The sequence below is a fragment of the Variovorax sp. YR752 genome (assembly GCF_943372545.1).
Window position 1 is genome coordinate 1 of the sequence record NZ_CALRZC010000049.1, and the last position, 41,779, is coordinate 41,779.

At 65.0% G+C, this 41,779-nt stretch carries 36 protein-coding genes and 1 pseudogene; 11 read left to right on the plus strand and 26 right to left on the minus strand.

Translation table 11 applies throughout. From position 1 onward, the window contains the following. Positions 1–123 precede the first annotated feature (123 nt). The 5 genes from AAG801_RS13920 to AAG801_RS13940 form a co-directional block, all read right to left on the minus strand. Positions 124–597: a transposase gene (locus tag AAG801_RS13920; RefSeq protein ID WP_341888900.1), complete on the minus strand. Its 474-nt coding sequence runs from the start codon at positions 595–597 to the stop codon at positions 124–126. 164 nt (positions 598–761) lie between these two features. Next, positions 762–2,198, minus strand: a complete 1,437-nt coding sequence (locus tag AAG801_RS13925) for a hypothetical protein (RefSeq protein WP_341888901.1) — start codon at positions 2,196–2,198, stop codon at positions 762–764. 62 nt (positions 2,199–2,260) lie between these two features. After that, positions 2,261–2,383: a hypothetical protein gene (locus AAG801_RS13930; RefSeq protein WP_341888902.1), complete on the minus strand. Its 123-nt coding sequence runs from the start codon at positions 2,381–2,383 to the stop codon at positions 2,261–2,263. A gap of 31 nt (positions 2,384–2,414) precedes the next feature. Next, a complete protein-coding gene (locus AAG801_RS13935; protein WP_341888903.1) occupies positions 2,415–3,212 on the minus strand; it encodes a ubiquinol-cytochrome C chaperone family protein in 798 nt (265 codons plus the stop codon). Between the two features lies 1 nt (position 3,213). Beyond that, a complete protein-coding gene (locus AAG801_RS13940; protein WP_341888904.1) occupies positions 3,214–3,840 on the minus strand; it encodes a helix-turn-helix domain-containing protein in 627 nt (208 codons plus the stop codon). Positions 3,841–4,098: 258 nt separating this feature from the next. On the opposite strand from AAG801_RS13940, the gene AAG801_RS13945 reads away from it, so the two are divergent. Further along, the gene (locus tag AAG801_RS13945) at positions 4,099–5,352 is read left to right on the plus strand and encodes a hypothetical protein (protein ID WP_341888905.1); all 1,254 of its coding nucleotides are present in this window, start codon (positions 4,099–4,101) and stop codon (positions 5,350–5,352) included. A gap of 230 nt (positions 5,353–5,582) precedes the next feature. Here AAG801_RS13945 and AAG801_RS13950 read toward each other — a convergent pair whose 3' ends face one another. The 3 genes from AAG801_RS13950 to AAG801_RS13960 form a co-directional block, all read right to left on the minus strand. After that, the gene (locus AAG801_RS13950) at positions 5,583–6,554 is read right to left on the minus strand and encodes a nuclease-related domain-containing protein (protein WP_341888906.1); all 972 of its coding nucleotides are present in this window, start codon (positions 6,552–6,554) and stop codon (positions 5,583–5,585) included. A 577-nt stretch (positions 6,555–7,131) separates the two neighbouring features. Further along, positions 7,132–8,574, minus strand: a complete 1,443-nt coding sequence (locus AAG801_RS13955) for a tyrosine-type recombinase/integrase (RefSeq protein WP_341888907.1) — start codon at positions 8,572–8,574, stop codon at positions 7,132–7,134. 452 nt (positions 8,575–9,026) lie between these two features. Further along, a complete protein-coding gene (locus AAG801_RS13960; RefSeq protein ID WP_153280721.1) occupies positions 9,027–9,407 on the minus strand; it encodes a cupin domain-containing protein in 381 nt (126 codons plus the stop codon). Positions 9,408–10,061: 654 nt separating this feature from the next. Here AAG801_RS13960 and AAG801_RS13965 point away from each other — a divergent pair. Then, the gene (locus AAG801_RS13965; protein WP_341888931.1) at positions 10,062–11,384 is read left to right on the plus strand and encodes an amidohydrolase; all 1,323 of its coding nucleotides are present in this window, start codon (positions 10,062–10,064) and stop codon (positions 11,382–11,384) included. Between the two features lie 65 nt (positions 11,385–11,449). Here AAG801_RS13965 and AAG801_RS13970 read toward each other — a convergent pair whose 3' ends face one another. Further along, a complete protein-coding gene (locus tag AAG801_RS13970; RefSeq protein WP_192192544.1) occupies positions 11,450–12,469 on the minus strand; it encodes a tripartite tricarboxylate transporter substrate binding protein in 1,020 nt (339 codons plus the stop codon). Between the two features lie 368 nt (positions 12,470–12,837). Here AAG801_RS13970 and AAG801_RS13975 point away from each other — a divergent pair, with 368 nt between their 5' ends. Beyond that, a complete protein-coding gene (locus tag AAG801_RS13975) occupies positions 12,838–14,370 on the plus strand; it encodes a sensor domain-containing diguanylate cyclase (protein ID WP_341888908.1) in 1,533 nt (510 codons plus the stop codon). A gap of 261 nt (positions 14,371–14,631) precedes the next feature. Beyond that, entirely contained in the window at positions 14,632–15,903 is a 1,272-nt protein-coding gene (locus AAG801_RS13980; protein ID WP_341888909.1) for a bifunctional diguanylate cyclase/phosphodiesterase, read from the plus strand. 22 nt (positions 15,904–15,925) lie between these two features. Here the strand turns inward: AAG801_RS13980 and AAG801_RS13985 are convergent. From AAG801_RS13985 to AAG801_RS14020, 8 genes and pseudogenes are all read right to left on the minus strand, one after another. Next, positions 15,926–16,144, minus strand: a pseudogene (locus AAG801_RS13985) (cellulose synthase subunit BcsC-related outer membrane protein); the annotation flags it as partial. A 248-nt stretch (positions 16,145–16,392) separates the two neighbouring features. Continuing rightward, a complete protein-coding gene (locus AAG801_RS13990; RefSeq protein ID WP_341888910.1) occupies positions 16,393–16,875 on the minus strand; it encodes a nuclear transport factor 2 family protein in 483 nt (160 codons plus the stop codon). Beyond that, positions 16,872–17,429, minus strand: a complete 558-nt coding sequence (locus AAG801_RS13995; RefSeq protein WP_341888911.1) for a VOC family protein — start codon at positions 17,427–17,429, stop codon at positions 16,872–16,874. The genes AAG801_RS13990 and AAG801_RS13995 overlap by 4 nt, the downstream gene beginning before the upstream one ends. Before the next feature lie 32 nt (positions 17,430–17,461). Then, positions 17,462–18,232: an SDR family NAD(P)-dependent oxidoreductase gene (locus tag AAG801_RS14000; protein ID WP_341888912.1), complete on the minus strand. Its 771-nt coding sequence runs from the start codon at positions 18,230–18,232 to the stop codon at positions 17,462–17,464. Further along, positions 18,225–19,196 carry a tripartite tricarboxylate transporter substrate binding protein gene (locus AAG801_RS14005; RefSeq protein ID WP_341888913.1) on the minus strand — a complete coding sequence of 324 codons (972 nt, stop codon included), beginning with the start codon at positions 19,194–19,196 and terminating at the stop codon, positions 18,225–18,227. The genes AAG801_RS14000 and AAG801_RS14005 overlap by 8 nt, the downstream gene beginning before the upstream one ends. A 37-nt stretch (positions 19,197–19,233) precedes the next feature. Continuing rightward, positions 19,234–20,016, minus strand: a complete 783-nt coding sequence (locus AAG801_RS14010; RefSeq protein ID WP_341888914.1) for a glucose 1-dehydrogenase — start codon at positions 20,014–20,016, stop codon at positions 19,234–19,236. Then, positions 20,013–21,080 carry a substrate-binding domain-containing protein gene (locus AAG801_RS14015; protein ID WP_341888915.1) on the minus strand — a complete coding sequence of 356 codons (1,068 nt, stop codon included), beginning with the start codon at positions 21,078–21,080 and terminating at the stop codon, positions 20,013–20,015. The genes AAG801_RS14010 and AAG801_RS14015 overlap by 4 nt, the downstream gene beginning before the upstream one ends. Beyond that, the gene (locus AAG801_RS14020; protein WP_341888916.1) at positions 21,077–21,697 is read right to left on the minus strand and encodes a carboxymuconolactone decarboxylase family protein; all 621 of its coding nucleotides are present in this window, start codon (positions 21,695–21,697) and stop codon (positions 21,077–21,079) included. The genes AAG801_RS14015 and AAG801_RS14020 overlap by 4 nt, the downstream gene beginning before the upstream one ends. A gap of 237 nt (positions 21,698–21,934) precedes the next feature. On the opposite strand from AAG801_RS14020, the gene AAG801_RS14025 reads away from it, so the two are divergent. Then, entirely contained in the window at positions 21,935–22,306 is a 372-nt protein-coding gene (locus tag AAG801_RS14025; protein WP_341888917.1) for a hypothetical protein, read from the plus strand. A 66-nt stretch (positions 22,307–22,372) separates the two neighbouring features. On the opposite strand, the gene AAG801_RS14030 is transcribed toward AAG801_RS14025, so the two are convergent. From AAG801_RS14030 to AAG801_RS14050, 5 genes are all read right to left on the minus strand, one after another. Continuing rightward, positions 22,373–23,839: an amidohydrolase family protein gene (locus AAG801_RS14030; protein ID WP_341888918.1), complete on the minus strand. Its 1,467-nt coding sequence runs from the start codon at positions 23,837–23,839 to the stop codon at positions 22,373–22,375. 61 nt (positions 23,840–23,900) lie between these two features. After that, positions 23,901–24,662 carry a sulfite exporter TauE/SafE family protein gene (locus AAG801_RS14035; RefSeq protein ID WP_341888932.1) on the minus strand — a complete coding sequence of 254 codons (762 nt, stop codon included), beginning with the start codon at positions 24,660–24,662 and terminating at the stop codon, positions 23,901–23,903. A 2-nt stretch (positions 24,663–24,664) separates the two neighbouring features. Further along, a complete protein-coding gene (locus AAG801_RS14040; protein WP_101489794.1) occupies positions 24,665–25,918 on the minus strand; it encodes an MFS transporter in 1,254 nt (417 codons plus the stop codon). Between the two features lie 83 nt (positions 25,919–26,001). After that, on the minus strand, positions 26,002–26,889 hold the full coding sequence (locus tag AAG801_RS14045) for a polysaccharide deacetylase family protein (protein WP_341888919.1): 888 nt from the start codon (positions 26,887–26,889) through the stop codon (positions 26,002–26,004). Positions 26,890–26,917: 28 nt separating this feature from the next. Next, positions 26,918–27,637, minus strand: coding sequence for a fumarylacetoacetate hydrolase family protein (locus AAG801_RS14050; protein ID WP_341888920.1), 720 nt, complete (start codon positions 27,635–27,637; stop codon positions 26,918–26,920). Positions 27,638–27,759: 122 nt separating this feature from the next. Here AAG801_RS14050 and AAG801_RS14055 point away from each other — a divergent pair, with 122 nt between their 5' ends. Further along, on the plus strand, positions 27,760–28,737 hold the full coding sequence (locus AAG801_RS14055; protein ID WP_341888921.1) for an AraC family transcriptional regulator: 978 nt from the start codon (positions 27,760–27,762) through the stop codon (positions 28,735–28,737). Between the two features lie 143 nt (positions 28,738–28,880). Here the strand turns inward: AAG801_RS14055 and AAG801_RS14060 are convergent, their stop codons facing one another. Next, positions 28,881–29,822 (minus strand): LysR family transcriptional regulator, encoded by a 942-nt coding sequence (locus tag AAG801_RS14060; protein ID WP_341888922.1) that lies wholly within the window; start codon positions 29,820–29,822, stop codon positions 28,881–28,883. Positions 29,823–29,962: 140 nt separating this feature from the next. Here AAG801_RS14060 and AAG801_RS14065 point away from each other — a divergent pair, with 140 nt between their 5' ends. Genes AAG801_RS14065 through AAG801_RS14075 form a run of 3 tightly spaced genes read left to right on the plus strand, consistent with a single transcriptional unit; the run spans position 29,963 to position 35,910 of the window. After that, positions 29,963–31,441, plus strand: coding sequence for a TIGR00366 family protein (locus AAG801_RS14065; protein WP_341888923.1), 1,479 nt, complete (start codon positions 29,963–29,965; stop codon positions 31,439–31,441). 16 nt (positions 31,442–31,457) lie between these two features. Beyond that, positions 31,458–34,925, plus strand: a complete 3,468-nt coding sequence (locus AAG801_RS14070; RefSeq protein ID WP_341888924.1) for a molybdopterin-dependent oxidoreductase — start codon at positions 31,458–31,460, stop codon at positions 34,923–34,925. Between the two features lie 40 nt (positions 34,926–34,965). Further along, positions 34,966–35,910 carry an ornithine cyclodeaminase family protein gene (locus tag AAG801_RS14075; protein ID WP_341888925.1) on the plus strand — a complete coding sequence of 315 codons (945 nt, stop codon included), beginning with the start codon at positions 34,966–34,968 and terminating at the stop codon, positions 35,908–35,910. Positions 35,911–35,931: 21 nt separating this feature from the next. On the opposite strand, the gene AAG801_RS14080 is transcribed toward AAG801_RS14075, so the two are convergent. Beyond that, positions 35,932–36,900 carry a LysR family transcriptional regulator gene (locus tag AAG801_RS14080; RefSeq protein ID WP_341888926.1) on the minus strand — a complete coding sequence of 323 codons (969 nt, stop codon included), beginning with the start codon at positions 36,898–36,900 and terminating at the stop codon, positions 35,932–35,934. Positions 36,901–37,002: 102 nt separating this feature from the next. Here AAG801_RS14080 and AAG801_RS14085 point away from each other — a divergent pair, with 102 nt between their 5' ends. Together AAG801_RS14085 and ggt are read left to right on the plus strand one after the other, a co-directional pair. Then, a complete protein-coding gene (locus AAG801_RS14085; protein WP_341888927.1) occupies positions 37,003–37,998 on the plus strand; it encodes a tripartite tricarboxylate transporter substrate binding protein in 996 nt (331 codons plus the stop codon). 91 nt (positions 37,999–38,089) lie between these two features. Continuing rightward, on the plus strand, positions 38,090–39,721 hold the full coding sequence (gene ggt, locus AAG801_RS14090; protein WP_341888928.1) for a gamma-glutamyltransferase: 1,632 nt from the start codon (positions 38,090–38,092) through the stop codon (positions 39,719–39,721). A 16-nt stretch (positions 39,722–39,737) separates the two neighbouring features. Here the strand turns inward: ggt and AAG801_RS14095 are convergent, their stop codons facing one another. Further along, the gene (locus tag AAG801_RS14095) at positions 39,738–41,102 is read right to left on the minus strand and encodes an FAD-binding oxidoreductase (protein WP_341888929.1); all 1,365 of its coding nucleotides are present in this window, start codon (positions 41,100–41,102) and stop codon (positions 39,738–39,740) included. Positions 41,103–41,110: 8 nt separating this feature from the next. Further along, positions 41,111–41,779, minus strand: a 669-nt coding sequence (locus AAG801_RS14100) for an ABC transporter permease (protein ID WP_341888930.1), incomplete at its 5' end; no start/stop codon positions are given.

Below are 41,779 nucleotides of genomic sequence, written 5' to 3' on the forward strand. Positions count from 1 at the left end.
ATGCGCCTTGAACTCGGCGCTGTGAATTCGCCGGCGACGCCGACCTTGACTGAGGGCTACGGTAGTGTCCATTTCTCCACCAAGAATTAAGTGGAGAAGAGCATCCTTTGCTTTTCACAGGAATCAAGGTGGGCCGACTGGACGCTCACCCTTGGCTGTGGCGCTGCCGTCGTGCACGCGGGCACGTTCCAGTCGCAGCCATTTGTGCAGCTCTTCCCATAGCGGCTGCGTGACGGCGGTCCTGCGGGCCAGACGTTCCTGGTTCGTCAGCGTGGCCAACTCCCGCTCGATGCGGTAGATCCTGGCGATGCGTTGCAGCGCTTCGGTGGCAACCGCGCTCTTCCCGTTGTCGCGCAGCAGTTCGTCGAACTTCCTCCTCGCGTGGGCAAGACATCCCGCGGCAATGCGACCGTGCTCTGCCGTCATCACCTGCTCATAGGGACGACGGCCTCGGCCTGCCACTGGATAGTGAGGCTCGATGACTTTGAGAAGCGCCTTCCACGGCACCACCAGTTCCATCTCGGCAAGGAAGACTTCGCGCCTCGTCTTCTTCCTCTTACCCGCTTGCTCGGCATCCGAAAAACTGATCTGGCTCATCGCTCTTGCTCCTTTGCAGGGTTCAGTCATTCATGCAAGAAACGTGCTCTTGATCAGACCTTCCCTAGGGGTCTTCACCACTCACTCATTGGTCTGACACCCGCTGATATGGAGACGGACCTCGCACGCACTAGCTAGCCCAGGGAGAGTTCGCGCTCTCAGGGTCAGTCCAACATGAAGCGATCAACTTCGATCGTAGTCCGGAGCAGCTTCGAAGGCTCGACGCCGTAGGTTTGGGCGAGCGTTGTGCTCGTGGCGAGGATGTCAATATTCAGTTCGAGGTCAAATGCGGCAATGGTGAGCTCCCCGAGGCACGCGAATTGGTCCACAAGGCGCTGCAGCGTCTTCTTCTGATGCTCGCCCAGCGTGGTTGTGTATTCCTTCATGCGCTCGGAGATCGCTTTGGCGCTGCCTTCAACCTCGCGGGACAGAATGCTCGATAGCACTTGGCCGGCCAACGCTCCCACCAAGGCACCGAGGACTGGCACTGGAATGACCGCTTGCCCAATGGCGGTAGCCGCCGCCACCATGCCCACTTCGGAGCACACCAAGCAGCCGCTGTCGACAAGCTGCGCCATCGAGATCTCCCCGGCGTAGTAGCCCTTTACAAGTGGTGCGAGCCCTTTGACCGCGGATACCACAGCGCCAGCCATAGGGGCGGACATCGATGCACAGTTTGTCATCAGGTAGAGAGCCCCACCCGTCACACCGCCAATCACCGCCCCTTGGGCGGTGTCGAGCCCAACGTCCTTCCAGTCTTGCGCGGTGAACTCACCTTTGAAGATGTTCTTGCCTTCGCGGTACTTGGCAAAGGTGGTCCCAACGAAGGAAACGCCGGCGCCAACCGCAGCAGCAATTGCCGTCGCTTTCAATCCCTCTTGCAGGGACGCCTGATGCTGGGTCCTGATCTCCTCGACCTCCTTTTCGTTGGCCTCGGTGATCTTTTCCTGGTGATGGTCGAGGGTTTCGTCGATCTTTCCGAGCTGAACTTCGCTGTAGTCAAGAGAAGCCGGGCGAACGACATCGCTGAAATCCCTGCCTGTCTTGCTCTCGAGCTCCTCCACCAGGCGCTTGAGCGCATCAATGGATTTCTGATTGAGGTCTGTGTCTTCGCCGTTTAGCACCTTCTGGACCAATTCAAATTGATCCTTCGGGATTGCATAGTAGGTGTTGCCGGCCGGAAAGTTGGGGTACTTGTCCAAGTGGCCTGCAACGCCGCCCAGGCTGTTGTGAACGCCGTTGTAGAACTTCGACTGTACGTCGGCACCATTGACGATGTAGTCGATCGGACCGATGCGATCGGGGTGCAGATCGGCCGAGGGTGCGCGCCCGAAAAGGCTGTCCCACGACCGGCGAACACCTACTTCCGCGACCTCCGCGATTTCGCCATGCTTGGTGGCTGGGGACCCAAGGATGTTGCCGGGGCGATCAATGAACTCGCGAACGGAATCCATGGTGAGCATCGACTCCTGGAATCGCAGGTTCTGCGCCTCCTCTGCGGCGGCACCGGCCAGCATGCGGTTGTTGTTGGCCATCTCGGTCAACGAAGCCATTGCTTGGTCGAGCAGTGAGTCGATTCGAGGCACAGGTTTGTTGTTCATATTGGGGCGGAAAACGCGCTGATCGGTCGCGGGATGAATGCGGGAGCGAGCATGTGCTCGGTCTACAGGCCATCCCTTTTGTTGACCACCTTGGCGTAAAGATGGGCTGCGATGACGGTGACTGCGCCAGCGATGAACGCGATGATGTGCGTCTTGAGATACTCGGTGGGACTGGGAATCAGCATGAATGTGCTTCGGTTTCAGGTTGAGGCGGGCTCAGGATGGTTGATGTTCAATTGCGGAAGAGCCCTGCTGAGCTTTCTTGCGCATGTATGCAATCTGCACGACACAAGGCATCGTGACGCGATAGGCGGGGCTTGCCATGTCGGCCAGCGCCCAAGCGCCGGTGACCGCCCAGCCGATTGGGCCGACCAACAGTGCAGCTGGACGGGCAAGTGCCGCGGTGGCTCCGAACATCAAGCCACGACCGAGCAACGCCTGGACGGTGGCGCCGGCCACCAGGCGAGAGGCCTTGTACGCGACCGTACGGCTGAGCAAGGCGGCTATCAGAGCTGCAGTGATCGCGGTCGCGCCGCGTCGAGCCATCGTTGCTGCATCGGGGACATCGAGATCCTTCAGCATGTTCTCGCGTTCATCGGTGGACAACTTTTCAAAAGAAGCCGTGAGCAAGGTTGTAAGGATTCCCTCTTCCAGTTCCTCCGTGCTGGCACCTTTTTTCGCCTTCACTTTGAGGTGATCAGCAACGTCCTGAACGATTTCGGCATAGGGAACGCCGTTCGCTCCGCCGCCACCGAACAGGCCGCGAACGCCGCGCACCAGGTTGACGACGGTGTTGCCCCCGAAATGCCTGAGCTCAGTCTCAATCAGGGCTCTTTCGTCGTGGGAGTACCTTCCCATGGCCTTGGCTCCTGCAAGGCGCTCGCAGTGCGCGCTATCAAGCGAGATGCGACCCTCCCCGGAATCGGTGATGTAGTCCACCAGTACGTCGAGATCCTCCGGGTCTGCTGTGCGCAGGATCTCCGTAAGAGAGGTGGTGCTGTTCGAGTTGTTCATTTCAGTTCCGTGCAGTGGAGGTGCCTACGATTGCGCAAAATGTCAGCAGCACCGGAAGGTGCCGCTTGGAGACGCCATTCGATCCGAATGGAATAGAGGCCGCGACTGCAGCAGTGGATGCTTTTGCGGCGCGTCGGAAGTCACGAACCTCTTTCGGCAAATTGGCGTTGCAGTCGTTCTCGATGGTGCTGAGACCTCGCCCGAAGTCGATGGCTGCCTCAGCTACGTCCGGCGGGTTCTTGGGGTCTGCGGCATCAAGCCGGGTCATCAGCTCGCCAAATCTTTTCTCAGGGAGTGCCTGTGCGAACGTCACGGCTCCTGTGGCAAGACTCGACCAGTCCTTGGGGCGCATCAGGAGAAATGCAGGAGGGATGCCCAAGGTGTCGGCGAGCCGGCAGATCACGTCAAGGGTTGGATTGGCTGCAGGATCGGTCGCTACTGTGCGTAGGTATTTGGTCAACGTCGAGCGGCCGACGTTGGATTGCTCGGCGAGATCGGTTTGTGAGAGCTGTGTCAGCTCGCCATCCTCGTTCTGCGCGGCGACGCGCATCGCGCGCCGAATCGCGTCTGTAAAGCTTCGAGAAACGCTCTCGAAAAGCCGGTCGCTATTTTCTCCGTCCTCTTGCATCTTCGTCCTTCCCGTTGGAATGGGAGAAGTCTACGGAGGGCGTAGTGCGCGGCAAAATCTGTCTGTCCATCACGCTGTGCAAACGTGCCTTGTCTGCCTGTGCCGATTCTGATAGACGCGAGATGCGGATACGGCATTCACCGTGCAGTGGACGAGTGTGTCCATTTCAATGGACAAATGTTGATCTATGGCATTCCGTTCTTCTGCTTGTCGGCACATACTCGCCGACACCAAAACCACCTACAGAGGGACTGCATCGTGTTGAAGTTCAATGAAGCTGCTGAGGCGAAAACCCGCGTCGCCGAAGCTGAGGTATCTCTTGGCGAATCGCAACAGGGCTTGATTGAAGTATGCAACCAGCTCTTCAAGCAACGCTCAGAGGTCAGTCGAGCGCTGATCGGTGACTTCGAGGCTTACGTGAACTCACTCGCCAGTCGACCGAAAGAGTACGACCGTACGTTTGAGTATTACCACATCCGCATGAAGCAGTTCGACGCCGCCAGCAAGGCTTCAAGCGAGCACTTCAGCGCCGAAATTCGTAAGGCGGCTGTGCTCGGAGGTGGCGGTGCGGGTGTGGGGATCGGCTTGGGCGCTGCAACGGCAGCAGCTGCTCCGACAGCTGCAATGGCTGTCGCCACCACCTTTGGCACCGCTTCGACCGGCGCCGCAATCTCGACCCTCTCCGGCGCGGCGGCCAACAGTGCTGCCTTGGCGTGGCTGGGTGGGGGGGCATTGACCGCCGGGGGTGGCGGGGTGGCAGCGGGCAACGCACTGCTCTTGCTGGCCGGGCCGGTTGGGCTGGCCGTGGCAGGTGTTTCGGTTGCGGCGGGCCTAGGGTACACGGCATACAAGAACAGAGCCACCATCGAGAATGCAAGCGCTGTCTTGCTCCAATTGCTAGAAGCGCAAGGCGAGGTCAAGCTGCACACCAACGAGGTGTCCGGAATCTACGGCCAGACGGTCGACCACTCGCATCGCTTGCGCCAGATGTTGGACGACTTTGTCGCCGATGCTCCGAAGGACTATGCGCAGTTCTCTGAGCGCCAGAAGGAGCTCTTGGGCGCAATGCACAACAACGTATTGGCATTGAGCCGCTTGCTCAAGGTCAAGCCGGGTGAAGTTCCGGAATTTAGTGGGTCGCTCGAGGAGGAAGAGCTGGATGCCGCGCGAGCAGAGGCAAGCGGCACGGCGGAAGAACATACCCCGACCGGGTCTGACGTACCAATGCAGACGGCGACGGGAGCAAGTGCATCGCTGATGAGCGCCGTTCCTGGCGCTGCAACGTTGGGGCAACTCCTAAAGAGCCGGCTTCAGACTCAAGATGCTCGCGCATCGGCATCGGGTTCATCTGCCTCTACGGCCAACGAGAGCGAGTCGGCAGATGAAGGCTCGAAGGAGGACCCGTACAACCCGAACTTCGTTTTCTTTGCGAAGGCCCAGGAGAAAAAGAATGCTGAGGATGCCTCTCACCTAGGGGAATTCGCCCCGCCAAAGCGTTTCCCATTTTTCTGAGTAGCCGCTGATGGGCTAAGCCATTTTCTTTTTGGTGAGGTCCTGCGATCCTGCTGCGTCTGGGGTCCAGTTGCTGGGGTTCGCCCCAGGGGTTGAGAGGGAAAGATGAAGTCTTGGCTCATCACTCAGACGACGGCGTCTACAAGCGATCCCCCGGGTTTTCTCGCGTCGAATGGCACGGAAGCAGGGTAGTTAACTCATCTGCACGGAATCTCTGGCAGTGCCGCGACCTAGTCCGAGAACGACCTGATAATTTGAAAAGCGCCAACAGCGATCGCTCCAGTAGCCAGAACAACCGTCTTCGCGTTCTTGACGAAGGCCTTTCCCGGGCTAAGCGGCTCAACGGAAATTCGTTCGACCTCCGGGGCCTTGTCGGGGACGCTGTCGGGTATTGCAGACGGCTCAACGTCTTGCGGCGCGATGAGTCGTTCCAGTCGCTCGCGCTCCGGCAGGCCATACTTGTGACTCGCGGCCGCTAACTCCAGCATGAAGTCTCTAAACGCGGGCACGCTTCCGACGAAATCTAAGGAAGCGCCACACACATCAAGCAGCGCATTCGGGTTGCTGAAAACTACCGCATGGCGTACCCGATCCGAGTCCAGCATGGCAATGCGAAGCAGCTGACGCAGCGGTTGCGCTGATTCGCGTAGCTGCCGGCCAGGATTTCGACCCGTTCTGTCCTGAAGTGCCTCATGTTGATCCCCGTTACGCCCTCTCGTCCGCGTCCACGAGTCACCAATGACGTGCACCGTACCCGAAACGTTCTTGACTTCGACCGCAAGCACACCGAACGGACCTACTACGACAAAATCCACTTCGCCGCGGGGGCCTATATATCCTTGAATGACGGTCAATTCGTCAGACAGCTGCCCCAGGCGATTCATCGAATTTAGAAGCCGAATTTCTCCTTCTTGGCCCGCCCGCCAGCGCGTCTCCTCGTCGGATGTCTGGTCGAGCCTGGGAGCAGGGCCCACTTCAGGCAAGCTCGCCACCATGTCATAGATGAAACCTCCCGCCATGTCGAGGTACCGCTTCTCCGCCTTGGCGTCCTCAATTTTTTTGCGTCGGGCGCGAATTTCATCGTTGAGAGTTTCAACCGTCGACTTGTAGCCTTCGTGCTGTCGGATGAAGTTCTCCATCCGAGGGCGAGCCGCCTCCGCGGCTTGTCCTCCTGCGTGGTCTGACAAAACGATGTATCGCATCTGCTCTCCTCGATCGCCGGTGGCTGTTTCGCCAAGCTGGACTTTGATACGGATCGTAACGCCTATTCCACGTAAGCGCGGGGCGCGGATCCGCATTGGGGTCCTTGCGTTGGGGCGGCCTTACGCCGTTGCAGTGGACGGTCGCCAGGGAGGCGGCAACAGTTGGTCGATGCTTCGCGGCTTCTGCGTTGGATGTCCGTTCGGTACGTCGGAAGCCGCGGGCTCGATGGATAGGGTCTGTACACGCCTGATGGAACCCAATTTGGTGGCGACGTTGGACCAGGCCGCGCTTTCACCTGCGAGCAGATCACGGTGATTGAGAACTTCGAGACCTTTTGGCACATCCCACCCTATCGCTGGATCCGTTCGAGCGAGGCAGGGACATTGATGGTCTATCGCGGCGATCCGGAGAGTCCGGATCAGGGCGCTGTCGCTCTCGTGCGAGATCGCTTTGATGAGGTCGACCTAGACGGGGTTGAGCGCCGTGAAAGCGCTGAGTGCTGGCGCCACGACGGCCGAGAAGTAAACATGACTCAGAATGTCGCCGGGCTCGTACAGGGGGCTGCATTGAGGCCCTTCAATTCTTCGGCACGGAGATTGGGAAAAGTTTGTCATCCTCCTTTTGGGAGGATGAGACGGCGCTATCAAAAAGGATCAGTTCTATCTTTTGCCCAAGCTTGTTCCAAGCCTCCTTCTTTTCCTTGGCATAGTCGTAGTGCAGGTAGTGACGCCGTACTTTGCTGCCGGCAATGATGTGGTTTTGGCACTTGTCGATCACGTCGAGCGACACCCCCAAGGCCTGCATCATCGTCGCGGCTGTGCGGCGGAGATCATGGGGTGTCCATTCGCCGGTCTTCCCTTTGGCGATCACGAGGGAGTTGTCATTCTTGCGATTCTTGAGTGGCTTCCGCTTCTTGAACTGCATTTGTCGATCCCCAATTTGCTTTGACGTCGATTTGACGCACACATGGTGGTCGCCCGCGCTTGCGCTGCGGGCCGGAAAGCACCACTTCGAATCCTTGCCTGTGATCTCGTGGAGGGATTTGAATTGCCGGCTTGCAAAGGCGGACAGGTAGACAATGTGATCCTGCTGCTCTCCATTTGTCTTTTTGGTGTTTTCCACGGGAATCCGCCACATACCGGTTTTGAGGTCAAGATGCTCCCACTTGGCTTGGAGTAACTCACCAATGCGACAGGCGGTGGCCAGACACAGCCACATTGCGATTCTTGTCTCGGTCTTGAGTGGTTTTGACGCCGCTCTCTTATCCGGCGCTGATTCGTAGACCGCGTCCATCGTCGAAAAAATATCGCGCAGTTCTCGAATCTCATCAGGCGAAAAGATGCGGCTACGCTCGGCGTTCGCCGTTGAACCGACCGGCAGGATGCGATCGATTTCGAGCAGATTGGCTGGGTTGCCTTCGATCATCAAGGTGCGCCACGGCTGACGCTTTTCAGCCCAAGAAAACATCTGGACCAGATCGTTGTAGACGCGTGTAGTCATGCGAGCCACGCCACGTTGCACCATCGCCCGGAGCAGGGCGCGAAGATGATGCTCAGTCACGTCTTTCACGCGCTTACTGCCGATGCTTGGCAGCACATCCTTCTCGAATGAGCGACGCAGTTCTGAATTGCCATCCTTGCGCGTTACGCCATCGGCCAACCAAGCGTCGAACATTTCTTGCACGCTCGCATCCAGCACCTTCGTTCGCTTGGCTTCGAGCGCTGCTGCATCTTTGGCTTCGGCCGCTTGCACCTGGAAATCGATGCCATCACGAGCCAGTGCCTGAATCCTCGCGTTTTCGGCGGTCGCGGCACTTAGCGTCATGAATCCTTCGCCGCTGTTTCCGTAGGGCTTCGGAAGGCGTGCTTCGCGCTGTTTGCCGTCCACGACGTACTTGATAAGCCAACGCTTTTCCCCGTCGAGCGCTACCCGGATGTAGAGCCCCGTATCAACCGTGAGTTTGTACGGCTTGCCCCTGGGCCGTGCCGTGTCTATCGCTCGAACTGTTAGCTTTGCCATTCCGTGCCCTAACCGTGCCCTAAAAATATTCGGATTGAAATGTACCTGATCAGATGCTCTAGGAACGAAAGGTACCGTAAGTATTTGATTTAAAAAGGCTTTATCTATCCGGTGAAGTCCGATGGGATCCAGTGGAATCCGCAAAATAATTCCATGGGGTGCAAGGGGTCGAAGGTTCGAATCCTTTCACACCGACCAACAAAACGTCCAAGGGCGTCCGGTTTCATCTACCGGACGCCCTTTTTCATTGGGCCGGGCGAATCGTGTCCGGAGGCACACACTGAAATCCGGTGACTGCCAGCGCCAAGTGGGGGTACAGAAGGGGGTACAAACCTCCTGAATCCCCTGGGGCGGCGGTTTTGTACCCGCCCCTGGTGTATGTTGTTCCGTACGGATCACGCCTGCGTTAGAGCATCCCGAAGAAGTCTGTTCCTGAGGCCTTTCACCTCGGGTCAGCTCTTGGACTTTGCATATTCCTCTGCGCTCATCATCTCCAAGCCGACGAACGGAGCGTTGCCTTCGACCCATGCGTCGTGACCCGGCGGAATGGTGTACGACATGCCTTCCTCAATGACAGTCTGCGAGCCGTCATTCATTTGCACGGTGATGCGACCGGAAACCGCGTACCCGACGTGAGCCACCTGGCAACTGTCCGTGCCCACGACCGGCTTGATGCACTTCGACCAGCGCCACCCGGGCTCGAACTTGAAGCGTCCGAGCGTGTAGCCCTCGAGGCGGACCACTTCGACCCGGGTCTTTTCGGGCTCCCGAACCTCATCCGGTTCGTCATGGGATTTCGTCTGAAGCTTGTTGACATGCATTGGACTTGCCATCGCGACTCTCCTTGCACGAGTGAGCAACCAGTCCGCGGCAGTCTCGTGCCGAACCGCACGTGAACGATGGAATGGTAGTCCTGGGCCACGCTTGCAGTGATCTATTTCTTGCACGGCAGTGCGCTCCTTGCAGTGGGCGTCATGTGGCAGTTTGCGTAAGCTGAGTTACAGAAAATCTTCGTCCACCACCAGCGACAGCACGGATCAGCGCAGTCGCTGGGCCCAGCTTGATTCCGGCTCCCGGTGCAGTACCCAGCGGCGTCTATCGCGCAGGAAGCTTCTGTTGACTGCAGTCGCTTTGACCGGTCGAACAGTGCGCGCTCCTGATGAGGGTTGCAAGTCCAGCATTGGATGTCGGGTGTCGCTGGCGGATTCAACCGGTCGATGCAACACACTGATTGCTGCGCACGCAGAAGGGGTGTTGTAGATGCCTCAGCATCGCCGTTCGCTGCCGTGCGTAGGCAACGTACACCAGTGATTCTTCTGTCGCGGCAAGCGAGTTCGTGACCACGGTCGTCGTGACCTTGCTGTCCGCGGCGTGTCTCATGACGTCAAGGCCGGGGAGGGCAATCCCGGGCTCGAAGCTTGCATGAAGCCGTTCACACTGGTGCGGCGGGTGTCCGTCTTCTTTCCTTTTCACGGGGTGTCTTCTTCATGTCTTCCTGTTCATTTCCTCGCGGCGCTTTGTCCGCCGTTGCGTTGCTGACCTTGGCGCTGAACGCCGGCGCACAGAAGTCGCTGCATCAGCAAGTCGGGCCCATCGTCAACGGCATGTACCCATCGCTCGACGCGCTCTACAAGGACCTGCACGCCAATCCGGAGATCGCATTTCAGGAAGTGCGCACGGCCGCGAAGCTGGCTGGTGAAATGCGCCAACTCGGTTTCGACGTCACCGAGAAGATCGGCGGCACGGGCGTCGTGGCGATCTACAAGAACGGTGCAGGGCCGACGGTGCTGGTGCGCACCGAACTCGATGCGCTGCCCATGGAGGAGAAAACTGGCCTGCCGTACGCGAGCAAGGCCAAGACGCAATCGAACGGCCGCGAAACTTTCGTGGCTCACAGCTGCGGTCACGACATCCACATGGCGAGCTGGGTCGGCACCGCGCGCACGCTGCTCGCGATGAAAGACCAGTGGAAAGGCACGCTGATGTTCGTGGCGCAGCCCGCCGAAGAAACCGTCTCGGGCGCCAAGGCGATGCTCGCCGACGGTCTGTTCAAGCGTTTTCCCAAACCCGACTTCGCGTTCGCGCTGCACACCTCGCCGTCGCCCTATGGATTCATTGGCTACAAGGTGGGTGCGATCAGCTCCAATTCGGACTCGCTCGAGATCACCTTCAAGGGGCGTGGGGGTCATGGGTCGGCACCAGACAAGACCATCGACCCGATCGCGATCGCCGCACGCTTCATCACCGATGTGCAGACCGTTGTGAGCCGCGAAAAGGATCCAGCGGAGTTCGGCGTGATCACCATCGGCGCCATCCAGGCCGGCACTGTGGGGAACATCATTCCCGACGCGGCGGTGCTGCGCGGCACCATCCGCAGCTATCAGCCGGAAGTGCGTGAGAAGCTGCTGGCCGGCGTTCGCCGCACAGCCAACGCGGCTGCGATGATGGGCGGTGCGCCCGAGCCGGTGGTCGAGCTCGTGCCGGGCGGCGCCGCAGTGGTCAATGACGAAGCGGTGGTCAATCGAACGGCGGCGGCGCTCAAGACGGCGTTTGGCGACCCGAAGGTGGTGCAGGTGCGGCCCATCACCGCGAGCGAGGACTTTTCCGAGTTCGTCAATGCCGGTGTTCCGTCGATGATGTTCTTCGTGGGCGTGCTTTCGCCCGAGGATGTGGCGGCGTCGCTCAAGCCCGGCGGCAAGCCTCTGGCCTTCAATCACTCGCCTTTCTTCGCACCGGTGCCGGAGCCCTCGATCAAGACGAGTGTGGAGGCCATGAGCTTGGCCGTGCTCACCACCATGGCACCCAAGTAGCCCGGGTCGCCGTCGCTGGCCGCGCTGCGGTCATGCGATCGGCAGCTGCGGGCGCTATACAGCCATCAATCCGCTGTGATGTTGTTTGCCTTCACGACGGCTCCCCACATCTTGTACTGGGCGCGCGTCATCTCGCCGAGTTGTTCCGGTGAGCCGCCACCGGGTTCGTCACCGCGATCCACAATGCTCTTGACGACGGTCGGGTCCTTCAGGGCCGCATTCATCGCGCTGCTGGCCTTCTTCACGATGTCGGGGCTCAGGCCAGGTGGTCCATAGAGGCCGATGAAGGAGATGATGGTGAAGTCCTTGACGCCGCTTTCCGTGGCCGTGGGCACGCTTGGCAGCATCGGGGACCGCTTCTCCCCCGTGACCAGCAGTGGGCGCAACTGTCCCGACTTGACAAAGGGGGCGACGACGGAGGTCGCGTCGAACATGGCGTCAAGACGGCCTGCCATCAGGTCGACCATGGCGGGGCTGCTGCCTTTGTAGGGCACATGGTTCATCGCCGGGCTGCCCAGGCGTTCGCGCAGCAACTCCATCGTGACATGTATCAGCGAGCCCGGCCCACCGGTGCCGTAGTCAATGCCTTTGCCCGCTTTGGCCCTGGCCTTCACTTCCTCTGCGAACTGCGCATAGGTCTTGATGGGGGAGGTGGCGGGTACCACGAGCACCAGCGGCGACTGCAGCATGACGCCGATGGGCGTCATCTTCTGCGGATCGACAATGCCCAGCTTGGTGTAGACATGCGGCATGATCGTCATCGAGCCATTGCCAACCAGCAGCTTGTGGCCGTCCGGCGGCGCCTTCATCAGTTCGACCGAGGCGATATTGCCGTTGACACCGGCCTTGTTGTCGATGAGCACCGGTTGGCCGAGCGCGCCTTGCATGCCGTTCGTCAGTACGCGTCCCGCAAAATCGGTTTGCCCGCCGGGCGGGAAGCCGACCAGCAAGGTGACCGATTTGGTGGGCCACGTCGTCTGTGCACTTGCGACTGAGCCCACCAATGCACCCAAGCCGAGGGCTGCAATGCCCAGGCAAAGGGTCAGGCGGCGCGCCGTCGGATCAGAGGAATAGTTCGTTCGCATCATCAGGTCCTTCCATCGGCCATGTGTAGAAAACTGCCCCCTGGATCGCGCGCCGCTGCTGCGCAACGTGGGCCTGGTGAAAAGTGATTCTGCGTCAATGCTTTTCCGCGCGATGCGGGGTTAAACCTAGCCAGGAGGCCTCCCGGTTGCGTTGACAGGCCCGTCGCAGGGCCGGCAGAGCAAACGACGTCGTTGGCCGCCAGGCGGCGAGAAGCGGTCGTTGAGACGAGGACATCGACGAGGCGTTCTTCGACGTGCGGGCTGTCTGAGCCCCACAGCCGACCGGGCGAAAGGTGACGGTCCGGCCGGAGATGTGTCAAAGTCGCGCAAGCGCTTCAGATCAGTCGCCGTTGCTCCGGAAGGACACAGTGTTTCGCCGACCCTCCATCACTTTTCGAACGACAGCCTTCGTGACCGTCGTTTGCCTGGCCCTCGTGGCGCTCGACTGCTGGAACAGCTGGAATTCGCGCGCGGAGCAGCTTCAGCAGATGAGCGTTGCGGCATCGAACCTGGCGCGTGCCATGGCGCAGCAGGCGGATGACACGATCAAGCAGGCCGACACCGCGCTGGTCGGCATTGTCGAGCGCATCGAACACGACGGCACGGAGCCGGCAGCCGTCGCTCGGCTTCGCAAGGTGCTCGGCATGCAGGTGACCGAACTCCCGCAACTCGACGGACTTCACATCTATGACAAGGACGGAAACTGGGTCGCGAACTCCCGGCAGATCGCGCCGCAGAATCTGAACAATGCGAGCCGCGAGTATTTCGTCTTCCATCGCGAGCACGAGGACCGTGGACCGCACATCGGTATTCCGGTGAAGAGCCGGACCAACGGCAAACTGCTCGTTCCCGTTTCCCGGCGCATCAATCACGCAGACGGCAGCTTCGCCGGCGTGGCGCTTGCGACGATCGACATCGACTTCTTCTTGAAGTTCTACGACAGCCTCGACATAGGGCAGGCCGGCGCCGTTGCGCTGATCCTCGAGAACGGAACGATGATGACCCGCCGGCCATACAGCACCGACATGGTCGGAAGAAACATGCTGGGAACGGGCCTCTTCCAGGCGTACGTAGCTCAGGGCCCTGCCGGGACGGCCGAAATCAAATCGGCGCAGGACGGCGTCACGCGATTGAACAGCTTCCGGCGTCTCTCCAACTATCCGCTGTTCGTTGCCGCGGCCCTCTCCAAGGACGAGATCCTGGCCGCCTGGTGGCGGGAAACGCTCTGGCATACGGGCGGCGTCACGCTCCTGACGTTGATCGTCGGCTTCGTGGGATGGCGGCTGGTGAAGCAGATGGAACTGCGAAGCAAGTCCGAGGCCGAACTGCGGCGGGCGCGCGACGCGCTGGAGACGCTCAACAAGACCTTGAACACCCTCGCCATGGAGGACGGTCTCACGGGGTTGGCAAATCGCCGGCAGTTCGACGTGGCGCTCGACAGTGAATTCAGCCGAGCCATGCGCAACGCGAGCACCCTGGCGCTCATACTGATCGATGTCGATTGCTTCAAGCAGTACAACGACATCTACGGTCATACGGCCGGGGATGAGTGCCTGCAGACGATCGGGCGCACGATCGCAAGCGTCGCATCTCGCCGTCCGGGAGATCTTGCTGCCCGGTACGGCGGCGAGGAACTGGCCGTGCTGTTGCCCAATACCGATGTGGCCGATGCCGCCGTCCTGGCGGAGCGAATCCGCAGCGCGGTTCGTGACCTGGAAATCGTGCACGCCGGGACCCCCGACGGCTTCGTCACGCTGAGCGCCGGTGTGGATGCGTTCAGCCCCGCAGTGACCTCGGGACCACCGAAGACGTTGATCCAGGCCGCCGACAAGGCCTTGTACGCGGCCAAGATGGGAGGGCGCAATCGCGTGTGCACGGCGATGCGACCGAGCGCTGCGTAAACAAGTCCCTGAGATATGTTCGTCGATGGCCCCCAGCAGTCGACGAGCCTTGCCAGCAAGGAGTTCTTTGGTTGTAGCAAGAACCAAAGAATCCCGTTCATAGACGCCGCCAGCGAAAAATCCCTTGCCATGGTCAGCCCGCGCAGGCTGAATCCGGGCATCAGCAGCTTTTGATTTTCGGAACACCAGCCTGTGCCGAACGAGTCCGCTCATGTCATCTCGTCGCCGGACGAAGCGTTGAGGCGCCTTCCTCCGGACGAGGTGCTGTCTCCGCTCATCGCGGACTGGGCGCGCGCGGGCAAGCGCCTTGCTGTCGTCTGCGACATCGATCTCGATCGCTTCAGCGAACTCAACCAGCGCCTGGGCATGGCGGGCGGCAATGCCGCGCTGGTCGAAGCGGCCCGTCGCATCAAGGCCCAACTGCCGCGCGAGTCGCTATTGGCGCGCATTGGCGGAGACGAATTCGCGGCCGTCTTCGCCGGACTGGGGTTTTCGCAATGCCACGAGGTGCTGGAGCGCATCCTGGCGGCGCTGGCCGAACCCTGGCAATGGCGGGGCCGCACCGCCCACCTGGGCGCCAGCCTCGGCGCGCGGATGATGGACAGCACCGGCCCGGCGCCCGAACTTGCGTTGCGCGATGCCCAGCATGCGGCCTTCTTCGCCAAGCGTGCCGCCGACGGCAAGGTGCATTATTTCGACGCCCCGCAGGCGCAGGCCGATGCGCAGGTCGTGCGCGAGCGCCAGCGCATCCAGGAGGGGCTGGCGCTGGGCGAGTTCTTTCTGTGCTACCAGCCCAAGGTCGACATGCGCCGCGGCATCGTGGTGGGCGCGGAGGCGCTCATCCGCTGGAACCATCCGCAGCGCGGCCTGCTGCAGCCGATCCATTTCGTGCCCCTGCTGGAGGACGACGCGCTGGCCGAGCAGGTCGGCGAGTGGGTCATCGCCACGGCATTGCGGCAGTTGTACGACTGGCTCGAGGTGGGCCTGCGCATGTCGGTCAGCGTCAATGTGAGTCCGCTGCACATGATGCGCCACGACTTCGTCGACCGGCTCACGCAGCAACTGGCACAGTACCCGAAGCTAGGCCGGGGTGCGCTGGAGCTCGAGATCCTCGAGACCACGGCCATCAGCCAGTTCGCCACGGTGGCCCGCTTCGTTGAGGCGTGCCAGGCGCTCGGCGTGGCGGTGGCCATCGACGATTTCGGTACCGGCTATTCGTCGCTCACGTACCTGCGCCAGCTGCCCGTGTCGTCGGTCAAGATCGACCAGTCGTTCATCCGCGACATGCTCGACAGCGAGGCCGACCGCGCGATCGTGCAGGGCATCCTGCTGCTGTTGAAGGCGCTCGGACGCACGGCCGTGGCCGAAGGCGTCGAGACGCTGCACCACGGCGAGGCCTTGCTCGCCATGGGCTGCACACTGGCCCAGGGCTACGGCATCGCGAAGCCGATGCCGGCGGATCAGATGCAGTGCTGGGTGGCCGAGTTCGAGCGCGCGCCGCCGTGGGGCCGCGAGCAATCGACGGACGACTGAAGGTCCGCGCGCCGACCCGTCCTCAGAGCAGCGGCGTGTAGGGCGACACCAGCGGACGCAGCGTCGTGCCGCTCGGCACGCCCAGCGTGCCCGCACCGTCGAACACGTAGCGAAGGTACACGCCGCCCGTCAGCTGGCGGTAGTTCTGCGCGTTGTTCAGTCCGATCGAGCCGCCCAGGAACATCTTGGGCGCGAGCTGGTACTCGAGGATCGCGGCCAGGTTGTAGGCCACGCTCACGAAGCTCTGCGGGCTGCAGTACGGGCTCGCAAGAACTGCAGGGACGGGCGGGGATTCAAAGACCGCTTTCGCCGGAGTTGCCGACGCTCAAGTCGCTCGCTGCCGATGCATGCTTCGCTGCGCAGCAGACAAGCCCCGCGGCACCTGCGCGCAAGGAAGGCGAGATGAGGATGAGTTCCTCACAAGCCACGTTGTCGATCGCTGGTCCTTATCTTCTTAAGTAGCGAGGACCTTGCGAAATTCGTGCTGCTTCAGGTCAACCCGAGCGCTCGCAGCTTCGCATCGGCGGCGGAGTAGGGCCGCTCGCACACGATCTTGTCGGAGCCCGGGGCGAACTCGAAGGTCGCGGCCATGCGGATGCGGAACGTTCGACCGGTCGCGTCGAACAACTTGCCATTGGCATGCAGCGGACCCAGGTGCGTGCCGCTGAGCCAGAACTCGACCAGCACCGTGGCCCCGTCGGCGGCGATGGCGATGATCTCGTTGGCCAGGTCGGGAAAGGGCGTGCGCGAGCTGCGGAAATAGCCGCGCACTTCTTCCTCGCCGTCGAATACCACGCCGCTTCCGTGCATCTCGTAGCGAGGATGCTGGAACGTGTCGATCACCGCATCCCACGCCTGCGTGCATTCGAGCGCCATGTGATCGCGCACGGTCTGGATACGTGCCGCTTGAAGCGTTGCTGTGTCCACGGGGTCTCCTGCGTGTTGCTGAACGGATTGAGCCATCGCCGTCATGGCGTGGGAGCGGCGGCGGCGTTTTCGCCCATGCGGCGAATCGGGTCCTTGCCGTCCCATCCCTCGGCTGCGCGCCGGATCTCGCGGAAGTACTCGCCCTTGCCGCCGGCCATCTCGGAGATTTCGAACATGCCACTGGGCAGGTCGGGATGGACGAAGTAGGCGAAGCGACCACGCATCCCCATGCGGCCGCTGTGGCCCTCGACGTAGCCCATCGACAGCAGGTGCTGCACGGCCTTGTCGAAGCCGTCGTCGGTCCAGTAGGCCAGGTGCTGGGCGCCTTCGCCGCCGCGGCGCAGCGAATCGAGATAGAGCGACGGCGCGTCGTCGCGCTGCTGGATCAGTTCGATCTGCAGGTCGCCGGAGTTGGCCAGCGCAATGGACAGCCGGGGCAGGCGCGAGGGCTTGCCGTAGTAGGTGAACTCGGTGGTGCCGACTTCTTCCTTGTAGAACCACGGCCCCACGCCCAGCGTGCGTGACCAGTGGGCCATGGCCTTCTCGATGTCGTGGACGACATAGCCGACCTGGCGTGCGCCGCCGAACAGCATGCTCATTGAATGGACTCCTTGGTGCCTTGGTGATGCGCTCAGCGCATGTACGCGCCGCCGTTGACGTCGAGCGTGGCGCCCGTCATGAAGGACGACAGGTCCGACGCCAGGTAAAGGCATGCACTCGCAATGTCTTCGGGCTGGCCGACCCGGGCCAGCGGGAACGTCTTGCCCAGCGCATGCTTGTTGTCGTCGGAGTTCGCGCCGCGCGAGAAGTCCGTCATGATCAAGCCGGGCGCGACGGCGTTGGCGCGCACGCCCTGCGGCCCCAGCTCCTTGGCAATGGCGCGCATGAAGCCCAGCACGCCGGCCTTGGCGGCGCAGTAGTGGCTGCCGCCGAACACCCCGCCGCCTTGCTGCGCGGACATCGACGAGATGCAGATGATCGAGCCGCTGCGCTGCGCGACCATGGTGGGAATCACGCACTGCGCCATCTGCAGGGTGCCGCGCAGGGCGATGGACACGACCTGCTCGAAGTCCTCGGCGGTCACTTCGAGCACGCCGCGCTTCTGCGTGATGGCGGCGTTGTTCACCAGCACGTCGATGCGGCCCGCCCATTGCAGGGCGCGCGCCACCGCGGACGAACAGGCGCCGGCATCGCGCACGTCGCAGCCGATCCCGATGTGCTCCGGTCCGATCGACCGAGCCGCTGCTTGTGCCTCTTCTTCGTCCAGGTCGAGCAGCGCTACCTTGGCGCCGTGCCGGGCGAACAGCCGCGCCGTGGCCAGGCCGATGCCGCGCGGGCGCGAGGCACCGGTGATCAGGGCCACGCGGCCCTGCAGCAGCGGGAGGAGGGCGGCGTCACTCATTGCTGATGTTCGCGGCCTTGGCGATCTGCTTCCAGCTTTCGATGTCCGCCGCGGTCATGGTGCGCAGCTCGTCGCTGCCGACGAAGGCGGCGGTGATGCCCAGGTCCAGCAGGCGGGTCTTCACGTCGGGCATCTCGAGCACCTGCTTGAGCGCGGCGGAGAGCTTGCCGACGATCGGCTTGGGCGTGCCGGCGGGTGCGTACAGTGCCCAGCGCAGCGCGCCCATGCGCTTGCCCGCGAAATCGATGCCCTCGTCGTCGTAGCTCGACACGTCGGGCAGGCTGGGCGAGCGCGAGGTGCAGGCGGTGATCGCCTTCACCTTGCCGGACTTCACCATCGGCGAGCCCGACGCCATGTCCACGTAGGCCAGCTTGACGTGGCCGCCCAGCATGTCGGTCTGGATCTGCACCACCGACTTGTAGGGGATGTGGCTCATCTGCGCCTGCGTACGCAGGTTGAACAGCTCTCCGCAGAAATGGCCGGTCGAGGCGATGCCCCAGCTGGCGTACTGCACGCTGCCCGGCGACTTCTTGGCCAGCGCGATGAGCTCCTTGGCGTTGTTCGCCGGGAAATCGTTGGTCGCGATGAGCAGGATCGAGGCGGTGCCGACCTGCCCGATGGGTGCGAAGTCCTTGACCGAGTCGTACGAGAGCTTGGGATTGCTCGCGGGCAGCAGCACGTGCGTGGTCGCGCCGCCGATGCCGATCGTGTAGCCGTCGGCCGGCGCCCGGGCGACGAAGTCGGTGGCGATGGCTCCGCTGGCGCCCGGCTTGTTGTCCATCACGAAGACGCCCTTGATCAGCGGCGCCATCTTGTCGGCCAGAAGCCGGCCGAGCGCATCGCCGCCGCTGCCCGCCGCCGAGATCAGGACGAAGCGAATCGGCCGTGTCGGATAGTCTGCCGGCGTTTCGGCATGGGCGGCGAACGCGAGGCCCGCGAGCGCTGCAATCCACAGTTTGCGCATGGTGTTGTCTCCTTCTTTGGGATGGTGGGATACCGGCCTACAGGGACAGGCCGCCGTCGACCACCAGCTCCAGGCCCGTCACGTAGCTCGATTCGTCGGAGGCGAGGAACAGCGCCGCATTCGCCACGTCCCACGCCGTGCCCTGGCGGCCCATGGGGCAGCGCGCGTTGCGCATCTCGCGGCCCACCTGCGCCTCTTCGTCGTTCTTGAACAAGGCGGCGGCGTGGGGGGTGTCGATCAGGCCCGGCACGATCACGTTGCAGCGCACTTGGTGCTGCGCGTACTGGCGGGCCACCACGCGTGTCATGTGGTTCAGCGCCGCCTTCGAGGTGCTGTACGACAGGAACTGCATCGGGCTCCACTTGCGGCTCGCGATGGAGGAGATGTTGATGATGGAACCACCGCCCTGGCGGATCATGTGCGGCACCACCTCGCGCGCCGTGAGCATGGGGCCCTTGAGGTTGATGGCGTGCACGCGGTCCCAGGACTCTTCCGTGACCTCGAGCAGCTCGCCGAATTCCTCGATGCCGACGTTGTGGTGCAGCACGTCGATGCGGCCGAAGCGCGCGACGCAATGCGCCACCATTCGCCCGATCTGCTCGCTGCTGCGCACATCGGCCTCGAAGGCTTCGGCGATGCCGCCGATGTCATGAATGCGCTGCACCGACGCCGCAGCGGCTTGGGGCGAACGGTCGGCACAGAGCACTTTCGCGCCTTCGCGGGCGAAGGTGACGGCGCAGGCGGCGCCGTTGCTGATGTCGCTGCCGACGGAGCCGGCGCCGACCACGAGCACCACCTTGTTCTGGAGGCGCTGCGTCATGGGGCGGTTCTCGTTTTCTTGCGGGCGGCAACGGCAACGGCACCGGTGGCGGTCTTGGCGACCGGGCCGCAGGATTCGCGCAGCACCATCTGCGTGGTCAGGAGAATGCGTTCCTGCTCGAGCGGTGCCGTGCTGTCCAGCCGCCGCAACAGCAATTCGGCCACGGCGGTGCCGACCGCTTCCAGGTCCCAGGTCAGCGACGTGATCGCCGGACTGAAAAGCTGCGACAGGTCGGTGTCGCCGATGCTGACGACGCTGACGTCGTCGGGCGCCAGGCGGCCCGAGTGGCGCAGCGCCTGCAGCACGCCCGACAGGATGCGGGTGCCCAGGCAGAGGAAGGCCGTGGGCGCCGCGGGCGAGCCCAGCAGGGAGAGGGCTTCGCTGAAGGCGAAGTCCATCGCCGACTTCTCCGCGCGGATCAACTTGGGGTCGGGCTGCAGGCCGCGCTCCGCAAAGGCATCCCTGTAGCCCACGATGCGCTCGCGGCCCGGGCGCAGCACGCTGCCGGGCGTCAGCAGCGCGATGCGCGTGTGGCCCAGGTTCAGCAGGTAGCGCGTGGCTTGAAGGGCGCCGTTGTAATGGTCGACGTGCACGCCCGCGTTGTCGCCCTGGAAGTCGCGGTCGAGCGCAATCACCGGGCCGTCCGCCGCCAGCTGGTCGAGGTATTCCGGGGTCTCGGTCTGGCAGGGGCCGAGGATGAGCCCGTCGACGCGTCGGCGCCGGAACAGGTCGACCAGCGTTTTCTCCCGCTGCTCGTCGTTGTGGGTGCTGGCCACCAGCAGCGCATAGCCGGCTGTCAGCAGCCGCGATTCGACCGCCGTGATGATCCGCGCATACAGGGGGTTGGCCAGGTCCGACACCAGCAGCCCGACCACGCCCGTGGAGCGGGTCCGCATGCTTTGCGCCACCGCGTCGGGGGTGTAGCCGAGGTCGCGTGCCGCCTTGGTGACCGCTGCGATGGCCTGTTCGCTGACACGCCCCGTGCGGTTCAGCGCGCGCGACGCGGTGCCGATGGCCACGCCGGCGGCCTTGGCCACTTCGCGGATGGTGACCTTGGCCTTCATGCCGGCACCTTGGCTTGCGCGAGCGGGGCAGAAAAGCGCTCCGCGCCTGGCTCCAGCGGCACGGCCGCGCTGTTCAGAAAAAAGGCAGCCATGTGATAGAAGCTCGACGCGAAGATGAGCTCGATCACCTGCGCCTGCGGCCAGCCCGCGCAAAGCGACTGCCAGGTCTGATCGGACACCGTGGAATGGTGGTGCAGCTCGTCCACCATCCGAACGATCAAGCGCTCCTTGTCGGTCCATCGCGTCGGCGACAGCGCTTGCCAGTCGGCGCTTTCGGTGAGCTCGCGGACCTGCGCGGCATCGAGCTCGCATTGGTCCGCGTAGATGCTGACATGCATCCCCCACTCGTACTCGGACCGCGTGAGTGCGCCGGTGCGGATGATCGCGATCTCGCGGTCGCGCTCGGGCAGCGCGCACTGGAACAGCACCACATGCGCCATGGCCTGGAAGGCCGGACCGAGCTTGCTGTGATTCGCGAGCGCCAGCCGAAGGTTCAAGGGCGACAGGCCTTTGAACGCGGTGCTTTGTATCGCCGCAGCGACCTCGGGTTCGTAGGGCGGTGGCCGCAACGGCAGCCGTGCGGAAGGTGAAGGAGAGAGAAGTGCGGCGCCGGTCATGGCCGCAGTTTGAGATGGATGTGGAAACGTTTCTACAGTGATAACCCTGAAAATTTACAGATACAGATTCGCTCAAGAATCAAATAGAAAAGGGAAAAAGAGAAAACGGTTCCACACCAGGCAGATGGCCGATGACGTGACATTTGGGAGCGTTCTTCACCGTGGCGATGTACGCGGCGCCGCGCGGCCAGGCATTGGTTGCGCATCGGGGCTATTTCTTGCCCCCAAGGAGTTGAAATGACTTTTCCCAGAGCCGCTCTCAAGTGGGTTGCCGCAGGTCTCGCAGCTGCCGGCGCCTTGTTGACGGTTGCATCGGCCAACGCGGGCACCAGCTGGTCCATTGGCGTGAACCTGCCCGGCGTGGTCGTGAGTGAGCCCGCACCGGTCTATTACGAGCCGGCGGCTGTCTACTCGCGACCGGCTCCGACCTATTACCAGCCTGCACAGCCGGCCTACTCGGTCCCTGCACCTGTCTACGACGAACCTCGGTCTCGCTGGGAGGAGCGCCGCGCGCAACGCTGGGAAGAGCGCCGGGCGGAGCGCCGTGAATGGCGTCGCCGGCAATGGGAGCGCGAGCAGCACCGCCGCTACTACGAGGATCGCGACTGATGTTGTTGGCAACGTCGATCCGCGCGCGTCTCCCGAAAAGCTGCTGCAGCAAGCGCGCCTCAGCCGTCAGGGCTTGAGGGCCTCACTCGCCGCAGCGCGAATCCGCTCCGCCGATTGCCGCGCGCGCCGCATGATGCCGCGCGTGTCGTAGGCCAGCAGCCGCCCGTTGCGCTTCACGATGCGGCCGTCGACCATCACGGTGTCGACGTTGGCGGCGCTGCCGCTTTGCACGATGGCGGTCTCGACGTTGCCGACCGGGCCCATGTTCAGGTCCTGCGTGCGCACCAGGATGAGGTCGGCGCGCTTGCCTTCGGTGATCGAGCCGGTGACGTCGCCCAGCCCCATCGCGATGGCGCCGTTGAGGGTCGCCATCTCGATCGCCTCGGGCACGCCGATCGCCTTCGACTGCGCGCTGGGCGTCCCGGCCCACGGCACGCCCAGGTTCCAGGTGAAGCGCATGGCCTCGAACATGTCCGGCGGTGCGATGGAGGTCGCATCGCTCGACAACGAAATGGTCAGGCCCGCGTTGCGCATCGCGAAGAGCGCGGCGCGCGCATCGCCGGTGCTGCTGAGCCGCAACTCGGAGTGCGTGGCAAAGGACAGCGGCGTTTTCGTGCGCGCCATGGCCGCGAGGTCGGCCGTGCTGGCGGGCACGTAGTGCGCGAGCATGAAATCCGGGCCGAGGTAGCCGCGCCGTTCGTAGTCGACGGCATCGACGTTGTTCGGTGCCTCCTGCGGTGCGTGGATCGCAACGGGCAATCCACTGGCCTTGGCGGCCTTCATCTCTTCGTGGAACACGGCGTCGGTGCTCTGCTGCGGGCCGCGCAGGTTCAGCCCCAGGTGCACCAGTCCGTCGAAAGGCGAGCGCTCGCCGAACCATTCCCGCCGCACGCGGGCCAGGTCGTCGTAGCGGTTGAGTTCGTCGGCGGGCATCTTGTCGACGTGGCCGTAGGCGTAGCGGGCGCGCAGCAGCGCGTTCTGGTGCGCACGCAGCTCGGCATCGGCATGGGCCGGGGAGCGCGTGTTGTGCGACCAGTTGTGCACGGTGGTCGTGCCGCCGTTCGCCAGCTCGGCGCAGCCCAGCATCACGCTGTTGTAGAAATCGTCGGGCGTGTACAGGGTCGAGGTCGCGTTCTTGGCGGGGTAGTACGAGAAGCCGCCGTCGCTCGCGGTGAAGCTGCGGCCGATGGCGCTCCACATGTGATAGTGCGAATTGACGAAGCCCGGCATGACGATCATGTCGGTCGCATCGATGATCTCCGCGCCGGCCGGTGCGCTCAGGCCCCGCCCGATCTTCTCGATCACGCCGTTGCGGACCCACACGTCGGCACGCGGCAGCACGCCCTTGGCGCGGTCGACCGTGATGACCGCGCCGTTGCGGATGAGGTAGCTGCCGCGGCGGATGCCAGGCGATGCGGGCGCGCGCGCGGTGCGGGCCGACACCGACGCCGAGCCGACGAGCGCCGGCGCACCGGTGGCGGCGACCATCAGCGCCCCTGCAAAACGGGTGAAGTCTCTTTTGGTTGTTTGCATGTCCAGACCCAGTAGTTGCCAGTGATTGAAGTGATGGAAAGAAGAGGAAGCGAAAGCCCGCTCAGTACGCCTTGAGAAGAAACGCCGCGGTCATTGCCAACCCCGTCAACACGACGAAGCCGCGCACCACCTCGGGTTTCAGTCGCCGGGCCGCCATGCCGCCGGCATAGCCGCCGACCGTGGCACCGAGGGCCATCCACAGCGCGTAGGTCCAGACAATCGCGCCACTGGCCGCGTAGATGGACACGGCGATCAGCGTCAGGATCGCGGAGACGAAGTTCTTGATGCCGTTCATGCGCCCCATGTCGGTGTGTCCCAGCGCGCCGAGCACGGCGAGCAGCAGGATGCCCAGGCCGCCGTTGAAGTAGCCGCCATAGACGGCGACTGCGACGATGCCCAGGTCGGCGAGCCAACGGCCTCGCGGCTTGTGGCTGTTGTCGGCGGTGGCGATCCTGCGGCGCACCAGGCCGGGTCCGATCGCGAAGAGCAGCGTCGCGGCCAGCAGCAGCCACGGCACGATGCGGGCAAAGGCATGGTTCGAGGTCGACAGCAGCAGCGCTGCACCGGCCGCGCCGCCGAGCACCGAGAGCACACCCAACCGCAGGAGCGAAGGCGACATCGGTCCCGACAGTTCCTTGCGCAATGCCCAGGCACCGGCCAGGTAGCCTGGCAGCAGCGCGGCGGTTCCGGTGGCGTTGGCCGACACCAGCGGCACGCCGACCATCGCCAGCGCAGGCAGCGTCAGAAAACTGCCGCCGCCCGCCACGGCATTGAGCGCACCGGCCAGGGCCGCGGCGCCGCCGAGCAGCGCCCCGTCGAGCAACATCACGGCTTGCGCGCCGGCAGCGACATCCGGTCGGTGTGCAGCAGCAGCGTGAGCCCCACACCGATCGCCGCCAGCAGCGTGATCTGCACCAGCCCGGCCGTGCTCCAGCCGAAGCGCGAGGCAATGCCGCCGATGACGAAGCCCGCGACCGCGCCCGCGCCGTACAGCGTGGTGACGAACACGCCCGTGGCGCGGCTCGTGAGCGAGGCATGCACCGCCTTGATGTGATACCCCGCCAGGTTCACGTAGAGCACGCCGCTCACCACGAAGCCCCACGCGAAGGACAGCGCCGACTGCACCACCATGTCGGTGGGTCCCGAGAACATCAGGAAGCCCAGCAGGCCGGTGCCCACGAAGCTCGCCGAGAGCACGAGCTTGGGATGGAAGCGGTCGCCGAGCCAGCCGCCGAAGATCGATGCGAACACGCCGAAGCCGAAGGTGCTCATCACGCGGCCGGTGTCCGACGGCGTGTAGTGCAGGTGCTCGCGCAGGAAGGTCGGGTACATGCCCAGGTAGCCGTAGATGCAGAGCCCGCCGATGACGCTCATGCCGGTCAGCAGGGCGGTGTTGCGGTTCCACAGCGTGGTGGCGCCGCGCTGGTCGGTGCGCCCGCCGGTGGCCGCCACGTTCTCGGTCATGCGCTTGCTCACGGTGAGCGCGATGATCGCCATGGCCGCGAAGCCCGCCACGCCGAACACGATGAGCGGCAGGCGCCAGTCGCGCTCGACGCCGATCAGCTGGCCGCCGAGCAGCGGCCCCAGGATCGCGCCGATGCCGAAGGAGAAGTTGATGGCGCCCACGGCGGTGGCCCGGTAGCGCGCGAAGTAGCTCGCGGCGATGGCGATCACCACCGTCAGTTGCATCGCCTCGCCGATGCCGGTGACGGCCCGGTAGACGATCATGTCGGCGAAGCCGTGCGAGTAGGCCGCCAGCAACGTGCCCAGCGAGAAGATCGCAATGCCGATCTGCAACACCGTCTTGCGCGACAGCCGCGCCAGCAGGTAGCCCGTCGGGACGCCGGCCACCGCCATGCCCAGCGTGAAGATGGTCGACAGCAGGCCGGTGTCGGCCAGGCTGAAGCCGAACTCCTTGCGCACGTCCGCGGCAATGAGCGGAAAGATCTGCCGGTCCATCGCGTTGAGCGCGTACGAGGCGAGCAGCACCAGGAACATGCCGATCTCCAGCGCAGTGATGGGCGCCTCGCGGCGCGCGCCACCGGCGGCTGGGGAAATGACCGAGGTTGAGGAATGCACGTGTCGTCTCCTTCTCGTCGAGCGAGAAATCTGTTTGTTGTTCGTTCGTTGCACGGGGCCGCCGGCGCTGTGCCGGCGAAGGGTCAGGCCGCGGTGGCTGCGGTGCTGGCGGCGCCGTACCAGTCGAGGATCTGCTCGCCTGTCATGAAGGCCACGTCGTCGTGTTGCTGGATGTGCGCCAGCGCCTCGCGGAAGTAGCGCAGGCGATGCGGCGCGCCCATGATGTACGGATGCACCACCAGCGCCATGACGCGGGCCGAATCTTTCGCGTCTGCGTAGAGCTGTTCGAACTGGTCGATGGCGCGGTCGCGGTACTCGCTGGCCTTGTGGTGCTGGATCAGCATCATCGCCACGTCGTTGCATTCCTGCGTGTAGGGCACGTTCACGATCGAGCCGCCGTCGCGTGTCTTCAGCCGCACGGGTTGGTCATCGAGCACCCAGTCGCACACGTACTCGTAGCCTTGCTCGGCCAGGATGTCGGGCGTGTGCCAGGTCTCCGTGAGCCCCGGGCCGAGCCAGCCGCGCGGGCGCTTGCCGGTGTAGGCGCGGATGGCCTCGGTGGTCTTGGCGATGTCCTCGACCTCGTCGGGCACCTTCTGCATGTTGCGCTGCCCGAAACCGTGGCCGATGAATTCCCACTGGCGCTCTTTCGCGGCCTTGGCGATGGGTTCGTAGGCGCCGATGGCCGACCCGTTGATGGCGAGCGTGGCGTTGATGCCGAGCGCGTCGATCACTTCCAGCATGCGCCAGAAGCCGACGCGGTTGCCGTACTCGTGCCAGGCCCAGTTCGGGATGTCGGGCATCGGCGAGCCGCCGGCCGGTGGCGTCAGCACGGTGCGGGGCATGGTCTCGTCGATATTCCATTCCTCGACGTTGACGATGACCCAGACGGCCAGCCGCTTGCCGCCGGGCAGCTTCAGTGCGGGACGGTCCGCGATGGAGGAGTACGAGATGCGTTCGAGTGGTTTCATGGGGTCTCCGTGTGCTGCGGTTGCGGGCTCAGACGATCTCGACCTGCAGGGGCGCGAGCCCGTCGATGCGGCCGGTGAGCTTGTCGCCGCGTTGCACCGGGCCGACCCCTTCGGGCGTGCCGGTGAAGATCAGGTCGCCGGGCAGCAGGCGGTATTGCTTGGACAGCTCGCTGACGATTTCATGGACGTTCCAGATCATCTTTTCGAGCACCGAGTCTTGCCGCACCGCGCCGTTCACCGAGAGGTTGAGTGTTCCCGAACGGATGTGCCCGACCTTCGCCACCGGATGGATCGGGCCGCAGGGCGCCGAGTGGTCGAACGACTTGCCCTGTTCCCACGGCAGGCCGCGCTTGTTGCATTCGCGCTGGCGGTCACGCCGGGTCATGTCCAGGCCTGCGGCGTAGCCAAAGACGTGGTCAAGCGCGGTGTCGGGCGACACGTTCGATGCATCGCTGCCGATGGCCACGACGAGTTCGAACTCGAACTGGAAGTCGTCCGTCAGCGTGGGGTAGGGCACGCGCCCGTCGGTCACCACCGAGTCGGATGGCTTCTGGAAGAAGAACGGCGGATCGCGCTCGTCGCCTTCCTTCATCTCCCGGATGTGGGCCAGGTAGTTGCGGCCGACGCAGTAGACGCGGCGCACCGGAAAGCGCTGGTCGCTGTCCACGATGTCGATGGAGATGGGCTGGACTTGAAGGGCGTCGCTACGGGTATCGGTCGCGCGCTCGGCCGTCGGGTGGGGGGACATGGGTTTGTCTCTCTGGATGGTTTGGAAAGGAGTGGCTAGAGTCTAGGAACGAGGCCTTCTCACCTCAACGCGCAGGCTTGCGCAAAGATATGCAATCCTTGCGATCTTGAGATCCGCTCTTCATGCCACCCACGCCTTCTCCCGACGAATTCGTGCCGCCGCCCCGCGCCGGCGCCGCGCGTGCCGCCATCAGCAACTACACGATGGCGGCGCGGGCACAGCGCGCCTATTTCGGCATTCACGACCAGAGCAACTGTCTGCCGAATCCGGTGCCGCACCGGCACGAGTACTTCCAGATCTACGTCAACACGCGAGGCGAGACCACACACTACATCGGCGGGAACCAGCGCGCCATCGGCGCCGGCACGGTGAGCTTCGTGCTGCCGTTTCTGGTTCACTACATTCCGAACGCGGCCGACGGCGTGTTCCATGTGATCAACATCAGCAAGGACTACCTGCTGCCGTCACTGGACCTCGACGTGTTCGAGCTGTCGGAGGTGCCGCTGTCACGCGCGCCCGAGCTCGCGCCTTTCCGGTTCCAGCATTGCCTGGATTTCCGCTTCGATGAAACCGAGACCCAGCAGCTGCAGGCGCTGTGCGAACGCATGGCACAGGAAGCGCAGCGGCCGCCGGGCGAAGACACCGCCAGCCACCTGCTCATTCGCAGCCATCTGCTCCACCTGATCGGCATGGTGTGGCGGCGCTACGGCGATGAGTTTCGCAACTGCGAGGCGCAGGGACTGGCCCTGCAGTCGTACCGGCCGGCGGTGCTGCGCTGCATCCGCTACATCAGCCGCAACCTCGCGCAGGAGCTGAACCTGGCGGACGCGGCGCATGCGAGCCATGTGTCGCCCACGCACCTGGCGCATCTGCTGAAGAGCGAGACGGGCAAGACCTTCCTGGAGCTGGTGACCGAACGCCGGATCGAGCGCGCGAAGACGTTGCTGGTGTTCACTGGCGCCTCCGCGGCGGAGATCGGCGAGAGCACCGGCTTCGGAGAGCCCACGCAGTTCGCGCGCCGTTTCGGACAGATCGTGGGGGCGACGCCTTCTGCGTACCGGCGGCAATTTCAGCGAGGTGGGAATCGGACGTGGGACTGACGGGCGCGGTGCTTCCTGGCATGCCCGGTGGCAGGCGGCCGCATCGCCTCCCTGTTCGACAAGTCGATTTCCATGCATGAAATTCCTGCCGCATAGGACTTGGGTCCCATGCGCGCGCGCGGCGGACCGCCGCGGCGAGAAAGCTACTGCGGCTCGTCGTCCATGCGCGGTTGTGACTCTCTCGTGAGTGTCTTGGCCAGCAACCGCAAGGTGCTCGCAGAGGCTGCCGTGGCCTCGGACAGAACGGCCCCGCGCCGGTAGGCCAGTCCCAGGTCCATCGAGGGCACCGCGCTCGACACCACCGTCCGGCGGATGCGCCCGCCATCGTGCGACCACGGGCGAAACACCAGGTCCGACAAGATGGTCACGCCCACGTTCTGTGCAACGAGGCTGCGCACGGCCTCGATCGATTTGGTGCGGAACACGACCTTGGGCTTGAGCTTCATTGCGCTCCAGTAGCGGCTCACGGTGTCCACGTGCTCGTCCATGTCCAGCAGCACGAAGGGCATCTGCGCGATCTCGCGCAGCGGCACCGACTTCTGTGTCACCAGCGGATGATCGAACGACGTCCACAGGCGGCGCTCCGACTTCAGCAGGTTCTCGCGGCGGATGTCCGGCGCGCGCGAGAGGTTCGACACCAGGACCACGGCCAGGTCGAACTCGCCGCTGCGCAGGCCGTTCTCGATCTCGAGCCGGTTGCGCTCCACGGGCTCGAACTCGACCAGCGGAAGTTGCCTGCGCATCGCGCCGATGATCTTCGGCAGCATGTATTCGGACACGGTGTCGGTGATGGCGATCTGCACCCGCCCCTCGACCGCCGACACCGAGTTGCGCGTTTCCTCCACTGCCGCCTCGAGCGTGTGCAGCATGTGCTCCGCGTGCCGAAGAAAGCCTTCGCCCTGCACCGTGAGCCGCAGCCCGTCGGAGTGCCGCGTAAAGAGCTGCACCTTCAGCGTCGACTCCAGGTTCTTGAGCGACGTGGTCAGCGACGGCTGGCTCACATAGCAGCGCTGGGCTGCGCGGGACACCTGGCCCGTGTGCGCTGCAGCCACGAAGTGTTGCAGCTGCTTGATCGTTATCGACATAGACACATCCTATATCGCTCTATTGAAAATAGAGATTATGAATTGTCGATGGCAATTCCTAACATCCGGGCAGCACGCCATGTCAGGCGTGTGACGAGGACGCCCACCGTTCCAGAAGCAGTAGCAGCAGGAGACCCACCATGCCATCGACATCACACACTTCCGCCGGCCCCGGCGCCCATCCTCCGGTACTCCAGGAGGCCCCGGCCGAAGCCGGGCTGTTGAGCCGCCTGGGCCTGCGCTTCACCGCCTGGGCCGAGCGCTGGTTTCCCGACGCCTTCGTGTTCGCGGCCATCGCCGTGGTGGTGGTCGCAGGCGCCGCGCTGCTGAACGGATCGAGCCCGCAAGCGGTGGCCAAGTCTTTCGGCGACGGCTTCTGGAGCCTCATTGTTTTCACGATGCAGATGGCGCTGGTGGCCATCGGCGGCTACGTGGTGGCGACCTCGCCGCCGGCCGCGCGACTCATCCGCAAGCTGGCCGCACTGCCCGTGTCGGGGCGTCAGGCCATCGCGTACGTGGCGGCGATCAGCATGATCCTGTCGCTCTTCAACTGGGGCATTTCGCTGATCTTCAGCGCGCTCTATGTGCGCGCGCTGGCCGGCCGCCTCGACCTGCGCATGGACTACCGCGCCGGCGGCGCGGCGGCCTACCTCGGCATGGGCGCGACCTGGGCGTTGGGGCTCAGTTCGTCGGCGGCGCAGTTGCAGGCCAACGCCAGCAGCCTGCCCAAGAGCATCCTGGACATCACCGGCGTGATCCCGTTCAGCCAGACCATCTTCCTGTGGCAGTCGGTCGCCATGGCGCTGGTGTTGATGGTCGTGTCGGTGGCCATCGCGCTGTGGTCGGCGCCCGACGCGAAGCACGCGGTCACGGCGCAGGACCTGGGCGTGGACCTCACGGAAGCCAAGCCCGCTGCCGCCGAGCCCGCCGGGCGCCGCCCCGGCGAGTGGTTCGAGCGCAGTCCGCTTCTCACGCTGCTCCTGTGCGCGCTGGGCTTCGGCTGGCTGGCGCAGGAGTTCATGGCCAAGAGCCCGCTGATCGCGATCTCGGGCCTCAACACCTACAACCTGCTGTTCCTCATGATCGGGCTGCTGCTGCACTGGCGCCCGCGCAGCTTTCTGGACGCGGTGTCGCGTGCGGTGCCGTCGACGGCGGGCGTGATCATCCAGTTCCCTCTGTACGGTGCCATCGCGGCCATGCTGACCGGCGCCAAGGGCGACGCAGGCATCACGCTGTCGGACCGCGTCGCGCATCTGTTCGTGAGCATTTCCAGCGTCGACAGTTTCGCCGTGGTGATGGGCGCGTACTCCGCCGTGCTGGGCTTCTTCATTCCCTCGGGCGGCGGCAAGTGGATCATCGAGGCGCCCTACGTCATGCAGGCGGCCAACGACCTGAAGGTCCACCTGGGCTGGGCCGTGCAGGTCTACAACGCGGCCGAGGCGCTGCCCAACCTGATCAACCCGTTCTGGATGCTGCCGCTGCTGGGCGTGCTGTCGCTGAAGGCGCGCGACATCGTGGGCTTTACGTTCCTGCAATTGCTGGTGCATGCACCGCTGGTGCTCTTCATGCTCTGGGCCTTCGGGCGCACGCTGAGCTATGTCGCGCCGGTGATGCCTTGAGCCACCCAGATTTCGGATGCAAGTGATGACGACGACGGCGCCCACGCAAACCAAACAGGGCTACTGCACGCTCTGCCGTTCGCGCTGCGGCACGCTCAACGAGGTGCAGGGCGACATGCTGGTGTCGGTACGGCCCGACGCCTCGCACCCCACCGGCCAGGCGATGTGCATGAAGGGCAAGGCCGCGCCCGAACTGGTGCACAGCCCGCACCGGCTGCGCTACCCGATGCGCCGCACCCGGCCCAAGACCGAAGCGGACCCGGGCTGGGTGCGCATCGGCTGGGACGAGGCACTGGCCGAGACCGCGCAGCGCCTGGGCGCCATCAAGGCCGAGAGCGGCGCCGAGTCGGTGGTGTTCGCCGTGACCACGCCCAGCGGCACGCCCCTGACAGACAGCATCGATTGGATCGAGCGCTTCGTGCGCCTCTTCGGCAGCCCCAACATCTGCTACGCGACCGAGGTCTGCAACTGGCACAAGGACTTCGCGCACGCCTTCACCTTCGGCTGCGGCATGCCTGCGGCCGACTACGCGCAGGCCGATCTGATCGTGCTGTGGGGGCACAACCCCGCGAACACCTGGCTGGCGCAGGCCAATGCCATCGGCCGAGGCCGCGCGAACGGCGCGAAGATGGTGGTGATCGACCCGCGCCCCACGGCGCTCGCGCGGCAGGCCGACGCTTGGCTGCCCGTGCGGCCCGGCACCGATGCGGCACTGGCGCTGGGGCTGATCCACCTGCTGATCGCGGACGCGCGCTTCGACGAAGGTTTTGTGCGCGCGTGGACCAATGCCCCGTTGCTGGTGCGCGGCGACAACGGGCACTTCTTGCGCGAGCAGGACCTGTGGCCCGATGCCCAGGGCAACCGCTTCATGGCGTGGAACGACGCACTCGCCTGCGCGGTGCCCTATGACACCGAGCAGGCGGCGCAAGCCCAGGACGGAGCCCACTTTCGCCTGCGCGGCGCGGTCGAGATCGACGTGGGCGCACATCGCTTGTCGTGCGCGCCCGCCTTCGAACTGCTGGCCCAGGGCTGCGCCGCCTACACGCCGCCGAATGTCGAACGCATCACCGGCGTTGCGCAAGCCTCGCTGCGCGCGGTCGCTGAGCTTTTCGGCACCTGCCGCCGCGTGGCCTATCACGCCTGGACCGGCATCGGCCAGCACACCAACGCGACACAAGCCGAGCGCGCGGTCGCCACGCTGTATGCGCTGTGCGGCAGCTTCGACCGCATCGGCGCGAACCGCGTTCGCGTCGGTCCGCGCGTCAACGCCGTCAACTCGCTCTCACTGCTGCCCGACGCCCAGCGCGCCAAGGCCCTCGGCCTGGCCGAGCGCCCGATCGGCCCTCCCGCACACGGGTGGGTGACGGCGCGCGACACCTACCGCGCGATGCTCGAAGGCGAGCCCTACAAGGTGCGCGCGATGATGGCCTTCGGCACCAACCTGCCGGTGTCGCAGGCCGACACCGCGCTCGCGCACCAGGCGCTGTCGCAGCTCGAATTCCACGTGCACTGCGACCTGTTCGAAACACCCGCCGCCCGGTACGCCGACATCCTGCTGCCGGTCAACACGCCCTGGGAGCGCGAAGGCCTGCGCATCGGTTTCGAGATCGACGACCGCGCGGCCGGCTGGGTGCAGTTGCGTCAGCGCATGGTGACGCCACGCGGTGAATCGCGATCCGACAACGACGTGCTGTTCGACCTGGCCGTTCGCCTGGGCATGGGTGACGGCTTCTTCGGCGGCAGCCTGGACGCGGGCTGGAACCACATGCTCGAGCCGCTCGGCCTCACGGTCGACCAGTTGCGCGCCCGGCCCGAAGGCATGGCCTGCACCATCGACGCGAGCGAACAGAAATACGCCCGCGCCACGCCCACCGGCGTGCGCGGCTTCGACACCCCGACGCGCCGCGTCGAGCTCTATTCCGAAACCCTGCTGCGCCACGGCCAGCCGCCGATCGCCACCTTCGTCGAGCCGGCCGACACGCCGCGCGATGCGAAGGCCACGCGCCAGGGCCGCTTTCCCTATGTGCTGAGTTCGGCCAAGAACGGCTTCTATTGCCACAGCCAGCACCGCAGTCTGGCCTCGCTGCGCAAGCGCGCGCCCGATCCGGTGGCCGAATTGAGCCCCGCGCTCGCGGCCGCGAAGGGCATCGTGGACGGCGACTGGATGCGCATCCGCACGCGCGTGGGCGAGGCCCGCTTCGTCGCACGCGTCACGCCCCAGTTGGGAGACGACGTCATCGTGGCCGAGTTCGGCTGGTGGCAGAGCTGCCCCGAGCTCGACCGCGACGGCCTCCCGGTCGAAGGCGCGTTGGGCAGCAACTTCAACGCGCTGATATCCGCCGACAGTTGCGACCCGGTGAGCGGCTCGGTGCCGCATCGCTCCTTTCTCTGCGACATCGAACGCGACCCGGCGACAGAGATGCGGCAGCGCAAGTGGCCCGGCTACCGTCCGTTCCGCATCAGCGAACTGCGGCCCGAGGCCGACGGCGTGCTGGGCATCCACTTCGAAGCGGTCGACGGCGGCGAACTGCCCGACTACCGACCCGGTCAGCACGTCGAGATGCAGTTGCATCTGGACGACGGCACGCAGGTCACGCGCGCCTACTCGCTCACGGGCGCGGCCGAGGTGCCGGGCCGGCGCAGCTACAGCGTGGCCGTGCGCCACCAGCGCGGCCGCTCGGCCGACGGTACGCCGCACGAGGGGCGCGTGTCGAGCCATCTGCACCGCGCGCTGAAGGTCGGCGACACCCTCGCGCTGCGGGCGCCGTCCGGCGGCTTCGTGCTGCCGCGCCACTCGCCGCAGCCGCTGGTCTTCTTCGCGGGAGGCATCGGCATCACGCCCTTCATCAGCCTGCTCGAATCGCTGCCCGACGGCGCGCAAGGGCCGGCCATCTGGCTCTACTACGCCAACCAGAACGGCACGACCCACGCGTTTCGCGAGCGCATTGCGCAGCACGGCGCGCGCCTGCCGCAGTTGCAGGTTGTCGACCACTACAACGCACCACGGCTGCAGGAGCGGCAGGGCATCGACTACCAGTCGGACCGCTTCATCGACGCGCGCGTGGTGGACGACGCGTTGATCGCGCAGCGCGCCCGTTTCTACCTGTGCGGACCGCCGGCCATGATGGACGCGGTGACCGCCGGCCTCGTGGCGCGGGGCGTTCCGCGCTTCGACATCTTCAGCGAGGTCTTCCGCTCGCCCACCACGCCGCCCACCGACAGCGACCAGCGCTTCACCGTCAGCTTCGCGCGCTCGGGCCACGTTCCCGCGACGTGGACGCCCCGGCAGGGCACCTTGCTGACCTTCGGCGAATCGCTCGGCGTGCAGATGGCCAGCGGCTGCCGCGTGGGCCAGTGCGAGAGCTGCGCCGTGCGCCTGCTGAGCGGCAAGGTGCGCCACCTGCACGGCAGCGAACCGGAAGACCCGGCCGTGTGCCTTGCCTGCCAGGCCGTCCCGCTCGAAGACGTGGTGCTCGAGGCCTGACGGCCGGCACTTTCAATCACCTGATTCCATCCGCGACCTCATGAAAATCATCGATACCGAAAGCACCCGCCGTGCATTGCCCTTCGACCGCCTGATCCCGGCCCTTCGGGAGATGTTCATCGCCGGCTGCGAGGTGCCCTTGCGGCACACGCATTCGCTCCAGGCCGAAACGGACGCCTCGCCCCGCACCGTGCTGGTCATGCCGGCGTGGCAGCACGACCGCTACCTGGGCATCAAGACCGTGACCATCTTCCCGGACAACGCGCAGCGCGGCCTGCCTGGGCTGTTCTCGACCTATGTGCTGTACGACGCCAGCACGGGCGAGCCGCTGGCGCAGATCGACGGCAACGAGATCACGTCGCGCCGCACCGCTGCCGCATCGGCCCTGGCCGCGTCCTACCTCGCGCCTGTCGACGCGCGCAGTCTGCTGGTCGTCGGCTGCGGGCGTGTCGGCCGCCTCATTCCCGAGGCCTTGCGTGCCGTGCGCCCCATCGAACGCGTGGTGGTGTGGGACCGCGACGAATCTGCGGCGAAGGCACTCGCTGCGCGGCTGTGCGCGCAGAACATCGAGGCGGCCGTTGCGCCGGATCTCGCCAAGGCGGTGAACGACGTCGACATCGTGAGCTGCGCCACGCTCGCCACGCAGCCGGTGGTGCAGGGCGCGTGGCTGCGGCCTCGCAGCCACCTCGACCTGATCGGCAGTTTCACGCCGCAGATGCGCGAAGCCGACGATGCCTGCTTTGCGGGCGCACGTCTGTTTGTCGATACGCAAGAAGCGTTGAAAAAGAGTGGCGAACTGCTCGGGCCGATGTCGCGCGGCGTGTTCGCTGCCGACGATGTGGCGGGGGAGTTGGCCGACCTGGCCGCGGGCCGGATTCAGGGGCGCGCCGATGGTGATGGGCGAACCGTCTTCAAGGCCGTGGGCACCGCCTTGGAGGACCTGGCCGCCGCAGTGGTGGTCTACGAGGCTTCAGATTCGAACTGAGGCACTTGCCTTGGCGGGCCGCTAAGCCCTGGGCGCCGCCTGCACGGGTGCGGCAGGCAAGCCTCGCGCATGCGCCTTCAGGCAGTCAATGAAGTCCATGAGCGTGACCGAGACGTGCTCGCGGTTCCACACCACAGTGATGGGGCCGAAGCGGATGTTCGAATCAATGGCGACCTTTCGGAACAGCCCCAGCGAGGCCATGTAGTCCGCCATGGATTCCGCGCACACGCCGACATAGTCGCCCTTGTGCAGCAGGGCCTGCATCATGGCCAGCGAAGCGGTTTCTGCCTTGGGCACCAGCCACGAGGCCTGTTGCTCGATGAGGTAGGCATCCATCTGGATGCGGGTGAGCGTGCCAAGGGGCGGCATCACCCATTGCTCGCGCAGCACGTCGGCAAAGCCCAGCGGCTGGTCGCTGTGCCAGTGCTTGCTGCCCTGGCCGATGACGATGCTCACCTGGTCGTCGAAGAGCACGTGGTGCGCCAGCTGCGGCTGGTGCGCCCTGGCATCCAGAACGCCGATCACGGCATCCATGGCACGCGTGTCCAGGCCCTTGAGCAGGTCGTCGAACAGCCCGTCGTGAATGGACACGGCCACATCGGCATGGCGCTGCTGGAATGCGGTCACGGCTTCGGGCAGGCCGCCGGCGATGCCGGCCCAGACGCTGCCCACGTTCAGGCGCGGCACGCGTCCCGCGGCCACCGCATGCATCTCGCGGCCGGTGCGGACAATGTCGCCCAGCACGGTGATGGCCAGCCGCTTGAGCAGATGCCCCGCGGGCGTCAGCTGCACCTTGCGTCCGCGCACCACCAGCGGCGTGCCCGCCACGCGTTCCAGTTCCGCCAGCCAGTGCGACATGGCCGATTGCGTCATGTGCAGCCGCGCCGCCGCTTCGGTCAGCGTGCCCGCCTCGTCCAGCACCAGAAAGGATTCCAGATGCCGGACCTTGATGCCCCGGGCCCAGGAGAGGCCTTCTGAACGCTCGATCATGAGTAAACCTTCATGGTTCCATTTTGCATTTTCACTAGGTGGATGGCGGCGTTGTCATGAAAATTACTTCATCTTTTATGTCAGACCCTCAGAGGAATTCCTGTGCCTGAAGCAATCACGAACGTCTACAAGATCCTGATGGGTGTCGCGGTCGCGGCAGTCACAGCCACCACGGCCACCACCGTGTTCGCGCAAGCCTCCTACCCCAGCCGGCCCGTGCGGCTGGTCGTCTCGCAGGCCCCGGGCGGCAGCAGCGACACGATCGCGCGCCTGTGGGCCGAGCATGCAGGCAGGGCCATCGGCGCCACCATCGTGGTGGAGAACAAGCCCGGCGCGGGCGGCATCATTGCTGCACAGACCGTGCTGAATGCGCCCGCCGATGGCTACACGCTGCTGTTGGGCAGCGTGTCGCTGATGGTGCTCAACCAGTTCACCTACAAGCCGCTGCCCTACAACCCCGAGAAGGATTTTGTGGGCGTGACCATGCTGACCACGGTGCCGTTCGTGCTGTCGGCCAATCCGGCCACGGGCATCAAGACGCTCAAGGACCTGACGGACAAAGCCAAGGCGGCGCCCGGCAAGCTGAACTTCGCGTCCGCCGGCCTGGGCAACTCCACCCATCTCGCTGTCGAGTTGGTGAGCAATGCCCTGGGCATTTCGATGACCCACATCCCTTACAAGGGCGAGGCCGACGGCATCCTGGCCACCATCGGCGGGCAGACCGAAGTGATGGCACCGGTGTATGGCACGGCGCTGCCCCACATCAAGAACCACAAGCTCAATCCACTGGCCGTGTTGTCGCCGCAGCGCACCCCCGAGCTGCCCGACGTGCCCACGCTGGGCGAGCTGGGCGTGAAGGGCTTCGACAACATGGGCTGGAGCGCAGTGGTGGCGCGCGCCGGCACGCCGCCCGACATCGTGGAAAAGCTCAACAAGGCGACTGCCGCCTTCCACAAGAGTCCCGACGTGCAGGCCAAGCTCAAGAGCATGGGCGTGATCGCCATGTCGGGCCCTTCCGCGCTGGTCATGGAAACGGCGGCGCGTGACACCAAGGCCTGGGGCCCCACGCTCGGGGCGCTGAACCTCAGCGCCAAGTAAACCGGCGACCCGCGCAAGCGCCGCTCCCTTTTCCTCCCATCTCCACCCCTTGCCGTATCGCGATGCAGCAAGGGGTTCGTCAGCACAAGTCATGAAAAAAGAAGCAATGGTGGTCTGCCCACAGCCGGAGGCCGCCGAATCCGGCATCGACATCCTGCGCGCAGGCGGCAACGCGGTGGACGCCGCCGTGGCCACCGCGCTGGCCCAGACGGTGGTCGATCCGCTGATGTGCGGCATCGCAGGTTTCGGCACCGCCGCCGTGTACCTGCCCGGCGCGCAGGTGCACGAGTATTTCGACTTCCACTCGCCCGCGCCGCTGGCGGCCAGGGAAGACATGTGGGAGCACCTGCTGGAGGGCGAGACCAAGGACGGCTTCGGCTTCATCCTCAAGGGCCGCGTCAACGACATCGGTCCCCAGTCCATCGGCACGCCGGCCACGCTCAAGGGCCTGGAGGCCATGCACCAGGCGCACGGCCGACTGCCGTGGCGGCAGGTGGTGGAGCCCGCCATCCGCTGGGCCGCGGACGGCTACTTCGTGCGCCCCGGCATGCACGCCTTCTGGACCGACGAGCCCACCATGGGCCGCGTCGGCAACCTGGAGCGACTGCAGTACTGCGAAGACAGCCGCCAGCTGTACTGCCGCCCCGACGGCCGCCCCAAGCCCATCGGTGCGCCGCTGCGCAACGAAGGCATGGCCGCCGTGCTGCGCCAGATTGCCGAAGAGGGCGCGCGCCCGTTCTACCAGGGCGACCTGGCGCACAAGATGGTGGCGCACCTGCAGTCGCTGGGCGCGCTGATCACGCACGACGACCTGACCCGCTACCAGGTGCAGCGCAACGCGCCGCTGGTGGGCCGCTACCGCGACCGCACCATCACCACCAACCAGCCCCCGGGCGGCGGCGCCATGCTGCTGCAGATGCTCAACATCCTCGAGCACTTCGATCTGGCAGGCCTGGCGCACAACAGCCCCGCCTACCTGCAGACGGTGTGCGAGGCCATGAAGAAGGCGACGATCGATAAGGACCGCTGCATCGGCGACCCGAAGTTCTTCGACGTGCCGCTCGACCGGTTGCTGTCCAAGGACATGGCCCGCGACGTGGCCGAGCAGATCCGCACGGGCCATCGCTTCAACGTGGAGCGCGTGAACCCCGGCGCGCCCGTGCCGCGCGACACCACCCACCTGAGCGTGGTCGACGCCGACGGCAACGCCGTCTCGCTGACCCACTCGCTCGCCATGCCCTCGGGCATCATCACGCCGGGCATGGGCTTCCTCTACAACGGCTGCATGGGGGTGTTCGACCCGCGCCCGGGCCGCGCCGGCAGCATCCAGCCGGGCAAGAGCCGCTTCACCTCGTCATGCCCCACCATGACCTTCAAGGACGGCGAACTCGACGTGGTGCTCGGCGCGCCCGGCGGCACGCAGATCGCCATGGGCGTGCTGCAGGTGCTGCTCAACGTGATCGACCACGGCATGGAAATGCAGGCAGCCGTGTCGGCGCCGCGCTTCTCGTCCACGAGCAATTCCATCGACGTGTGCAACCGCATTCCGCGTTCCACCACGCGCGCGCTGGAAGCACAGGGCTACGCCATCGGCCGCAACCCGTACAACTACACGATCGGCTGGGTGCACGGCGTGCAGGTCCAGGCCGATGGCCTGCACGGCGGCGCCGACCCCGGCCGCGATGGCGTGGCGTACCGGCTGCGCATGGACGCGGCGCACTGATCGGTCGCGAGGCCCGTCAATCCGCGGCAGGCACCGGCCAGTCCCGCAGCTTGCCCGGGTTGAGCAGCCCCATCGGATCGAAGCGCTTCTTCACCTCGATCACTTCAGGCGGCAGCGGCCCGCCGGCCTTGCCGTCTTCCACGATGTTCACGTGCGGGTTGTTGATGTGCACCTGGTGCGCGCGGTGGATGTCGATGATCTCGTTGAGCCGCGCCTCGGTGCTGAAGCGCACCAGCTGCAGCCCGCTGCAGGTCAGCAACCCCGCCACGTTGCGCAGGAACTCGACGTGCATCAGGACCTCGCCGCCCAGCAGCTTCTCCATCTCGATGATCTGCGCGACATGTTTTCCGGGAATGAACCCGCTCTGCAGGTAGGTCAGCGTCGGGTCGATCTTCAGCGCGTGCAGCGTCGTGTGGTTCCAGGTGAACTCCATGAGCGTGCGGTTGCTCTTCTGCACCTCGGCCGCGGTCTTGCGGTAGCCGACGGTGCCGCCGTGCGCTTCCACCAGCAGCATCATCGCGGGCTCGTTCGACTCGGCCACCAGCGACAGCACGGTGTGGCAGCCCTTGGGCAGGTGCGCGGCCAGTTGCGCGAGGTGGTCGGCGACGGGCGCGGCGAAGAAGGTCACGCCACGCTTGACGATGCCCGGCGCGTTCGCGAGCTTGTCGGCGAAGTTCAGCGCGCGCTCGAAGCTGTCGAAGGTCACCAGCGTCTCGAGCCACGGATGGGCTGGTGCCAGCGCGATCTCCAGTTCCAGCACAAGGCCGTTGGTGCCCCACAGGTGGTGCATTCGCATGGCGTCGGGGCCGCGCAGCTCGACCACCTGCGGCTCGGCCTCGATGGTCATCGCGCGGATGCCGATCACGTTGCCCGGCGCACTCAGCGGGCCGTAGTTGATCGAGCCCACGCCGCCGAAGCCGCCGCCGAAGAGACCGCCCAAGGTCGCGCTGCGGTAGGTGGACGGCACGCAGCGCAGCTCCTGGCCGGTGGGCTTGGTCTGCTTCTCGAGCTCGCCCAGGCGAATGCCGGCCTGCGCGCGCGCCACGCCGGGCTGCACCCACAGGCAGGCGTTGTAGCCGGTCATGTCGAGCACCACGCCACCCGCGAGCGGCGTGGTCTGGCCGTAGTTGCCGGTGCCGCTGCCGCGGATGGTGATGGGCACGCTGCGGCGCGCGCAGGCGCCCACCACGGCGCGGATTTCGTCCTCGGTGCGCGGGCGCACCACGACGTCGGCGCGCTTGTCTTTCAGCTGGCGCGTGAGCACCGGGCTGAACCACGAGAAGTCTTGCGACAGGCGCGTGACGCGGCCCTCGTCGGTGATCCAGTCGAGGTCGGGGAGTTCGAGCAGCAGTTGTTCGATGGTGGAAGCGGGAGCGTTCATGGTCAATGTCAATCCTGGGAAAGTTCGCTCGCATGCCACGAGCCCAGCGCCACCTTGGTGAGCCAGGCCATCAGCACGAAGAGCGCGACGCCGGTAAGAGAGATGAGCAGCAGGGCTGCGAACATGCGCGGAATGTTCAGCTGGAAGCCCGCCTGCAGGATCTGGTAAGCCAGCCCCGCGCCCGAACCGCCCGTGCCCGCGACAAACTCCGCTACCACCGCGCCGATGAGCGCCAGGCCGCTGGAGATGCGCAGCCCGCCGAAGAAATACGGCAGCGCGCTCGGAATGCGCAGGCGCACCAGCTGCTGCCAGCGCGTCGCGCGGTTCAGCTTGAAGTAGCTCTGCAGGTCGGGGTCGATGCTGCGCAGGCCCAGCGTGGTGTTGCTGATGATGGGAAACAGCGCCACCAGCGCCGCGCACACCGTCATGGCCGCCACCGGGTTCTTCACCCAGATGATGATCAGCGGCGCCACGGCCACGATCGGCGTGACCTGCAGCAGCACCGCATAGGGAAAGAGCGCGGTCTCGATGCGCTTGCTCTGCACGAACAGGAACGAGATGAGCACGCCTGCCACCGTCGCCAGCGCGAACGACAGCACCGTGATCTTCAGCGTGACCAGCAGTGCGCTGCCCAGCGGCGCCCAATCGGTCACCAGCGTCTGCATCATGAGATAGGG

Excerpts from the sequence above, each read along its gene's own strand:
- AAG801_RS14020 (WP_341888916.1), bottom strand. The coding sequence starts at position 21,697 with ATGACCGGCGCCGCACTTCTCTCTCCTTCACCTTCCGCACGGCTGCCG.
- AAG801_RS13955 (WP_341888907.1), bottom strand. The coding sequence starts at position 8,574 with ATGGCAAAGCTAACAGTTCGAGCGATAGACACGGCACGGCCCAGGGGC.
- AAG801_RS13995 (WP_341888911.1), bottom strand. The coding sequence starts at position 17,429 with ATGAGCATGCTGTTCGGCGGCGCACGCCAGGTCGGCTATGTCGTCCAC.
- AAG801_RS14095 (WP_341888929.1), bottom strand. The coding sequence starts at position 41,102 with ATGAACGCTCCCGCTTCCACCATCGAACAACTGCTGCTCGAACTCCCC.
- AAG801_RS14055 (WP_341888921.1), top strand. The coding sequence starts at position 27,760 with ATGCCACCCACGCCTTCTCCCGACGAATTCGTGCCGCCGCCCCGCGCC.
- AAG801_RS14075 (WP_341888925.1), top strand. The coding sequence starts at position 34,966 with ATGAAAATCATCGATACCGAAAGCACCCGCCGTGCATTGCCCTTCGAC.
- AAG801_RS13925 (WP_341888901.1), bottom strand. The coding sequence starts at position 2,198 with ATGAACAACAAACCTGTGCCTCGAATCGACTCACTGCTCGACCAAGCA.
- AAG801_RS13930 (WP_341888902.1), bottom strand. The coding sequence starts at position 2,383 with ATGCTGATTCCCAGTCCCACCGAGTATCTCAAGACGCACATCATCGCG.
- AAG801_RS13970 (WP_192192544.1), bottom strand. The coding sequence starts at position 12,469 with ATGCGAACGAACTATTCCTCTGATCCGACGGCGCGCCGCCTGACCCTT.
- AAG801_RS14030 (WP_341888918.1), bottom strand. The coding sequence starts at position 23,839 with ATGCAAACAACCAAAAGAGACTTCACCCGTTTTGCAGGGGCGCTGATG.
- AAG801_RS13965 (WP_341888931.1), top strand. The coding sequence starts at position 10,062 with ATGTCTTCCTGTTCATTTCCTCGCGGCGCTTTGTCCGCCGTTGCGTTG.
- AAG801_RS14015 (WP_341888915.1), bottom strand. The coding sequence starts at position 21,080 with ATGAAGGCCAAGGTCACCATCCGCGAAGTGGCCAAGGCCGCCGGCGTG.
- AAG801_RS14065 (WP_341888923.1), top strand. The coding sequence starts at position 29,963 with ATGCCATCGACATCACACACTTCCGCCGGCCCCGGCGCCCATCCTCCG.
- AAG801_RS14005 (WP_341888913.1), bottom strand. The coding sequence starts at position 19,196 with ATGCGCAAACTGTGGATTGCAGCGCTCGCGGGCCTCGCGTTCGCCGCC.
- ggt (WP_341888928.1), top strand. The coding sequence starts at position 38,090 with ATGAAAAAAGAAGCAATGGTGGTCTGCCCACAGCCGGAGGCCGCCGAA.
- AAG801_RS14060 (WP_341888922.1), bottom strand. The coding sequence starts at position 29,822 with ATGTCGATAACGATCAAGCAGCTGCAACACTTCGTGGCTGCAGCGCAC.
- AAG801_RS14050 (WP_341888920.1), bottom strand. The coding sequence starts at position 27,637 with ATGTCCCCCCACCCGACGGCCGAGCGCGCGACCGATACCCGTAGCGAC.
- AAG801_RS13935 (WP_341888903.1), bottom strand. The coding sequence starts at position 3,212 with ATGAACAACTCGAACAGCACCACCTCTCTTACGGAGATCCTGCGCACA.
- AAG801_RS13960 (WP_153280721.1), bottom strand. The coding sequence starts at position 9,407 with ATGGCAAGTCCAATGCATGTCAACAAGCTTCAGACGAAATCCCATGAC.
- AAG801_RS14025 (WP_341888917.1), top strand. The coding sequence starts at position 21,935 with ATGACTTTTCCCAGAGCCGCTCTCAAGTGGGTTGCCGCAGGTCTCGCA.
- AAG801_RS13990 (WP_341888910.1), bottom strand. The coding sequence starts at position 16,875 with ATGACGGCGATGGCTCAATCCGTTCAGCAACACGCAGGAGACCCCGTG.
- AAG801_RS14000 (WP_341888912.1), bottom strand. The coding sequence starts at position 18,232 with ATGAGTGACGCCGCCCTCCTCCCGCTGCTGCAGGGCCGCGTGGCCCTG.
- AAG801_RS14045 (WP_341888919.1), bottom strand. The coding sequence starts at position 26,889 with ATGAAACCACTCGAACGCATCTCGTACTCCTCCATCGCGGACCGTCCC.
- AAG801_RS13920 (WP_341888900.1), bottom strand. The coding sequence starts at position 597 with ATGAGCCAGATCAGTTTTTCGGATGCCGAGCAAGCGGGTAAGAGGAAG.
- AAG801_RS13950 (WP_341888906.1), bottom strand. The coding sequence starts at position 6,554 with ATGCGATACATCGTTTTGTCAGACCACGCAGGAGGACAAGCCGCGGAG.
- AAG801_RS14070 (WP_341888924.1), top strand. The coding sequence starts at position 31,458 with ATGCAAGTGATGACGACGACGGCGCCCACGCAAACCAAACAGGGCTAC.
- AAG801_RS14010 (WP_341888914.1), bottom strand. The coding sequence starts at position 20,016 with ATGACGCAGCGCCTCCAGAACAAGGTGGTGCTCGTGGTCGGCGCCGGC.
- AAG801_RS13940 (WP_341888904.1), bottom strand. The coding sequence starts at position 3,840 with ATGCAAGAGGACGGAGAAAATAGCGACCGGCTTTTCGAGAGCGTTTCT.
- AAG801_RS14080 (WP_341888926.1), bottom strand. The coding sequence starts at position 36,900 with ATGATCGAGCGTTCAGAAGGCCTCTCCTGGGCCCGGGGCATCAAGGTC.